54 protein-coding genes, 1 tRNA gene and 3 pseudogenes (1 of these 58 cut by a window edge) are annotated in these 55,477 nt (G+C 61.4%); 29 read left to right on the forward strand and 29 right to left on the reverse strand.

Annotation, left to right across the window (positions count from 1 at the left end; genetic code table 11):
• The 3 genes and pseudogenes from AC1DS5_RS02835 to AC1DS5_RS02845 all read left to right on the forward strand — a co-directional run.
• Positions 1–246, forward strand: a 246-nt coding sequence (locus AC1DS5_RS02835) for a transposase (RefSeq protein WP_477716748.1), incomplete at its 5' end; no start/stop codon positions are given.
• Positions 246–401, forward strand: a pseudogene (locus AC1DS5_RS02840) (DUF2237 family protein); the annotation flags it as partial. The gene AC1DS5_RS02835 and the pseudogene AC1DS5_RS02840, both read left to right, overlap by 1 nt.
• A gap of 336 nt (positions 402–737) precedes the next feature.
• A tRNA-Ser gene (locus tag AC1DS5_RS02845) sits at positions 738–827 on the forward strand.
• A gap of 113 nt (positions 828–940) precedes the next feature.
• Here AC1DS5_RS02845 and AC1DS5_RS02850 read toward each other — a convergent pair.
• From AC1DS5_RS02850 to AC1DS5_RS02870, 5 genes are all read right to left on the reverse strand, one after another.
• Positions 941–1,453, reverse strand: a complete 513-nt coding sequence (locus AC1DS5_RS02850) for a hypothetical protein (protein ID WP_477716749.1) — start codon at positions 1,451–1,453, stop codon at positions 941–943.
• A gap of 624 nt (positions 1,454–2,077) precedes the next feature.
• Positions 2,078–3,208 (reverse strand): branched-chain amino acid ABC transporter substrate-binding protein, encoded by a 1,131-nt coding sequence (locus tag AC1DS5_RS02855; RefSeq protein WP_477716750.1) that lies wholly within the window; start codon positions 3,206–3,208, stop codon positions 2,078–2,080.
• Between the two features lie 245 nt (positions 3,209–3,453).
• Complete coding sequence (locus AC1DS5_RS02860) at positions 3,454–3,771, reverse strand: hypothetical protein (RefSeq protein WP_477716751.1); 318 nt, start codon at positions 3,769–3,771, stop codon at positions 3,454–3,456.
• Positions 3,768–4,205, reverse strand: a complete 438-nt coding sequence (locus AC1DS5_RS02865; protein ID WP_477716752.1) for a DNA polymerase III subunit chi — start codon at positions 4,203–4,205, stop codon at positions 3,768–3,770. Before AC1DS5_RS02865 ends, AC1DS5_RS02860 begins: the two co-directional genes overlap by 4 nt.
• Positions 4,202–5,722, reverse strand: coding sequence for a leucyl aminopeptidase (locus tag AC1DS5_RS02870; protein WP_477716753.1), 1,521 nt, complete (start codon positions 5,720–5,722; stop codon positions 4,202–4,204). The genes AC1DS5_RS02865 and AC1DS5_RS02870 overlap by 4 nt, the downstream gene beginning before the upstream one ends.
• 57 nt (positions 5,723–5,779) lie before the next feature.
• On the opposite strand from AC1DS5_RS02870, the gene lptF reads away from it, so the two are divergent.
• The 5 genes from lptF (at position 5,780) to AC1DS5_RS02895 (ending at position 10,716) form a co-directional block, all read left to right on the forward strand.
• Positions 5,780–6,910 (forward strand): LPS export ABC transporter permease LptF, encoded by a 1,131-nt coding sequence (lptF, locus tag AC1DS5_RS02875; RefSeq protein WP_477716754.1) that lies wholly within the window; start codon positions 5,780–5,782, stop codon positions 6,908–6,910.
• Complete coding sequence (gene lptG / locus AC1DS5_RS02880; RefSeq protein WP_477716755.1) at positions 6,907–8,052, forward strand: LPS export ABC transporter permease LptG; 1,146 nt, start codon at positions 6,907–6,909, stop codon at positions 8,050–8,052. The genes lptF and lptG overlap by 4 nt, the downstream gene beginning before the upstream one ends.
• Positions 8,053–8,083: 31 nt before the next feature.
• On the forward strand, positions 8,084–8,467 hold the full coding sequence (locus AC1DS5_RS02885) for a sirohydrochlorin chelatase (RefSeq protein ID WP_477716756.1): 384 nt from the start codon (positions 8,084–8,086) through the stop codon (positions 8,465–8,467).
• Positions 8,468–8,557: 90 nt separating this feature from the next.
• The gene (locus tag AC1DS5_RS02890) at positions 8,558–9,502 is read left to right on the forward strand and encodes a CysB family HTH-type transcriptional regulator (RefSeq protein ID WP_477716757.1); all 945 of its coding nucleotides are present in this window, start codon (positions 8,558–8,560) and stop codon (positions 9,500–9,502) included.
• Positions 9,503–9,510: 8 nt separating this feature from the next.
• Positions 9,511–10,716 (forward strand): pyridoxal phosphate-dependent aminotransferase, encoded by a 1,206-nt coding sequence (locus AC1DS5_RS02895; RefSeq protein WP_477716758.1) that lies wholly within the window; start codon positions 9,511–9,513, stop codon positions 10,714–10,716.
• A 33-nt stretch (positions 10,717–10,749) separates the two neighbouring features.
• Here AC1DS5_RS02895 and AC1DS5_RS02900 read toward each other — a convergent pair whose 3' ends face one another.
• A complete protein-coding gene (locus tag AC1DS5_RS02900) occupies positions 10,750–11,004 on the reverse strand; it encodes a hypothetical protein (RefSeq protein ID WP_477716759.1) in 255 nt (84 codons plus the stop codon).
• Between the two features lie 119 nt (positions 11,005–11,123).
• Here AC1DS5_RS02900 and AC1DS5_RS02905 point away from each other — a divergent pair, with 119 nt between their 5' ends.
• The 3 genes and pseudogenes from AC1DS5_RS02905 (at position 11,124) to AC1DS5_RS02915 (ending at position 12,645) form a co-directional block, all read left to right on the forward strand.
• Positions 11,124–12,161 carry an NrtA/SsuA/CpmA family ABC transporter substrate-binding protein gene (locus AC1DS5_RS02905; protein ID WP_477716760.1) on the forward strand — a complete coding sequence of 346 codons (1,038 nt, stop codon included), beginning with the start codon at positions 11,124–11,126 and terminating at the stop codon, positions 12,159–12,161.
• 116 nt (positions 12,162–12,277) lie between these two features.
• Positions 12,278–12,397 (forward strand): annotated as a pseudogene (locus tag AC1DS5_RS02910) (methionine aminotransferase); the annotation flags it as partial.
• Positions 12,398–12,486: 89 nt separating this feature from the next.
• Complete coding sequence (locus AC1DS5_RS02915; RefSeq protein ID WP_477716761.1) at positions 12,487–12,645, forward strand: DUF3309 family protein; 159 nt, start codon at positions 12,487–12,489, stop codon at positions 12,643–12,645.
• 264 nt (positions 12,646–12,909) lie between these two features.
• Here the strand turns inward: AC1DS5_RS02915 and hrpA are convergent, their stop codons facing one another.
• A complete protein-coding gene (hrpA, locus tag AC1DS5_RS02920) occupies positions 12,910–16,929 on the reverse strand; it encodes an ATP-dependent RNA helicase HrpA (RefSeq protein WP_477716762.1) in 4,020 nt (1,339 codons plus the stop codon).
• A gap of 141 nt (positions 16,930–17,070) precedes the next feature.
• The gene (locus AC1DS5_RS02925; RefSeq protein ID WP_477716763.1) at positions 17,071–18,291 is read right to left on the reverse strand and encodes a 7TM diverse intracellular signaling domain-containing protein; all 1,221 of its coding nucleotides are present in this window, start codon (positions 18,289–18,291) and stop codon (positions 17,071–17,073) included.
• 217 nt (positions 18,292–18,508) lie between these two features.
• Here AC1DS5_RS02925 and argA point away from each other — a divergent pair, with 217 nt between their 5' ends.
• The 7 genes and pseudogenes from argA (at position 18,509) to AC1DS5_RS02960 (ending at position 25,756) form a co-directional block, all read left to right on the forward strand.
• Positions 18,509–19,858, forward strand: a complete 1,350-nt coding sequence (gene argA, locus AC1DS5_RS02930; protein ID WP_477716764.1) for an amino-acid N-acetyltransferase — start codon at positions 18,509–18,511, stop codon at positions 19,856–19,858.
• A 99-nt stretch (positions 19,859–19,957) separates the two neighbouring features.
• A complete protein-coding gene (locus AC1DS5_RS02935) occupies positions 19,958–20,206 on the forward strand; it encodes a DUF1272 domain-containing protein (protein ID WP_477716765.1) in 249 nt (82 codons plus the stop codon).
• A gap of 211 nt (positions 20,207–20,417) precedes the next feature.
• Positions 20,418–21,086: pseudogene (locus AC1DS5_RS02940) on the forward strand (dienelactone hydrolase family protein); the annotation flags it as partial.
• Positions 21,087–21,203: 117 nt separating this feature from the next.
• Positions 21,204–21,797, forward strand: coding sequence for a phosphoribosyltransferase (locus AC1DS5_RS02945; protein ID WP_477717217.1), 594 nt, complete (start codon positions 21,204–21,206; stop codon positions 21,795–21,797).
• 32 nt (positions 21,798–21,829) lie between these two features.
• Positions 21,830–23,188 (forward strand): erythromycin esterase family protein, encoded by a 1,359-nt coding sequence (locus AC1DS5_RS02950; protein WP_477716766.1) that lies wholly within the window; start codon positions 21,830–21,832, stop codon positions 23,186–23,188.
• Between the two features lie 385 nt (positions 23,189–23,573).
• Complete coding sequence (locus tag AC1DS5_RS02955; RefSeq protein ID WP_477716767.1) at positions 23,574–25,280, forward strand: hybrid sensor histidine kinase/response regulator; 1,707 nt, start codon at positions 23,574–23,576, stop codon at positions 25,278–25,280.
• On the forward strand, positions 25,277–25,756 hold the full coding sequence (locus AC1DS5_RS02960; protein ID WP_477716768.1) for a response regulator: 480 nt from the start codon (positions 25,277–25,279) through the stop codon (positions 25,754–25,756). The genes AC1DS5_RS02955 and AC1DS5_RS02960 overlap by 4 nt, the downstream gene beginning before the upstream one ends.
• 38 nt (positions 25,757–25,794) lie before the next feature.
• On the opposite strand, the gene AC1DS5_RS02965 is transcribed toward AC1DS5_RS02960, so the two are convergent.
• From AC1DS5_RS02965 to AC1DS5_RS02980, 4 genes are all read right to left on the reverse strand, one after another.
• Positions 25,795–28,992: an error-prone DNA polymerase gene (locus AC1DS5_RS02965; protein ID WP_477716769.1), complete on the reverse strand. Its 3,198-nt coding sequence runs from the start codon at positions 28,990–28,992 to the stop codon at positions 25,795–25,797.
• A gap of 9 nt (positions 28,993–29,001) precedes the next feature.
• Complete coding sequence (locus AC1DS5_RS02970; RefSeq protein ID WP_477716770.1) at positions 29,002–30,486, reverse strand: Y-family DNA polymerase; 1,485 nt, start codon at positions 30,484–30,486, stop codon at positions 29,002–29,004.
• On the reverse strand, positions 30,446–31,267 hold the full coding sequence (gene imuA / locus AC1DS5_RS02975) for a translesion DNA synthesis-associated protein ImuA (RefSeq protein WP_477716771.1): 822 nt from the start codon (positions 31,265–31,267) through the stop codon (positions 30,446–30,448). Before imuA ends, AC1DS5_RS02970 begins: the two co-directional genes overlap by 41 nt.
• Before the next feature lie 231 nt (positions 31,268–31,498).
• Positions 31,499–32,005 (reverse strand): disulfide bond formation protein B, encoded by a 507-nt coding sequence (locus AC1DS5_RS02980; protein ID WP_477716772.1) that lies wholly within the window; start codon positions 32,003–32,005, stop codon positions 31,499–31,501.
• Positions 32,006–32,300: 295 nt separating this feature from the next.
• Between AC1DS5_RS02980 and AC1DS5_RS02985 the strand changes: the two genes are divergently transcribed.
• From AC1DS5_RS02985 to AC1DS5_RS02995, 3 genes are all read left to right on the forward strand, one after another.
• The gene (locus AC1DS5_RS02985; RefSeq protein ID WP_477716773.1) at positions 32,301–32,807 is read left to right on the forward strand and encodes a nuclear transport factor 2 family protein; all 507 of its coding nucleotides are present in this window, start codon (positions 32,301–32,303) and stop codon (positions 32,805–32,807) included.
• A 193-nt stretch (positions 32,808–33,000) separates the two neighbouring features.
• The gene (locus tag AC1DS5_RS02990; RefSeq protein WP_477716774.1) at positions 33,001–33,579 is read left to right on the forward strand and encodes a GNAT family N-acetyltransferase; all 579 of its coding nucleotides are present in this window, start codon (positions 33,001–33,003) and stop codon (positions 33,577–33,579) included.
• Between the two features lie 167 nt (positions 33,580–33,746).
• A complete protein-coding gene (locus AC1DS5_RS02995) occupies positions 33,747–34,259 on the forward strand; it encodes a carboxymuconolactone decarboxylase family protein (protein ID WP_477716775.1) in 513 nt (170 codons plus the stop codon).
• Positions 34,260–34,318: 59 nt separating this feature from the next.
• On the opposite strand, the gene AC1DS5_RS03000 is transcribed toward AC1DS5_RS02995, so the two are convergent.
• The 7 genes from AC1DS5_RS03000 to AC1DS5_RS03030 form a co-directional block, all read right to left on the reverse strand.
• Complete coding sequence (locus AC1DS5_RS03000; protein WP_477716776.1) at positions 34,319–35,407, reverse strand: sulfate/molybdate ABC transporter ATP-binding protein; 1,089 nt, start codon at positions 35,405–35,407, stop codon at positions 34,319–34,321.
• Positions 35,408–35,489: 82 nt separating this feature from the next.
• On the reverse strand, positions 35,490–36,515 hold the full coding sequence (gene cysW / locus AC1DS5_RS03005) for a sulfate ABC transporter permease subunit CysW (RefSeq protein WP_477716777.1): 1,026 nt from the start codon (positions 36,513–36,515) through the stop codon (positions 35,490–35,492).
• Positions 36,512–37,405 (reverse strand): sulfate ABC transporter permease subunit CysT, encoded by an 894-nt coding sequence (gene cysT / locus AC1DS5_RS03010; RefSeq protein ID WP_477716778.1) that lies wholly within the window; start codon positions 37,403–37,405, stop codon positions 36,512–36,514. Before cysT ends, cysW begins: the two co-directional genes overlap by 4 nt.
• A gap of 9 nt (positions 37,406–37,414) precedes the next feature.
• On the reverse strand, positions 37,415–38,407 hold the full coding sequence (locus tag AC1DS5_RS03015) for a sulfate ABC transporter substrate-binding protein (RefSeq protein WP_477716779.1): 993 nt from the start codon (positions 38,405–38,407) through the stop codon (positions 37,415–37,417).
• On the reverse strand, positions 38,404–39,024 hold the full coding sequence (locus AC1DS5_RS03020; protein ID WP_477716780.1) for an RBBP9/YdeN family alpha/beta hydrolase: 621 nt from the start codon (positions 39,022–39,024) through the stop codon (positions 38,404–38,406). Before AC1DS5_RS03020 ends, AC1DS5_RS03015 begins: the two co-directional genes overlap by 4 nt.
• 170 nt (positions 39,025–39,194) lie before the next feature.
• Positions 39,195–39,845, reverse strand: coding sequence for a peroxiredoxin (locus tag AC1DS5_RS03025; protein WP_477716781.1), 651 nt, complete (start codon positions 39,843–39,845; stop codon positions 39,195–39,197).
• Between the two features lie 251 nt (positions 39,846–40,096).
• Positions 40,097–41,002, reverse strand: a complete 906-nt coding sequence (locus tag AC1DS5_RS03030) for a LysR family transcriptional regulator (RefSeq protein WP_477716782.1) — start codon at positions 41,000–41,002, stop codon at positions 40,097–40,099.
• A gap of 185 nt (positions 41,003–41,187) precedes the next feature.
• Here AC1DS5_RS03030 and AC1DS5_RS03035 point away from each other — a divergent pair, with 185 nt between their 5' ends.
• Complete coding sequence (locus AC1DS5_RS03035) at positions 41,188–41,838, forward strand: FMN-dependent NADH-azoreductase (protein WP_477716783.1); 651 nt, start codon at positions 41,188–41,190, stop codon at positions 41,836–41,838.
• 93 nt (positions 41,839–41,931) lie between these two features.
• Here AC1DS5_RS03035 and AC1DS5_RS03040 read toward each other — a convergent pair whose 3' ends face one another.
• Positions 41,932–42,483 (reverse strand): NADPH-dependent FMN reductase, encoded by a 552-nt coding sequence (locus tag AC1DS5_RS03040; protein WP_477716784.1) that lies wholly within the window; start codon positions 42,481–42,483, stop codon positions 41,932–41,934.
• Between the two features lie 254 nt (positions 42,484–42,737).
• Between AC1DS5_RS03040 and AC1DS5_RS03045 the strand changes: the two genes are divergently transcribed.
• The gene (locus AC1DS5_RS03045; protein WP_477716785.1) at positions 42,738–44,267 is read left to right on the forward strand and encodes a DHA2 family efflux MFS transporter permease subunit; all 1,530 of its coding nucleotides are present in this window, start codon (positions 42,738–42,740) and stop codon (positions 44,265–44,267) included.
• A gap of 177 nt (positions 44,268–44,444) precedes the next feature.
• Here AC1DS5_RS03045 and AC1DS5_RS03050 read toward each other — a convergent pair whose 3' ends face one another.
• The 3 genes from AC1DS5_RS03050 to AC1DS5_RS03060 all read right to left on the reverse strand — a co-directional run bounded on the left by AC1DS5_RS03050 (position 44,445) and on the right by AC1DS5_RS03060 (position 47,288).
• Positions 44,445–45,242: a MetQ/NlpA family ABC transporter substrate-binding protein gene (locus AC1DS5_RS03050; RefSeq protein ID WP_477716786.1), complete on the reverse strand. Its 798-nt coding sequence runs from the start codon at positions 45,240–45,242 to the stop codon at positions 44,445–44,447.
• Positions 45,243–45,553: 311 nt separating this feature from the next.
• The gene (locus tag AC1DS5_RS03055; protein WP_477716787.1) at positions 45,554–46,219 is read right to left on the reverse strand and encodes a methionine ABC transporter permease; all 666 of its coding nucleotides are present in this window, start codon (positions 46,217–46,219) and stop codon (positions 45,554–45,556) included.
• Complete coding sequence (locus AC1DS5_RS03060; protein WP_477716788.1) at positions 46,209–47,288, reverse strand: methionine ABC transporter ATP-binding protein; 1,080 nt, start codon at positions 47,286–47,288, stop codon at positions 46,209–46,211. Before AC1DS5_RS03060 ends, AC1DS5_RS03055 begins: the two co-directional genes overlap by 11 nt.
• 322 nt (positions 47,289–47,610) lie before the next feature.
• On the opposite strand from AC1DS5_RS03060, the gene AC1DS5_RS03065 reads away from it, so the two are divergent.
• From AC1DS5_RS03065 to AC1DS5_RS03080, 4 genes are read left to right on the forward strand one after another with little or no spacing between them, the layout of a single operon-like run.
• Complete coding sequence (locus AC1DS5_RS03065; protein ID WP_477716789.1) at positions 47,611–48,699, forward strand: acyltransferase family protein; 1,089 nt, start codon at positions 47,611–47,613, stop codon at positions 48,697–48,699.
• Positions 48,696–49,151, forward strand: coding sequence for a putative immunity protein (locus tag AC1DS5_RS03070; RefSeq protein WP_477716790.1), 456 nt, complete (start codon positions 48,696–48,698; stop codon positions 49,149–49,151). The genes AC1DS5_RS03065 and AC1DS5_RS03070 overlap by 4 nt, the downstream gene beginning before the upstream one ends.
• A 32-nt stretch (positions 49,152–49,183) precedes the next feature.
• Entirely contained in the window at positions 49,184–49,852 is a 669-nt protein-coding gene (locus AC1DS5_RS03075; protein ID WP_477716791.1) for a LysE family transporter, read from the forward strand.
• 31 nt (positions 49,853–49,883) lie between these two features.
• Positions 49,884–50,522, forward strand: coding sequence for a glutathione S-transferase (locus AC1DS5_RS03080; protein ID WP_477716792.1), 639 nt, complete (start codon positions 49,884–49,886; stop codon positions 50,520–50,522).
• A gap of 92 nt (positions 50,523–50,614) precedes the next feature.
• Here AC1DS5_RS03080 and AC1DS5_RS03085 read toward each other — a convergent pair whose 3' ends face one another.
• Positions 50,615–50,983, reverse strand: a complete 369-nt coding sequence (locus tag AC1DS5_RS03085) for a hypothetical protein (protein WP_477716793.1) — start codon at positions 50,981–50,983, stop codon at positions 50,615–50,617.
• 284 nt (positions 50,984–51,267) lie between these two features.
• On the opposite strand from AC1DS5_RS03085, the gene AC1DS5_RS03090 reads away from it, so the two are divergent.
• Positions 51,268–52,536, forward strand: coding sequence for a DEAD/DEAH box helicase (locus tag AC1DS5_RS03090; RefSeq protein WP_477716794.1), 1,269 nt, complete (start codon positions 51,268–51,270; stop codon positions 52,534–52,536).
• Positions 52,537–52,568: 32 nt separating this feature from the next.
• On the opposite strand, the gene AC1DS5_RS03095 is transcribed toward AC1DS5_RS03090, so the two are convergent.
• Positions 52,569–52,886 (reverse strand): DUF6172 family protein, encoded by a 318-nt coding sequence (locus tag AC1DS5_RS03095; protein ID WP_477716795.1) that lies wholly within the window; start codon positions 52,884–52,886, stop codon positions 52,569–52,571.
• A 177-nt stretch (positions 52,887–53,063) separates the two neighbouring features.
• On the opposite strand from AC1DS5_RS03095, the gene AC1DS5_RS03100 reads away from it, so the two are divergent.
• Positions 53,064–53,318: a hypothetical protein gene (locus AC1DS5_RS03100; protein WP_477716796.1), complete on the forward strand. Its 255-nt coding sequence runs from the start codon at positions 53,064–53,066 to the stop codon at positions 53,316–53,318.
• Between the two features lie 13 nt (positions 53,319–53,331).
• Here AC1DS5_RS03100 and AC1DS5_RS03105 read toward each other — a convergent pair whose 3' ends face one another.
• The 4 genes from AC1DS5_RS03105 to AC1DS5_RS03120 all read right to left on the reverse strand — a co-directional run.
• The gene (locus AC1DS5_RS03105; protein ID WP_477716797.1) at positions 53,332–53,871 is read right to left on the reverse strand and encodes a DsbA family protein; all 540 of its coding nucleotides are present in this window, start codon (positions 53,869–53,871) and stop codon (positions 53,332–53,334) included.
• Positions 53,872–53,962: 91 nt separating this feature from the next.
• Positions 53,963–54,205 (reverse strand): hypothetical protein, encoded by a 243-nt coding sequence (locus AC1DS5_RS03110; RefSeq protein ID WP_011483276.1) that lies wholly within the window; start codon positions 54,203–54,205, stop codon positions 53,963–53,965.
• The gene (locus tag AC1DS5_RS03115; protein WP_477716798.1) at positions 54,192–54,557 is read right to left on the reverse strand and encodes a hypothetical protein; all 366 of its coding nucleotides are present in this window, start codon (positions 54,555–54,557) and stop codon (positions 54,192–54,194) included. Before AC1DS5_RS03115 ends, AC1DS5_RS03110 begins: the two co-directional genes overlap by 14 nt.
• A gap of 309 nt (positions 54,558–54,866) precedes the next feature.
• Positions 54,867–55,477, reverse strand: partial view of a LysR family transcriptional regulator gene (locus AC1DS5_RS03120; RefSeq protein WP_477716799.1) — the 3' portion only. It continues 301 nt past the right edge of the window; 611 of the gene's 912 nt are visible here — the last part of the coding sequence; its start codon lies off the right edge, out of view; the stop codon is at positions 54,867–54,869.

Here is a 55,477-nt window from a genome sequence, read left to right on the forward strand (position 1 = left end):
ACTCACAGCAACGTTCATATGCATTTCACCCCGACGTACTCGTCCTGGCTCAACCAAGTGGAGTTGTGGTTTGCCAAGATCGAGCGCGATGTCATCGCCCGTGGCGTGTTTACGTCCTTGCCTGATCTCAAGAGAAAGCTCATGCGCTACATCCGTCAGTACAACGAGCAACCCAAACCCGTAAAGTGGAAATACTGCGATCTGTCACGGCGCATTACTCCCGATTCAATCGTTACAGTCCACTAGGCGACCGCTGGTGCCTGTGCGCCCAGCGCTGGCGGGAGGCCCTGGAGGCAGGCACTGCCCCGCCGGTGATTCTGGAGGCCACCCATATCAACGCGCTGGAATTTGTTACGCTGGCGCAACTGGAAAAGCACCGGTTTCAGGGCGCTGTTCATTGAGCGCGGTTTTAAGAACCTGTTTACGATCTAAACGGGGCCGCGCAAGCACCTTCTCGGGATGGGATGCAAGGCGCGGTGCGCCGCCCATAGCTTGGGCTATGGGCAAGCGCCGCAACGCCGCAGACCGCCCGAGAAGGCGCTTGCCCTTCGGGTTGGGGTGAAATCGGGCGATTGAGCCACCCGGGCCCTTGCATGGGCATTAGCCCATGCGGCGGACCCGGGCGCCCCACTCATCCCGATTGCACCCCAACGCGGCCTCGTTTAGATCGTAAACAGGTTCTAAGAGCCGGCACATTCTGACAAGTGTTCTGGCACTGCTACAATCAAAGGCTTCGCGGAAAGGTGGATGAGCGGTTTAAGTCACACGCCTGGAAAGCGTGCGTGGGGTTATACCCACCGCGGGTTCGAATCCCGCCCTTTCCGCCAGAGATAAAGTAAATACGGGGCCTCGCGCCCCGTTTTTGCTTTCTGTTCCCACAAAATGCCTACTATCTGGGCAATGTCACTCGATCAACCGTCTGTTTGGGGTTACCCGCTAGCTATTGTGTGGTCGACAGCGTTTTCTTGACGAGTGCAAAGTAAGCTGTTTGAGCCCTGTCCACGAGAGCGACAAGAAAGGACTTATCGTTGATGTTCGCCAAGCTGGAAGAACTGTCTACCATAGCCCGCACATTCCCCAAGTCATCGACGTACCATAGTGCTAGCCGCTGTTTGTCAGTGTGTGTTGTCGCCGGAAGAGACACTTCCAGGATACTCGTAGGATGCGCCAGGACTACGAATCGAAAGCTAAGTTCGTACTTTGTGCCCAGCGCTACCAGTACGCCTTCGCCAGGCTCTCTGCGCGTAACCCGAATTGAAGGAAAAGATTCCTCGTTGAAGGGATGCTCTGCCATCTTGAAGAACTTGTCGACTTGATCTTGATGGATCTTGAACAGAGCTTCGTAAGTAGTCAATTTCTCAGTAAGTCCGACCATAGCAAGCCTCTTTTCAATTGCAATGTGAACAGTATTGCACGGCCTGCCCCAGGCCTCCGTTACAAAACCCTCGCCCATGTCTCCGGTCCATACATCAGACAAAGGAAAACCCGCATGCGGCGGGTTAGCTGACCTGAGAAAACACTTACAAAACCCTTCGTCACGTCGACGGCAGGCCCACAATCACGGATTGTCCTTGGCAAACTCGTCCTTCGCGACCTCAACGGCATCCCGTGCACCGTGCGTCGGCCAAAGTTCGTGGCCCCTGTCAATCAGGCTATGGAGGTCACCCTCGCCCTTTGAGAGTGAAAGGTACATGCTTCCGAAAATCTCGGCCCAGATGATTTCCGGCGTCTGGCCATGATGAGTGTCGGTGCTCGATTGCATAGCTAAAGTATGACTAAAACAAGGCCTTTTTGACCGCGCTAGAGTCGCGACGGCACATGCCTGAATCTAACACCGAAAACGCTGTACAACATTAACAAATCAGCAATGCTTTAACCGCCCTGCAGGGCGGGCAAAACCCCAAAAAGCCCCTAGCCATGCCGGTCTCGGTGCCTAAATGGTTTTAGACTCAAACGGGGAAAGCAATCTGCGCGTGTGGAATCTATCGGTTTCCAGAAACGCCATCCTCCAAAGATAGCTGACGGCAGAGCATAAAAAAAGCCACCTTGCGGTGGCTTTTTGATGCGCGTGAACCTATCAGTTCAGGGCAGATTTCTTGCCGTCCTTATAGACGTACAAGGTGATGGCGGGGTTTTTCAATTCGCCATTGGGCTCGAAAGCGATCGTGGTGGTTACGCCCTTGAAGTTGGTTTTAATCAACTCGGGGGTGTAGACCTTTGGATCGGTCGAACCAGCACGCTTCATGGCGTCAACCAAAATGAAGGTCGCGTCATAGGTATAAGGGCTGTAAACCTGGAACTGGTTGGGGTACTTGGCGTCGTAACGCTTTTTCCAGGCTTCGCCGCCAGGCATCTTGGCGAGCGATGCACCGCCTTCAGCGCAGACCACATTGTTGAGGGTCTTGGCGCCAGCGGCAAGTTTGGCCAGTTCAGCCGTGCAGATGCCATCACCACCAAAGTACTTCACGTTGCCCATGCCGAGTTGCTCCATCTGGCGCAGCATCGGGCCGCCTTGCGGGTCCATGCCGCCAAAGAAAATTGCATCGGGGTTTTTCGATTTGACAGCCGTGAGGATGGCCATGAAGTCGGTGGCTTTGTCGGTGGTGAACTGCTCGTCAACCACGGTCATGCCTTTTGCCATAGCCGTCTTTTTGAAGACTCCGGCAACGCCCTGGCCGTAAGCTGAACGGTCATCAATGATGGCGACTTTTTTCAGCTTGAGTGCGTCTGCCGCGTAGAAAGCCAGGCCGGCGCCGAGCGCGTTGTCGTTGGCGAGGATACGGTAGGTGGTTTTGTAGCCAGGCTTGGTCAGGTCCGGGTTAGTCGCGGCACCCGTAATGTGAGGAATACCGCAATCGTTGTAAACCTTGGAAGCGGGAATCGTGGTGCCCGAATTGAGGTGGCCCACCACACCGGCTACTTTGGAGTCGCACAGTTTCTGTGCAGCAGCGGTGCCCTGTTTTGGATCGGCGGCGTCGTCTTCCGCAACGATTTCAAACTTGACCTTCTTGCCGCCGATGACAACGTTCTGCGCGTTCAGGTCCTCAATGGCCATACGCACGCCGTTTTCATTGTCTTTGCCGTAGTGGGCCTGTGAGCCCGACAGCGGCGCGACGTGACCGATTTTGACCACTACATCTTGTGCAGAAGCAAAACCCGCCACAACAGCGAGAGCAGCCACTACTGTGAGTTTTAATTTCATTTGCATAAAAACACTCCGATTAGGAAATTACCGTTAAAGGTTGAGAACAATTTTTATAACTCAACGGGGCCGAACATAACGCAATTTTCGGGCCCGCACCATAGCAACGGCCCTAGGTTCATTTGGATGAGGGGGTTTACCCGAGGAGTAGATCGTCTTATGTGAGTGTGGGGTTTCACCACCCGTCCCGCGCTGCGACACGGGCGCGAAAACAGGGTGCGTCAACCGGCATCCGGACCAGGGCCGAGCCGTTATTTGGGGGCTTCCTGTTCAAAGGCCTGGTTCACCGATTCGCGTACGACCATTTCGATTTCTTCGCGAAGGCGGGGGGCGAGTGTCTGGGTATGCTCCAGGATCAGTTGCCCGACCACTTCACGCAAACGCCGTTCCAGAATCAGGTCGACCCGTTGCATGACGCGTTGCACCATCTGGTCTTCGAGCCCGGAAGCATCGGTCGAAGGCGCTGCCTTTGCTGCTGGCTTGCCCGGGGCAACTGCTGGCGGCGCCGTAGGCCGGACCACCTCGGTCAGCGTCGGCACAAAACGGGGTGGAACGGACGAACTCTTCATGCACCCTCTCCGGCCGTTGCAAGGTCGTGCCGCTTCATGGCGTACCCCCTGTCGGTGTAATGTTTCCAGCGGCCGCGCGCCGCCAGGCGGTCGTCGTCATCCCGTGCAACCACCTCGATAAAGCGCTCAAAGCGCTCAAATTCAACGGGGATACCCCGCCCCAGGTTGACCAGCACGCCATGATGAGCACAGTCCTGCAGCGACTCGGCAAGCAGCACAGGCGTGACCGCCACGCTGTCTTCTCCGGCATCGGCCCGGCAATGCGGCACAAACTCCGTGGGGGAAAAATTCCACAACCATTGATCAAGCTGCGCCAGGACCTCTGGTTCGGCCGTTACCACCACGCGGGCGCCGCTGAGATAGGCCTTGCGCAGCAGGCGGCAGCTGTAGGCCAGCTTGTCGGGTACGTTGAAATGAAAGGCGATCTCGGTCATGCCCGGGTTCTGGATGCAGGTTTGCTTCGTTTTGCCGCCCTGGCTTTGGGTTCGGCCTTTCGCGGGACGGCCTCGGTGACATGGTCCAGCAAATAGTCCAGCAGCAAGGGCACGGGCCGGCCGGTCGCGCCTTTGGCCGCTCCGCCTTTCCAGGCCGTTCCGGCGATGTCCAGGTGCGCCCACGGGAAACTGGCGGCAAAACGCTGCAGGAACTTCGCCGCCGTCACGGCGCCACCCGCCCGTCCAGCGACATTTGCCACGTCGGCAAAATTCGTTTTCAGCCCTTCCGCGTAATCATCGTCCAGCGGCATCCTCCAGCACAGGTCGAGAGACGACTCGCCCGCCGCAGCCAGCGACCCGGCCAGCTCTTCGTTGCTTGAAAAAAGCCCGCTGCGAACACCGCCCAAGGCCACCACGCAGGCGCCGGTCAGCGTGGCGATGTCGATCACCGCCCTCGGCTTGAAGCGTTCCGCGTAGGTCAAGGCGTCGCACAGCACCAGGCGTCCTTCCGCATCGGTGTTCAGAATTTCAATCGTTTGCCCGCTCATGCTGGTGACCACATCGCCCGGCTTGAGGGCTCGCCCGCCGGGCATGTTCTCGGAGGCCGGAATCAACCCCACGACATTCAGCGAGGGCTGCAATTCGGCGAGTGCCCGGAACGTGCCCAGCACGCTGGCTGCGCCGCACATGTCGAACTTCATCTCGTCCATCTCGGCGGCCGGCTTGATCGAAATGCCGCCCGTATCGAAAGTAATACCCTTGCCGATCAGCACCACGGGCGCCACCGATTTGGCCGCGCCTTCATACCGCAGCACGATGAAGCGCAGGGGCTCTGATGTACCCTGGGCCACCGCCATGAACGAGCCCATGCCCAGCTTGGCGACTTCCTTGGGGCCCAGAACCTCCACCTTGATGTTGCGCAATCGGGCCAACTCCCGTGCCGCGCCAGCCAACAAGGTGGGCGTAGCATGGTTGGCGGGCCGATTGGCCCACTCCTTTGCAAAGTCAATGCCTTTGGTCAACGCCACACCCTTGTCGAACCCCGGCCTGGCAGCCGAAAGATCGTTCACACCGACCACTATGCGTTGCAGCTTTACCGGGTTTGGCTTGGATTTGGTGGTGCTGTACACGTAAGCAGCGTCGCTGCAGGCCACTACTGCGGCCCGCACGGCATCCGGCTGCGGGTCGTTCAGGGCACCGAGACTGAGCACGACCCGTTGCGTATTGCCGTTTTTGAGGGTTCCCAACGCGGCATTCACGGCAGTACGGATATTTCGGGGGCTTGCGTCACCGGCCCCCACCAGCAATACCCGCGTTGCCGCTATGCCCGGCGTACGGTAGGCGCTCAGCAGCTTGCCCGGCTTGGCTTCCAGGTCCCCCGCCTTGATGGCAAGGGCTGCGAGTGTCGACAGGGGATCATCGCCAGCGCTCAGGTCCTGGGGTATGAGCACCACCAGCGCATCGCATTTTTCGCTGCAAAGACGGGCACGGGGAAGCAGTTTGAGTTCAAAGTCCATAATTCAGGGTTGAGCAAATAAAACAACAATAAAGCAGAGCAACGGCAATAGTCAGTCATGTTATTCCAATCTTCGATACGCAAAGAGCTGGCGCGCAGTTTCGGCGCAACACTGGTGGTGCTGGTCACCATCGTGATGACCATTGTGCTGATCCGCACCTTGGGCCAAGCCTCGCGCGGCTCCATCAGTCCCCAGGACGTGATGCTCTTCATGGCTTACTCGGCCCTGGGGCGCCTGCCGACTATCCTGACGCTGTCGCTCTTCATTGCCATGGTCAGTACCTTGTCACGCATGTACCGCGACAGTGAAATGGTGGTCTGGTTCACCAGCGGACAGGGACTGGGGGGCTTCCTGAAGCCGCTCTTTCGCTTCGCCTGGCCAGTTCTGCTGGTCATTGCGCTGATGGCGCTTTTTGTCTGGCCATGGGCCAACCAGCAGACCAAGGACATGCAAAACCGCTACGCGCAGCGCGGCGACCTGAGCCGGGTCGCCCCGGGCCAGTTCCAGGAATCGTCCAGCGGCAACCGGGTATTTTTCATTGATCGGGATTTGGCAAGCGAGCAAAGCAGCAGCAACGTTTTTATTGCTGCGACCGAAAAAGGAAAAAGCTCCGTCACCACGGCACGTTCCGGCCGTATCGAGACCCGGGGCGACGCCCAGTTCCTGATGCTCGAAAAAGGCCAGCGGCTTGAAAACGTGGTGGGGCAGTCGGCCCTGAAGATCAGCGATTTTGAAGAGTACGGCACCCGGACGGGCGACTCCGCCTACCTTGGCGAACGCACACCCGAAGCCAAGCTCCTGTCCACACGCTCGCTGATCAAGGAGCCTACGCGCAGCAACCTGGGTGAGCTGGCATGGCGATTGGGTCTGGCCATGGCCGCAGTCAATTTCGTCATTCTGGCGGTCGCACTGGCAAGCGTGAACCCGCGCGGCGGGCGCAGCGGCAACATGATTTTTGTGCTGCTGACGTTTGTCGTCTACAACAACCTGGTGAATCTGGGGCAAAGCTGGATTTTTGTGGGCCTGATCAGTTTCACCAACTTCCTGGTGGTGCTGCATGGCGGTGTGTTGTTGCTGGGGCTGCTGTGGCTGGCCAAACGGCATTTCAACTGGGTGCTTCGGCCCGCCCGGCGCGTTGTGCATGCCCCCCTGGGCGTGCGCGACACCGACTTTGGAAGCAGCGCATGAAGACCATACGCCGGCTGATTTACGGGGAAGTACTAACCGCCATTGCGTTGGTGGCGCTGGGTTTTCTGGCCCTGTTCTTCTTTTTTGACCTTGTCGACGAGCTGCAATACCTCGGCAAAAACAATGGCCTGAGCGCAGCAACCGACATTTACCAAATTCGCCATGCGCTGCTGTATGTGGCTCTGCTGATTCCCAATCACCTCTACGAACTCCTGCCGATTTCCGTATTGATCGGCACCATTTTTGTCATGGCGCGGCTAGCCCAGAGCTCCGAGTACACGATTTTGCGCACCAGCGGGCTGGGGCCGTGGCGGGCACTGCGGCTGCTTCTGGTCCTGGGTGCCGTTTTTGTGACGCTCAGCTTTGCCGTGGGCGACTACGTGGCCCCCGCCAGCGAGCGGGCGGCGCAATTGCTCAAAGCCCGCTATCAAAGCAAAATTACCGTCGGCCAGACCGGCGCCTGGCTCAAGGAGAAACAGCCCTACAACAACTATGTCGTCAACGTCAAAGAGCTGACGCCCAACAACGAAATGAAGGGCGTGCAGATTTTCGAATTCGACAACAAGGGCCTGATTGTCTCCACTACCCAGGCCCCCGTGGCCGTGTTCACCGGAGGCGACGCCTGGATGCTCAAGCAGGCTAGCCGCGCAGAATTTGACGTTCCCGCCAGCCCTGCCGAGATCAGCAAACCGCAGAACGGCGCGAGGGTCAGCCGGACGACCCTTCAGACCTTTCGCTGGCCCACCGAGATCAGCGCGGAGATGGTGTCGGTGGCGCTGCTCAAGCCCGAGCGTATGAGCACCCTGGACCTCTTCAACTACGTCCGCCACCTCAACGCCAACGGCCAGACGGCCCAGCGCTATGAAATTGAATTCTGGAAAAAAGTGTTTTATCCACTCAGCTGCCTGGTGATGGTGATGCTGGCACTGCCTTTTGCCTACCTGCATTTCCGTTCCGGCGGTATCGCCAGCTATGTTTTTGCGGGCGTTATGATTGGCATCAGCTTCTTTCTGCTCAACAACGTGTTCGGCTACATCGGCAACCTGCGCAACTGGCAGCCCTGGCTGGCCGCAGCAACACCCGGGCTGATGTACATGGCCGTTTCACTGGGGGCGTTTGGCTGGCTGGTCCTGCGGCGCTGACGGGCCGGCGCACACTCACCGCAAGACAAACATGACTCCTTCCAACCCCACGCCGGCAGGCACAGGCATTGTCCTGTTTGCGCATGGCTCGCGTGACCCCCACTGGCGGGCCCCCATTGAGGCCGTCGCCACGGAGATCCGCTCGCGCCAGCCCGGCACACCCGTACGCTGTGCCTACCTCGAGCTGAGTGCACCGTCACTGCCCGAAGCCGCTACTGATTTGATAGCTGAAGGCGTTGAAAGAATAAGGGTATTTCCGCTTTTTCTTGGCGTTGGCAAACATGCACGCGAGGATTTTCCCTTGCTTGTCGAGCAAATAAGGGCCGCGCATCCCGGCGTGACGGTTGAACTTCTGCCGACTGCCGGCGAATACCAGCAGCTCACCACCCTGATGGCCGACATCGCCCTGTCCTGACCTTCTTCAGGCGACGAAAAATCAGCGTGCAACCATCAATTCATTAGCACAAACAGGCATAATAAAGTCAATAATTAGCCTGAATTTGATATGAACCTCCACCAATTCCGTTTCGTTCAAGAGGCCATACGGCGCAACCTGAACCTCACCGAAACCGCTCGCGCCCTGCACACGTCGCAGCCCGGGGTGTCCAAGGCCATCATCGAGCTCGAAGAAGAACTCGGGGTGGAGATTTTTGCGCGCCATGGCAAGCGGCTAAAACGCGTGACCGAACCCGGCGAGCATGTGCTCAAAAGCATAGAACTCATCATGCGCGAGGTCGGTAACTTGCGGCGTATCGGTGAGCAGTTTTCGGCGCAGGACAGTGGAACGCTGTCGATCGCCACCACGCACACCCAGGCCCGCTATGTGCTGCCGCAACCGGTGGCCAGGCTGCGCGAAGCCTTCCCCAAGGTCAACGTCAGCCTGCATCAGGGCTCACCCGATCAGGTGGCCCGCATGGTCATCGACGAAGTCGCTGAAATCGGCATCGCCACGGAATCACTGACCCACTACGAAGAACTGGTGACCCTGCCCTGCTACGAATGGCAGCATATGCTCGTGATGCCCGTCGACCATCCCCTGGCCAAAAAGGACGACATCACGCTGGAGGATCTGGCCCAGGAACCGCTGATCACCTACCACCCCTCCTTCACCGGGCGCACCAAGGTCGACCAGGCTTTTGCGGCCAGGCGCCTGCAGCCCCGCATTGCCCTTGAAGCCATCGACTCCGATGTGATCAAGACCTATGTGCGCCTCGGGCTGGGTGTCGGGATTGTGGCCGAGATGGCGCTCAAGGACGACGGCACCAACGCAGACCTGGTGGCCAAACCGGCTGGGCCGCTGTTTGGCGTGAACGTGGCCCGCGTGGCTTTCAAGCGCAGCGCCTACCTGCGCAATTTCGTCTATAAATTTGCCGAGCTGCTCAGCGACAAGCTGGACCGCGCCCTTATCACCAAGGCCATGGCTGGCCGCATCAACGACTACGAAGCATGAACACGCAGATGACTGCCCCTCTTTCAGTCCCGCTCTCCACCCCCACCAGCGCAGTCCGCACGCCCCCGCTCACCAGCAAGCTGCCGGCCGTTGGCACCACCATCTTCACCGTGATGTCCGCGCTGGCCGCCGAAAAGCAGGCGGTCAATCTGGGCCAGGGATTTCCGGACTTTGAATGCGATCCCCGGCTGGTCAATGCGGTGACCGATGCCATGCTCAAGGGGCTGAACCAGTACCCCCCCATGACAGGCGTTCCGGTGCTGCGCGAAGCCATTGCCGCAAAGCTGGCCCGACTGCACGACCGAAGCTACAACCCCCACACCGAGATCACCGTCACTGCGGGCGCCACCCAAGCCATCCTCACGGCCATCCTGGCCGTGGTGCACCCCGGCGACGAAGTGATCGTGCTGGAGCCCTGCTACGACAGCTACGTGCCCAATATCGAACTCGCCGGCGGCACGGTAGTACGCGTCCCCTTGACGCCCGGCACGTTCCGTCCCGACTTCGACAAGATTTCGGGCGCCATCACGTCAAAAACCCGCGCCATCGTGGTCAACTCGCCGCACAACCCGAGTGCCACGGTCTGGACCGAAGCCGACATGCTCAAGCTGCAGGAGATCCTTGCACCCACCGATGTGCTGCTGATCAGCGACGAGGTATATGAGCACATGGTGTTTGACGTGGCCAAGGGGCAGGTGCACCAGAGTGCCGCCCGCTTCCCCGGCCTGGCGGCCCGTGCCTTCATCGTCAGCAGCTTCGGCAAGACCTACCATGTGACCGGCTGGAAGGTGGGGTATGTCGCAGCGCCGGCAGCGCTGACCACCGAATTCCGCAAAGTGCACCAGTTCAATGTGTTCACCGTCAACACGCCGGTGCAGTACGGCTTGGCCGCCTACATGGCCGACCCCAAGCCCTACCTGGACCTGCCCGCGTTCTATGAGCGCAAACGCGACCTCTTTCGCGCCGGGCTGGCCAAAACCCGCTTCAAGCTGCTGCCCAGCGAGGGCACTTACTTCCAGTGCGTGGACATTTCAGAGGTCAGCGACCTGAATGAAGCTGACTTTTGCCAATGGCTCACCACCGAGATTGGCGTGGCAGCGATTCCGCTGTCGGCGTTTTATGGCGACGACTTTGACCAGCGCGTGGTGCGCTTTTGCTTTGCCAAGAAAGATGAAACGCTGCACTCGGCGCTGGAGCGGCTGGCGAAGCTGTAAACAAAGGGCCGGCCTGAACGGAGATGCCCGCCCTCAAATACCATGCGGAAGAGGGACCGGCATATTCGAAAATTTCTTCACCGTCCAGAGCTCTTCTGGAACAAACATTGCCGCTGTTTCGGCTTTGACGCGGCGTGGCGTGGCGTGAGGAAATAAATCACAACAAAACTGCAATTGCTTGTCCAGGCTTATTGAAAGAGTTAGAGTCGGGCGCAAGCCTTTCTTGACCTGGAAACTTGCTCGCACGTATTGAGGCTTCAGTTTGCCTTTATTTTCCGTTCTATTCAAAACCCTGCTGCATCGACAGCCAGTTCCTTGAGTTTCGGCAACTTTGTCTTCCTGTAGCGCTTGCCGCGGTACCTCTGTTCACGACAGCGAGCACTCTGACGACTTGAAGGAGATTCACGATGACAAGAAAACCGGAAAGGCGATTCAGCGGAAAAACTACCGCGATCGCGGGCTTGCTCATTGCGGTAGCGTTACTGGGCGGAGGCTATGGATGGCTTACCCGCACGTCACCAGCATCTCAGGCAGAACCGCCGGAACAAGTAACCATCGCGACAAATACCGCCTATGTCGGAAGCTGTCCGGTCATCGTGGCTCGAGAAAAAGGTTATTTCGCGAGCGAGGGAATACTTGCCGTTGTTCAACCTCACTCCAGCGGCAAGGCTGCCATGGAAGCGGTTTTGCAAGGACAGGCCAATTTGGCGACCGTTGCCGACATTCCCATCATGTTCGCCGGCATGAGCGATCAACCTGTATCTGTCATCGCCACAATATTCAAGGCGGAGAAAGACCATGGGATTGTCGGGCGAAGGGACAGGGATGTCGTGACGCCCGGGAACCTCAAGGGAAAACGCATAGGCGTTACGCTGAGCACTTCAGGCCACTTCACTCTCCATGCTTTCCTCAGCCGGCACAGGTTGTCGTCAGATGGAGTGACGGTGCGCAACTATAAACCGGAGGATCTTCCCACAGCGCTCGCGCAAGGCGATGTTGACGCCATTGCAACGTGGGAACCATTTCTGGACACATCGTTGACAGCGCTCGGTGGCAACGGCGTGATTCACTACGCTCAGGGCATCTACGAAAGCCTATACAACGTTGCCGGAATGCGGGCCTATGTCGTCAGCCACCCGGAAACCATCAAAAAAGTCCTGCGCGCGTTGGCCAAGGGTGCGCGATTTTGCAGCGACGCGCCCGATGCGGCACGCGAACTGATTGCTGCGGGTATGTTGGATGCGACGAAGTTGAAAGCGTCGTGGCCGTCGTACCGGTTCAACATGTCCCTGGACCAGGGCTTGATACTGGCCCTGGAGGACGAGGCACGGTGGGCAATCAGGAACAAGCTGACAAGCAAGGCTGAAATGCCAAATTATCTCAATTACATTTACCTTGATGGCTTGAAGGCAGTGATGCCGTCAGCAGTGACGATTATTCATTGAAACGGCACGCTTGCGCGTCTGGGTTGAATTTCGGGTCAAGCACTTTTTGAGTCGTGACTTCAATCCATGTTGCCCTGACCACCCCTGACCACGCGAGCCTGGAGATCACTGCCACGGCAGCGATTCCCTTGTCGGCGTTCTACGGCAACGGCTTTGACCTGCGCGTGGTGCGCTTCTGCCTTGTGAAAAATGACGAGACGTTGCACGCTGCGCGGGACCGCCTGGCCAAACTGTAGGCGCCTCCTGACGGTCGAACAGGCCTCCTTCCTGCTTGATTTTGCTCTGCCCCGGGCAAGAATCAAGGCATACAACAAGGAGCCCTTCCATGTCCATCTCCCTCATACTGCTCATCATCCTGATCCTGATCCTGATCGGCGCCCTCCCAACCTGGGGTCACAGTAGAAGCTGGGGTTACGGCCCCAGCGGTGGCTTGGGCCTCGTGGTGCTCATCCTGGTCATACTGCTGCTGATGGGGCGCATCTAGCATCCAGATTGTGCTTCTCGCGCAACAAAAGGGCCTTGCACTGCAAGGTCTTTTTTTTGAGCAGTCAGCAGTCGAATCGACGTATGGTCTACGCCAATCCGTTGAGCAACAGCATGACAAGCACGTGGCAAACACCTGGTGAACGCCAGGTTCAATGTTGATTCGCGCTGCGAAGCCCTGGCTTTAACTGTTGATCTGCGTCCAGGCTTTGTAGTTACGGCATCACAAGCCTTCGGCACTTGTTAGCCATCCTAAAAGCTGACATCAACTATTCAGTTGCTGCCAGGCTTTTTCCAGCCGTTTCACGCTCACCGGCTGTGGCGTGCGCAGCTCCTGTGCGAAGAAGCTCACGCGCAACTCCTCCAGCAGCCAGCGAAACTCCTGCATGCGTGCATCGGTCGCGCCTTTGCGTTCGGCCACCAGGCGCCAGTAGCGCTGCTCCTGCGGACGCAGCTCGGCCAGCCGCACCGCGTCACGGGCCGGGTCGGCTCGCCATTTCTCCAGGCGTAGCGTGATCGCTTTGAGGTAGCGGGAAAAGTGCTGTAGCTGCGGGTAGGGCGTGATGGTCAAAAAGCGTTTGGGCACCAGGCGCTGCAGCTGCTGGCTGGCGTCTGCCACAGCTTCCGCCGCATTTTTGGTGTCCTTGATCTTGCGCTGGGCCACCGCGTATTCGGCCAGAATGCCGGCAGCCAGCCGTGCCACTTCGCTGGCGATCAAGGTCAGGCGCCCTCGCCCGTCGTCCACCCGTCGCTTGAAATCAGCCTCGCCCGTCGGCAAGGGATCGAGCAGAAACGCCCGGTCCAGCGCCACCTCGATGATTTGCGCACGCAGCTCCTCCAGCGTCCCGCCGCCGGAATTGTCGGCGGCACGCCCGACCAGCATGTAGGCCGTGGCCATTTTCTGCAAATCAGGCAGATTTTTTTCGAGGTACTTGAGCGCGTCCTTGATCTGCAGCGAGAACAGGCGCCGCAAGCCGGCACGGTGTTTGACCGTGGCCGCGTCGGGCTCGTCAAACACCTCGATGGTCACGGCATCCCCAAGGTCGATGAGGGCCGGAAAACCGATCAATGTCTGGCTTCCCTTGCGGATTTCCATGAGTTCCGGCAGCTCGCCAAAACTCCAGCTGGTGTAGCGATCAGGCGCTTTAGGTGCTGTCTCTTCAAGAACTGCTTGCGCCTGTCCTGCTTTGGTTTGAGGCCTGTTTGATACTGAATTCGGGGTGAAACCGGTATTTCCAGCTGGGTTCGGCTCAACCAGCACCGTCAGGTTTTTCAGCCCTGCCAGCGCCTGAAACGCACCACGCGCCTGGGAGCCCAGCTCGCCTTTGAGCGCACCCAGGTTGCGCCCCGTGCCCAGCTGCCGGCCATGTTCGTCAACCACACGGAAATTCATGAACAGGTGGGCAGGCAGCATGTCCAGCTTCATGTCTGCGCGTTTGACATCGAGCGAGGTCGCATCGCGCACCAGCTTGAGCACCGCGTCCGTGAGCGAGCCACCGCCAAACACCTGGGGCTGCAGCAGCTGCTCGGCCATGCGCGCAGCAGTTTCGGGCAGCGGCACCAAACGTGAGCGCGGGCGCTGGTGCAGGGTCTTGATGAGCGCCTGCACCTTGTCCTTGAGCATGCCGGGCACCAGCCACTCGCAGCGCTCTTCATTGACCTGGTTGAGCGCAAACAACGGCACATCCACCGTCACGCCGTCTTTGGCGTCGCCCGGCTCGTGCAGATAGGTCGCCATGCAGTCCACGCCGCCCAGGCGCAAGGTCTTGGGGAAGGCCTGGGTGGTGATGCCCGCCGCCTCGTGGCGCATCAACTCCTCCCGCGTGAGCAGCAACAGTTTCGGCTGCTTTTTGACCTCGTCCCGGTACCAGCTCTCACAACTGGCCCCGCTGCACACGTCGGCAGGCAGCTGCTGGTCGTAAAAGGCGTAAATCAGCTCTTCGTCCACCAGCACGTCCTGCCGGCGCGCCTTGTGCTCGAGGTCCTGCACTTGCTGGATCAGCTTGAGGTTGGCCGCCAGGAACGGCAATTTCGTGTCCCAGTTGCCGGCTACCAGCGCTTCGCGAATGAAAATCTCACGCGCCGACACCGGGTCAACCCGACCAAAGTTGACGCGCCTGCCGTTGTAAACCACCAGCCCGTAAAGCGTGGCACGCTCCAGCGCCGTGACCTGCGCGGCCTTCTTCTCCCAGTGCGGGTCCAGCAACTGCTTCTTCAGGAGATGGCCGGCCACCTGCTCTATCCACTGCGGCTCGATGTTGGCGATGCCGCGGCCAAACAGCCGGGTCGTTTCCACCAATTCGGCAGCCACAATCCAGCGCCCCGGTTTTTTACTGAGTTTGGCGCCCGGGTGCCGGTAAAACCGGATGCCGCGTGCGCCCAAGTACCAGTCGTCCTCGTCGCTCTTGCAACCAATGTTGCCCAGCAGGCCGCAGAGCATGGACAAATGCAGCTGCTCGTAGCTGGCGGGCCGGTCGTTCAGGTGCCAGCCCTGCTCGCCCACCACGCTGTGCAGTTGCGAATGAATGTCGCGCCACTCGCGCACGCGGCGGATGTTGATGAAGTTCTCGCGCAGCAGGCTTTCGTACTGGCGGTTGGAAATTTTGTGGGCCGGGGAGCCCTCACCCCTGCCCTCTCCCAAGGGAAGAGGGAATAAAGATGGTGAATGGCTCCCTCCCCCCCTGAGGGAGGGTTGAGTTAGGGGTAGGGGCTTCCCGCCACGTGAGTCAGCCAGCCATTTCCACAGCTTCAAATAACCGCTGAATTCGCTTTTCTCGTCGTCAAACTTGGCATGCGCCTGGTCCGCCTGCGCCTGCCTGTCCATGGGCCGGTCGCGCACATCCTGCACGCTCAGGGCGCTGGCGATCACCAGCACCTCGTCCAGCGCCTGCCGGTCCTTCGCCTCGAGGATCATTCGGCCCACGCGCGGGTCCAGCGGCAGCTTGGCCAGCGTGCGGCCCACCGGGGTCAGTTCGTTGTCATCGTCCACGGCGCCCAGCTCGGCGAGCAGCTGGTAGCCGTCGGCTATCGCGCGGCGCTGCGGCGGCTCGATGAAGGCAAAGTCCTCCACCGCGCCCAGGTGCAGGGCCTTCATGCGCAGAATCACCGCCGCCAGTGAGCTGCGCAGGATTTCAGGGTCGGTAAAGCGGGACCGCCCCAGGAAGTCCTGCTCGTCATAGAGGCGTATGCAAATGCCGTCGGCCACGCGTCCGCAGCGCCCGGCACGCTGGTTGGCCGCCGCCTGCGACACCGGCTCCACCATGAGCTGCTCCACCTTGCTCCTGAAACTGTAGCGCTTGACGCGTGCGGTACCGGCGTCGATGACATAGCGGATGCCTGGCACCGTGAGCGAGGTTTCGGCCACGTTGGTGGCCAGCACAATGCGCCGGCCGGTGTGCCCGTCAAAAATTCGGTCCTGCTCGGCCTGGCTCAGGCGCGCAAACAACGGCAGCACTTCGGCGTTGCGGGTCAGCGGCTGGTGGGCCAGGTGCTTGCGCAAATGGTCGGCGGCTTCGCGGATCTCACGCTCACCGGGCAGAAACACCAGGATGTCGCCCGCACTGTGCGGGTTTTGCCAGAGTTCATCAACGCCGTCGGCGATCGCGTCGTTGAGGTCGTAGTCGCGGGCTTCCTCAAAGGGCCGGTAGCGCTGCTCGACGGGAAACATCCGCCCGGACACCATGATCACCGGCGCTGGCCCTTTGGCCGACGCAAAATAATCCGCAAAGCGCTGCGCATCAATGGTGGCCGAGGTGATGACCACTTTCAGGTCGGGCCGGCGCGGCAGCAATTGGCGCAAATAGCCCAGCAAAAAATCAATGTTCAGGCTGCGTTCGTGCGCCTCGTCGATGATGAGGGTGTCGTAAGCCCGAAGCAGCGGGTCGGTCTGCGTCTCGGCCAGCAAGATGCCGTCGGTCATGAGCTTGACGGACGCATCACGGCTCAGCCGATCCTGAAAGCGCACCTTGTAGCCCACCACCTCGCCCAGCGGCGTTTTCAGCTCTTCGGCAATCCGCTTGGCCACGCTGGAGGCCGCAATGCGGCGCGGCTGGGTGTGGCCGATCAGCTTGCCCTGGCCCGCCGGGTAGTTGAGCTTGCCACGTCCCATGGCCAGCGCAATCTTGGGCAACTGGGTGGTTTTGCCCGAGCCGGTTTCACCACACACAATGATGACCTGGTGCGCGTTGAGCGCAGCGGTGATGTCGTCGCGCTTGCCGGAGACCGGCAGCGACTCAGGAAAGGTGATGGCCAGGGGCGGCAGGGAAGAAGGCAAGGAAAGCGACAAGAAAGAACCAGCAATCAAAGCTGCCAATTATCGGTGTTCTTCAAATCGGTGTTCTTGCCAGCGCTGGCGTGCAAGCGCTTTTCGGTGCGTCAGGCGCTGTGGGGCGGCGGGCGGTGGGTAGCAGGCCGGCGATGCGCGCTGTCAGGCCGCGAGAACGGGCATGTCGACAATTTCTCCGCTTTTCTCGTCATACCAGGCGATCCGGCTCGGGTAGCTCCAGGCCGTGCGCGACATGCCCCGGCCCATGGCCACCGCGGTAGCTGCACGCGCATCGGTCTTGGACACCCGCTGCACCCCCAACCCGATCTCCGCCGCCCACACCGTTTGCTGCTGGCCCGGCAGCCCGGCGTCCGGACTGGTGTTGAGCACCACGGACCGGGACAAACGCGCCTGAACCGTGTGCGCCAGGTGAATCAGCCGGCCGCTGTCCGTGCAATTGCGCACCAGGAGCAGGAAACCGTCCCTGCCCAGCCTGCCCATCTCTACATGGGCCGGCACGGTGCGCCGCAGGCGGCCGGCGCACACAAACAGCGCGTGGTTCATCGCCGCCAGTCCGTAGAGCTTTTCCAGCACATACAGGTTGGCGATGGACACCACAATCACGCCCAGCGGCACGGGCTCGTCGCGGTAGAGCTTGAAGGCCGCGCCCACCATGTTTCCCGTCTCGCTGTGCGAGCGCATGCGGGTGACCGGGTCATAGCTGGGCCCATGCGCCATCACCTGGTTGAGTTCGATGAGGTAGGAATAACGCATCCACAGCACCGACGCCATGGTGGCCAGGTAAGCCGTTCCGGCGAGAGCGCTCACGGCATGGACCTGCCAGGGTGCATGGGCGCGATACAGCGCAATCCAGCCCAGCCCGACAATGGCCACCAGCATAAAGGAGACTCCCGATACCGCCACCCATGCGAGCCGGTCGCCGCGCAGCGCGCTGCGGATGCTGAGGACCAACGCGGTCACCCCGAGCAGGTAAGCCATGGCGAGGCTCAAGGCCAGCGCCTGTTGGGGCGGCAGCAGCCAGCCGATCACGATGACCGCGACCGCCAGTAAAAGCAAAGCCTTGATGGTGTACCACCGAGCCTCGGGCTGCCGCAGGATACCCAGGAAGGAAAACAGCAGATAGGCCAGCAGCGCAGACACCACGCTGGCAACATGCGCAAGAAGCCGGGCCAGGGAGTCGGCGCTCTCCATCGGAAGCCCGCCCAGAAAGGCCACCACAAACAGGGCCGACGCGATGGCCGCGAGCGCGGCATTGAACGAGATTCGTCGCAGGGAACGGATGAAGGCAAAGACCGAGCCGGCCAGCATCAAACCTGTCGCCCCGAAATAGCAGCCCCAAAACCCGATGGCGAATTGTTCCATGAACGTGAACGATACCTGAAAGAAAACTTGCAGGTAGACGGGATTATCCCGACCCGCCTTGGCTCCCCGGCTACCTCCCTTACACTCATTGCACTTTTTCGTTTTGCGGGCAAACAGCGCCAGGGAGCGCCAGGGGGTGACGAGTCACGCTTCCTGCCCGCCTGCATTTTGCCCGATTTGCTTTTGCCCCATTTTCTCCTGACCCCGAAAGCGCGCCATGTCCACCGTTTTCAATTTCACCTTTGTCCCCTGGTTCCGCTCGGTGGCGCCCTACATCCACACACACCGCGGCAAGACCTTTGTCGTGGGCATTGCGGGCGAGGCGATTGCCGCCGGCAAGCTGCCGCACATCGCGCAGGACCTGGCCCTGATCCAGAGCATGGGCGTCAAGATCGTGCTGGTGCACGGCTTTCGCCCCCAGGTTAACGAGCAGCTCAGGGCCAAAGGGCACGCAGCCAGGTATTCCCACGGCATGCGCATTACCGACGAAGTGGCGCTGGACTGCGCCCAGGAAGCCGCCGGCCAGTTGCGCTATGAAATCGAGGCCGCCTTCAGCCAGGGCTTGCCCAATACACCCATGGCGGGCTCCACCGTGCGCGTGATTTCGGGCAACTTCCTCACCGCGCGACCGGTGGGCATCCTGGACGGGGTGGATTTCAAACATTCCGGCATGGTGCGCAAGGTGGATGTGGCGGGCATCTCCCGCACGCTCGATTTCGGGGCCATGGTACTGCTGTCGCCGTTCGGCTTCTCCCCGACGGGGGAAGCCTTCAACCTGACCATGGAAGAAGTCGCCACCTCGGTAGCCGCTGCCATGCAGGCCGACAAACTGATTTTCCTGACCGAAATCCCGGGCATCCGTATCCACCACGACCAGCCTGAAAGTGAGGACAACCCGATAGACACCGAGTTGCCCCTGGCTGCAGCCGAAAAGCTGCTGGCCACCCTGCCCAACGGCGAACGCCCGACCGACACGGCGTTTTACCTGCAGCATTGCGTCAAGGCCTGCAAGGCGGGCGTGGAGCGCAGCCACATCCTGCCCTTTGCCGTGGACGGCTCCTTGCTGCTCGAAATTTATGTGCACGACGGCATAGGCACCATGGTGGTCGATGAAAAGCTGGAGTCCCTGCGCGAAGCCACCGCCGACGATGTGGGCGGCATCCTGCAGCTGATCGAGCCGTTTGAAAAGGACGGTACCCTGGTCAAGCGCGGCCGAACGGAAATCGAGCGTGATGCCGACCTGTACACCATCATCGAACACGACGGCGTGATCTTTGCCTGCGCCGCGCTCTACCCCTACCCCGAAGCCAAAACCGCCGAGATGGCCGCCCTGACGGTGTCACCGCAAAGCCAGGGCCAGGGTGACGGCGAAAAAATCCTCAAACGCATCGAGCAGCGCGCCCGCGCCGCCGGCCTGCAAAGCATTTTTGTGCTGACCACCCGCACCATGCACTGGTTCATCAAACGCGGCTTTGTGCAGGTCGACCCGGACTGGCTACCCGAAGCGCGCAAGCGCAAGTACAACTGGGACCGGAAAAGCCAGGTGCTGGTGAAAAAGCTGGCCTGAGTGCGGTCATGACTTTGCGGCGGGGATGACGCAAGGAGCCGATGCGGCGATGCGGGCCGGCGATAGCCAGATACCTAACCATCAAACCGGGGAAACACCATGCTTCAACTTCGCCCCAACTGCGAATGCTGCAACAAGGATCTGCCTGCCGACTCCACCGACGCACGCATCTGCACGTTTGAATGCACGTTTTGCGCCGATTGCGTCAGCACCCGGCTCAAGGGGGTTTGCCCGAACTGCGGCGGCGAGTTTGCCGTGCGGCCGCGGCGTCCGGCGGACATGCTGGCCAAATATCCCGCCTCGAAGGAACGTATCTTCAAGCCATCAGGCTGCGGCATGGCCTCCTGATTTCGACGGTGGTGCCCGGGTTGCCGGGCTTTTTTTGGAATTTTTCACGCCACCGTTGATCCAACACAAATACCGCCACACAGTGCGCGCCGTTTCGCGCCCGCAAGTACCGCAGCTTGTCCTACATTAAAAACAGCATTCCTTGTCGCGACTAACGGTCGCAATCGAAAAAGAATTTGAGGTTGGAACTGATTTTCACGAGGTAAACAAAATGCCTGACCGTGACAGCCGCGTTGTCGTTCGGGAAGTCCGCATTCCCGTAGGGGAGAACACTTGGCTCTACGGTGATCTGGCACTGCCGTCCGGCTTCGAAGGCCTCGTGCTGTTCGCCCACGGCAGCGGCAGCGGACGCCACAGCGCACGCAACCGGCAGGTGGCCCGGCACCTGCAGGACGCGGGCATTGCCACCCTGCTGTTTGACCTGCTGACGGCGCAGGAGGAGCAGGAAGAGGTGCAGACGCGCCATCACCGCTTCAACATTCCCTTGCTGACCCGGCGGATGCAGGACGCGACCCTTTGGGCCACCACCCAGCCCGAGCTGCAACATGCCGCCATTGGCTACTTTGGCGCCAGTACGGGCAGCGCGGCCGCACTCATTGCGGCTGCCCGGCTGGGAGACCGTGTTGCGGCCGTCGTTTCCCGCGGCGGACGCCCCGATCTGGCCGGGCCGGCGGCATTGGCGGCCGTCAGGGCGCCTACGCTGATGATCGTCGGCGGGGCCGACCCCCAGGTGATTGAGCTCAACCAGGCTGCCTACCCCTACCTGCAAGGCGAGAAAAACCTCGTCATCGTGCCCGACGCCACCCATCTGTTTGAAGAAGCCGGAGCCTTGGAGGAAGTCGCAGAACTGGCTACCTCCTGGTTCAGCCTTCACCTGGGCCGGGCCCTGGCGCATGGCACGGCGGACGTACACCTGCCTTATCGTGACCGGCGGCATGCGGGCCGGGTGCTGGCCGGCAAACTGGCGCATTACCGTGGGCGCGACGGCCTCGTCGTCGTGGCCCTGCCGCGTGGCGGCGTTGCCGTAGGCTACGAGGTGGCCCACAAACTGCACGCGCCGCTGGACATCCTTGTCGTGCGCAAGCTTGGCTATCCCGGCCAGGAGGAATACGCTATGGGCGCCATTGCCAGCGGTGGCGTACAGGTGCTGAGCTCCCTGTCCGGCATGCAGATCAGGCCGGAGGAGATTACCGAGACCCTCGAACGTGAACAGGACGAACTGGTGCGGCGCGAACAGCTCTACCGCCAGCAACAGCCAGCCCTGCCGCTTGAGGGCCGCACGGTTATCGTGGTGGATGACGGCCTGGCCACGGGCATGAGCATGCAGGCAGCGGTGCAGGCCATTCGGCAACGGCATCCCCTGCGGGTGGTGGTGGCCGTGCCCGTGGGCGCGCGCGACACCTGCGCCATGCTGCGCAGACACGCCGACGAGGTGATCTGCCCGGCCCAACCCGAGCCGTTTCGTGCAGTCGGGCTGCACTACGAGGCATTCCCCCAGGCCACTGACGAACAAGTCAGTCTGCTGCTGAAAGTGGCCCGACGGGAACAACGTACGGGCAACCCGATCGTCAGCTCGTATTCCAGCCATTGATGCCCGCAGCACCAGAAGCCAGGGGATCTGCCATGAACCAGCACCAGACCCGGCACGGCCTCAGCGACACTGCGGTGCTCGAAGGGCTGCGCGGGCACCTTCTGCCGCTGGCAGACCATGACCGCGCCCATGACCCCTTGATGCAGCTGATCGGGCAGGCCCGCTTCGCGCTCCTCGGCGAGGCCTCTCACGGCACGCAGGAGTTTTACCGCGAACGGGCCGAAATCACCAAACGCTTGATCACCGAAAAAGGATTTAACGCCGTGGTCATCGAAGGCGACTGGCCCGACGCCTTGCGTGTTAACCGCTATGTGCGCGGCGTGTCGGACGATACGGACGCGGTTGCCGCGCTGTCGGGCTTCCAGCGGTTTCCAGCCTGGATGTGGCGCAACACGGTGGTGGTCGATTTCGTCGAATGGCTGCGCGATCACAACAGCGGACGAGACCCCAGACAGCAGGCCGGCTTTTACGGGCTGGACCTCTACAGCCTGTTCAGCTCCATCCAGGCAGTGCTCGCCTATCTTGACAGAACCGATCCGCAAGCCGCGCGCCGCGCCCGCTACCGCTATGCCTGCTTCGACCACGCGGCGGAAGACAGCCAGGCCTACGGCTACGCCGCCGCCTTTGGCCTGGGAGCGAGCTGCGAGGACGAGGCGGTGCAGCAGCTGCGCGACATGAACCGCCGCGCCAGTGAGTTTTCGCCGGTTAACGGCCTGGAGTGGGACGAGGCTTTCCATGCCCAGCAGAACGCACGCCTGGTGCACAACGCCGAAGAGTATTACCGTACCATGTTTCACGGGCGTGTCTCCTCGTGGAATCTGCGCGACAGCCACATGGTGGAGACCCTCCAGGCGCTGGACCGCCACCTGAGCGCCAATGGCCCGCCGCCGCGTATCGCGGTGTGGGCGCACAACTCTCACCTGGGTGATGCCTCGGCCACCCAGAAGGGCGAGCGGGGCGAATGGAATGTGGGCCAACTCATGCGCGACCGCTACGCGGGCGACGCCGTACTGGTGGGCTTCAGCACCCATCATGGCTGGGTCACGGCCGCATCGGATTGGGGTGAAGCCGCACACCGCAAGCGGGTGCGTCCGGGTCTGCCCGGCAGCTGGGAGGACATGTTTCACCAGACGGGCTCGGCCCGCTTCATGCTGGCGCTGCGTGACAACGCGGCTCTGCGCCCCCTGCTGGCGCCGCTGCGGCTGCAGCGGGCCATCGGCGTGATCTACCGGCCGGAAACGGAACGCCACAGCCACTACTTTCACACCCACCTGGCCAGCCAGTTTGATGCGGTGATCCACCTGGACGAGACCGGTGCGCTGGAGCCCCTGGACAAAGGCCCGGTCTGGAACACCGGTGAGGCGCCAGAAACCTTCCCCTCCGGTATCTAATGCCGGCGTTCAATCCCGGCGTTCGCCAGGGATCAACCAGGTATCAGTTCCTTCATCTGCCCCGGATTGTCGAGAATCGGGGTGTGGCCATCAACCGCATCTCAATAGCCGCCTGTCAGGCTTTTTAGGTCTTCCAGCCGGCGCGCCACCAGGTTGCGCGCCGGCCCATAAAAACCGCACCGCTCCTTACGGGGGCCTCATTTCGTTCGCCCGTGGTATCTTCGGGGCTTGGTATGTGCGCTGGCGCACGGACTTTTCACAGCGCATCTGTAAAACTTCCGGAGTCTTTAAAAGACTTCTCACCCTCCCCGGCCAGGATCCTGGACGCGCCGCCCCACAGTCGGCACTTCGCAGGATCGTCGTTACTTTTACAGAAACATGGCCCATGTCACCCATTTCAAGTCTGAGCGTTCTTGACGCCATTGCCAAAGCCGACGGCATTGAAGTCAAGCGCCAGGAAGCCCTGCTGAAAACCGGCGCACTGCAGACCGCCATTCTGACCAGCGAAAATTTCTCCATCATCGCGACCGACGAGAAAGGCATCATCCAGCTTTTCAACGTCGGCGCCGAGCGCATGCTGGGCTATATGGCGGCCGAAGTCGTCAACAAGATCAACCCCAGCGACATCCACGACCCGCAGGAAGTGATGGCGCGGGCCCAGGCGCTGAGCGTGGAGCTCGCCACCACCATCACGCCGGGCTTCGAGGCGCTGGCCTTCAAGGCCTCACGCGGCATTGAGGACATTTACGAGCTGACCTACATCTGCAAGGACGGCAGCCGCTTTCCGGCCATTGTGTCGATCACAGCCCTGCGTGACGATTTCGGCACCATCATCGGCTACCTGCTGATCGGCACCGACAACTCAGTGCGCAAGCAGGTCGAAGTGGCCTTGAAAGAAGCGATGGCGGTGGCCGAGAAGGCCAACCTCGCCAAATCGGATTTTCTGTCCAGCATGAGCCATGAGCTGCGCACGCCGCTCAGCGCCATCCTCGGCTTTGCGCAGCTGATCGAGTCCGGCATGCCGCAGCCCACGCCGTCGCAAAAGCGCAGCGTGGACCAGATCCTCCAGGCCGGCTGGTACCTGCTGGAGCTGATCAACGAAATCCTGGACCTGGCGCTGATCGAGTCCGGCAGGCTGTCGCTGTCGCTGGAGCCGGTGTCGCTGGCGGAAGTCATGCTCGAATGTGAAACCATGGTCGAATCGCAGGCCGCCAAGCGCGGCATCCGCGTGACTTTTCCGCAATTTTCCCTGCCCTGCTTCGTCAGCGCCGACCGTACACGGCTCAAGCAGGTGCTGATCAATTTACTGTCCAACGCGATCAAGTACAACACCAGCGGCGGAACGGTGGCGCTCAAATGCGTGAACGTTTCGCCCCAGCGCATACGCATCTGCGTGGAAGACACCGGCGAAGGCCTGAACCCGGCCAAAATTGCCCAGCTCTTCCAGCCCTTCAACCGCCTGGGCCAGGAAGCCAATACCGAACAAGGCACCGGCATCGGCCTCGTGATGACCAAGCGGCTGATCGAGCTGATGGGCGGCGTCATCGGCGTGGAAAGCATTGTCGGAAAAGGCAGCGTGTTCTGGATCGAAATGGACCTCACCGAGGAACGTGAGCTTCACCCGGAGCTGGCCAGCCTGGCGCCGGCCCTGCAAAGCCAGGTGCCGACGGATCCCCGCGCCCACACCCTGCTGTATGTGGAAGACAACCCGGCTAACCTGATGCTGGTGGAAGACCTCATCGCGCGCCGCTCCGACATACGCCTGCTGTCCGCCCGGGACGGCATCAGCGGCATCGCGATGGCCAAGGCCTCGCAGCCCGACATCATCCTGATGGACATCAACCTGCCGGGCATCAGCGGCATCAAGGCGGTGCAGGTTCTGTGCGCGGACCCCTTGACGGCGCATATTCCGGTGGTGGCGCTCAGCGCCAATGCCATGCCCCGCGACATTGCAAAGGGCATGGAGGCCGGCTTCTTCCGCTACCTCACCAAGCCCATCAAGATCAATGAATTCATGGACACCCTGGACCTGGCGCTGAAGTTTTCAAAAACAAAGTCCCCACGCCCTCCCGTGCCGGAGAAAACCTCATGAACACCGAATTCGACATCCTGAACGCCAGCATCCTGGTGGTAGACGACCAGGCCGCCAATGTGCAGCTGCTGGAGCAGTTTCTGAGCAACACCGGCTACACCCGCGTCCGCTCCACCATGGACCCGCTGGAGGTGGCCGGTCTGCACGCGGAGCACCGCTATGACCTGATCCTGCTGGACCTGAAGATGCCCGGCATGGACGGCTTCCAGGTGATGCAGGAGCTCAAGAAAAACACCAGCGACGACTACCTGCCCGTCATCGTCCTGACCGCGGAGCCGGGCCACAAGCTGCGCGCCCTGGAAGCCGGTGCCAAGGACTTCATCAGCAAGCCCTTTGACCTGGTTGAAGTCAAGACGCGCATCCACAACATGCTGGAAGTCCGTCTGCTGTATAAAAAACTGGACAACTACAGCAAGCTGCTGGAGCACGCCGTGCACCAGGGCACGGTCGAGATCGACGAAGCGCGAAGGAAGTAAACGCCTGGTTCTTGGCGGGGGGCCGGACGCCGGACGGCTCAATGAAAGTCGCGGCTGGAGGTGCCCAGCCGCCCCAGCAGCGGCGTGAGGTCTTCCAGCCGGTGCGCCACCAGGTTGCGCACCGCGCCATAGCCTTTGGCGGTGCCGCTTTCTTCACTGCGCTGCCACACCCCATACACCGCCAGCAGGCGGGCATGCAGCACCTCGGCGCGTTGCGCCTCCCGCAATGATTTCCACACGATCACGTTGACCGGGCCGGTCTCGTCTTCCAGCGTGACGAAGATGGTGCCATTGGCCGTTTGCGGCTGCTGGCGCACGGTGACGATGCCGCAGCCGGCCACCTCTTCGCCGTCGGGCAAGGCATTGAGCTCGCTGGCGCTCAGCAGGCCCCGGCGCGCCAGCCGTTCCCGCAGCAGCGCGACCGGGTGGCGCCGCAGCGTGAGGCCCGTGGCTTTGTAGTCGAACAGGATGTTTTCGCCCTCGGGCGTGTCGGGCAGCGCCAGCGGTGTTTCATGCGTGGGCACGGACTTGAGCAGCCGCGGCGCCGGTTTGATGGCCGAGGCGTCCCACACCTGCTGGCGCCGGTGGCCGGACAAGGGCAGCAAGGCATCGGCAGCGGCCAGCGCGTTGATTTCCAGCGTATTGAGCCGGGCGCGCGACACCAGGTCTTCGGTTGAGCTGAAAGCCGCCTGCGCCCGCGCCTCCACCAGACGAATGGCAGCGTCTTCGCGCAGGCCGGACACCAGGCGCAGGCCCAGGCGCACCGCCGGCTGCCCTGCATGGATGCCGGGATGGCGGGGCATGACATGCGCTGCCGCCGGCTCCAGCGTGCAGTCCCAGTGGCTGTGCATCACATCCACGGCGCGCACTTCCACGCCGTGCCGGATGGCGTCCTGCACCAGTTGTGAGGGCGAATAAAAGCCCATGGGCTGTGAATTGACCATGGCCGCCAGGAAGCAGGCCGGCTCGTGGCACTTGAGCCAGCAGCTCACGTAGACCAGCTTGGCAAAGCTGGCGGCGTGGCTCTCGGGAAAGCCGTAGTCGCCGAAGCCCAGGATCTGGCTGAAGATGCGCTCTGAAAATTCGGCGCTGTAGCCATTGTTGACCATGGCATTGACCAGGCGGCCATGAAAGCGATCCACCCCGCCCTTGCGCTTCCAGGCCGCCATGGAGCGGCGCAGGTCGTCGGCCTCACCGGGCGTGAAGTCGGCAGCGATCATGGCGATCTGCATCACCTGCTCCTGGAAGATCGGGATGCCCAGCGTGCGTTCCAGGGCCGGGTTGAGCGCCGGGTATTCAGGCTTGATATCGCCGCCCTTGCGGAGGATTTCGCGGTTTTTCAGGTAAGGGTGCACCATGCCGCCCTGGATGGGCCCCGGCCGGACGATGGCGACCTCCACCACCAGGTCGTAGTAATTGCGCGGCTGCAGGCGCGGCAGCATGGACATCTGCGCGCGGCTTTCGATCTGGAACACGCCCACCGTGTCGGCTTCGCAGATCATGTCGTAGGTTTGCGGGTCTTCCAGCGGGAGGGTGTGCATCTGATCATCGCGTTGCCGGGTTTCATTGACCAGGCTCAGGCAGCGTCTGATGGCCGACAGCATGCCCAGCGCCAGCACATCGACCTTGAGCAAACCCATCGCCTCCAGGTCGTCTTTGTCCCACTGGATGATGCGGCGGTCTTCCATCGAGGCGGGCTGCACCGGCACCAACCGCGTGAGCTTGCCCTGCGTGAGGACAAATCCGCCCACGTGCTGGCTGAGGTGGCGCGGAAAGCCGATCAGCTGGGCCGACAAATCCAGCCACTGCAGCACCGGCCCCGCCTGGCCCGCCAGGCCGGCTTGCCTGATTTTTTCTTCCAGCACCTCGCTGCCGTCAAACCAGAAATGCTCTTTGGCGAACTGGTCTATCAACCCGGGCGCCATCGCCAGCGCCTTTCCCACATCGCGAATCGCGCTGCGCGGCCGATAGCGGATGACGGTGGCGGCAATGGCGGCGCGGTCATGCCCGTACTTTTTGTAGATGTACTGGATGACCTCTTCGCGCCGCTCGTGCTCAAAGTCCACATCGATGTCAGGCGGTTCGCTGCGTTCGCGGCTGATGAAGCGCTCAAACAGCAGATTGCTTTCAACCGGGTTGACGGCCGTGACGCCCAGGCAGTAGCAGACCGCCGAATTGGCCGCCGAGCCGCGCCCCTGGCACAGGATTTTCTGCTCATTCGCAAAGCGCACGATGTCATGCACGGTGATGAAGAACATCTCGTATTCAAGCTCTTCGATCAGCGCCAGTTCAAACGCAAGCTGCGCCCCGATTTTCCGGGGAATACCGCGCGGATAGCGTGTGTGGGCCCCCTGCCAGGTCAGCCGCCTGAGCCAGCGTGCGGGCGTTTCGGCAGGCGGCACCATGTCTTCCCGGGGGTAGCGGTACAGGTTGCGGATCTCGTCGAGATTGAAGCTGCAGCGCGCCGCCACCTCCAGCGTGGCACGCAGCAGCGCGGCCGGGTAAATGCCGGCCAGCCGCATGCGCGGGCGCAGGTGCGCCTCGGCATTGGCCTGCAGCGCAAAGCCACATTCATGCACCGGCCTGCCCAGCTTGATGGCCGTCATCACGTCGTGCAGCGGCTTGCGCGAGCGCTTGTGCATCAGCACGTTGCCGGCCGCCACCAGGCGTATGCCGGTGTGCTCCGCAACCTCCTGCAGTTGCTGCAGGCGCAGCGCGTCGTCCAGGCCTTGCAGCAGTTCGACGGCCAGCCAGGCATTCGGGCCGAACAGTCCTTTGGCCCAGGCAGCGTGCGCGCCCAGCGCTTGCACATCGATGGCGTCGGGCAAAGGCGACAGCAGGATTTCGCAATCGGTCAGCCGTGAAAAATCCGTCTCACCCATCGCAACGCGGTAGCTGCCCTTCTTCACCTCGTCACCGGCACGGCGCGCTTCGGTGATGAATTCACACAGGTTGCCCCAGCCTGCCGCGTTGTGGGGCAGCACCACCAGCCTGAACGCATGGCCGGTCTGCACCAGAAACTCGGCCCCCGGCAGCAACTGCAGACCGAGCTCCCGGGTCACTTCATGCGCCCTCACGACACCGGCCACCGAGCATTCGTCAGTGATGGCCAGCGCCTTGTAGCCCAGCTTGAAAGCCCGCTCGGCCAGCTCCTGAGCATGCGAGGCGCCGCGCTGGAAGCTGAAATTGCTCAGCGCATGCAGTTCGGCGTAATCGGGCAGCACGTAGGCGGACATGCGTTCCTCTCAGGCAAAAAAACCGTGCAGGTACCAGGCGCGCTGTCGCGCGGCCTCGGGTGTGGCGCCCAGCCTCTCGCTGTAAATCCAGAGCAGGCCACCCTGCTGGCTGCGGTAAATGAAGTAGTCGCGAAGCGCCCACGGCTTTTCACTGAGGCCGGCGCCGCGGGCGGCGTCGCTGTCGGCCAACAGCCATTCGGCGGCCTCCAGCCGCTGCGGCCCCGTCAGGCGATGCAGCTTGCCCTGATAGACCGGGCTGTTGCCAACGGTGGCCAGTTTGAGCGGCTCGGGCAGCAACCAGGTCGGATACAAAGCTTCGGTCTTGATCTCCGGACCAGGGGTTTTTGAAGCATCTCTTGAACGTTTCAACCCTCCAGCCCGGACAGGATTTTTATGCGCAGCGATCGATTGAATCACCCCCCTGGCATGAACCCAGCGTTGCATCAGCTCCGGCCGATGGTCCGCGCAAGGCTGCCAGGCCTGCACCTGCGCATCGCCCAGGCGGGCGCTCAGCCGCTCGACCAGTTCCACCACGCTGTCACCCTGTTCGCGCGCCTCCATTAGCAGGCTGCCGGTGGCGGCGACCGAGTCGGCCAGCAACTCGGTGGCCAGTGACTGCAAGGTCAGGCTGTGCACCGGCGCCGGCAGCTTTTGCTGGGCCAGGTGCTCCGCCACCAGCCGCGCCACATGGCGAAGGTCTTGCGCGGGCTGGGCCGTGCGGATCTCCAGTTCGCCGGTCGGCGCCACGTCGCGGCGCTTGTCCAGGTGCCAGATGATTTTCAGGGCGCACAGCCCGCTCTGGCGCCCGAGCAGCCAGGCGTGCAGGTGAACCAGCAGCCGCTCCACACCCGCCATCAAAGCGGGGGCGTGAGTGACCAGTGCGTTGAGTTCCAGCTTTTCCTCAAAGTGCTCGGGCAGCACCTGCCACTCGTAGTTGTCGGGCGTGCTGCCGCGGGCGCGGTCCAGCGCCTCCAGCAACTCCGCGCCAAAGCGCCGGGCCACGCCGTCACGCGGCAGGCGCAGCAGGTCGTCCCAGTTGCGGCAGCCAATGCGCTCCAGCACGCCCAGATGCGGGCGGGCAGCCGTCAGGGTGTGCATGGGCAGGTCGGCCACGCGCTTTTTCACGGTATCAGTCTGAGTCTGGCCGTCTTGCAGCCGCAAACGGCCAAGCGCTATCAAGGACGTCGCGCCTTGCGCCCGTTTTACCTGGGCCTGCAACCCGTTTTCTTCAAAAAAAGCAGCCAAACGCTGCTCCAGCAGCTGCATCAGCCGCGCCAAGCCGCCAAAGAGGCGCAGGCTGCCCGTCACGTCCATCAGCACGGCCTCGTCCACCAGCGCCACACGCGGCGTAAAGCCCAGCGCCATGCTGGCCACCGCCCGTTGCACGGCAGCGGCGTCCAGTACCAACCGCTGCGCCGCAGCGGCGTCCAGCACCGGGGTGGCTGGGCCCGGCTCAATGGTGGTCGAGATGTGCAATGCGATCCAGCAGCGCATGGATGGGGCCCTGAGGTGAAGTGACAAGAGGCGACACCAGCGAAGGCAGCAGCATGAGCGCCGGAACGCCGGCTTCTTCCCGCTGGCGCCGCGCTCTTTCGCGGCTGGCGGCCAGCAGCGCCGCCAGCCGGGCCGGCCGGGTATCGAGCAGCACCGGCGCGGCCAACGGCGGGCCGCGGCGTTTGAGCACGCTGACCAGCAACTGGCCCGCCTCGTTCACCGCGCCTTCAACCAACAACCGCAGCGGCGCGGGCGACGACTCATGCTGCGCCCGCAGCGGCCTGAAAACAAACAGCAGCTTGTTGTGCGCATGGGCTGCAATCTGCAGGCGGCGCACATGCGCGCTGCGCGCATCGGGCAGCCAGGCCAGCACGCTGTGCACGTCGGCGCACTGCAAGGCTTCGCGTGTGGCCCACAGCAGCGACGGCGCGTCACCGGGCTTGCCGTGAATGCTGAGCAGGCGCTGCATATTCAATTGGCGCGCGCCCAGCGCCGGGCCAAAGGGCAGCCAGGGCGCGCCCGCCAGCACCGTCAACAAATCAGGCGCCGCCGCCTGCATGCAAGCCAAAGCCGGCGCGACCAAACCCCATTCGTGTTGCCCAGCCTGCGGCTGCAGCACCTCCACCAGCGCACCCTGCGGCCAGCCGCCGCCGGGCAACACATGGTTGAGCGCCGCATAGCCCGTGTCCACGGTCTGCAGGCTCGCGCTGCCCAGCTCGCCCGCGCGCCACACGTGGGCGAGGTCCGGCTCGGCGCGGGCCACAGGAATCGGTGAAAGCATGGGGTGGGCTCAATCAGGGGTGAAAATTCAATCAAATACTGTATTTATGTACAGTATATTGCCTGACTCATGCCCTGTGCAATTACCCCTTCGCCCGGCTCGGGCGTGTAACGCCCTGCCCGTTTAACAGACTGATCCCATTAACGAAAAACATGAAAACGAAAAGGGCCGGGGTAGTCGACCCGGCGCCCAAGGAGAAAGAGAAAGCGGGAAAGCGAAAAAGCGCCGCCCTCAGCGCTGGCGAGCCAGGCGGGTGATCAGGACCAGTCCCACCAAGGCAATCGCCACAAAGCACAGAAACGACCAGTTGGCAATCGACAGGCCCAGAAAGGTCCAGTCAATTTTGGTGCAGTCGCCACTGCCCTTGAAGATCATCGGAATCGCGCGCTTGAGCGGAAAGGTTTCGATCATTCCGTAAAAGTCACGGCCGCAGGAGGCAATCTCAGGCGGGTACCACTGCAGAAAACTCTGGCGGGCCGCCACAAAGGCGCCAAAGCCGGACAGCAGCACCAGCAAGCCCGAGCCCGTGATCAGCAGCCCCCTGCTTTTGGCTACCGCGGTGATACCTGCAACCACAGCCACCAGCACCAGCGCGTAGCGCTGCACGATGCACATGGGGCAAGGCTCCAGGCCAACGACATGCTGCAAGTACAAGCCAAAAGCCAGCAGGGCCACACAGGCCACGGACACCAGGGCCAGCACACGGCGTGGCATGGCGTCGAAATACGTCAAAAACATCGGGAACCCTCTTTTTGGATTGATTGTGAATTGTCCGATGGTTCGTGGGTTTGGGAGAGGATAAGTTCCCGGGCGAGGTGGCGTGCAACTTGTTCAGCCAAGGAAATCATGAAAAAATTCGGGACCACTTGGCCAGATTCATCGACCTCCCCACCTATACGGATCAACGAGCTCACCCAATAGCAGCAAACGACTTTCCTGAATTCTGCGCGACATGTTCTCCCGCCATGCGCCAGTTTTTCCGCAGTCTTGCGGGACAAATCAACGTCAGAGGACGTAACTCGGAGGTCACATCATGAACAAACGTCACCTGCTTCTTCTTGGCGTCTCTGTCTTGGCGCTTACCTTGCCGATCGCGGTGCATCCACAGCCTGGGCCCGCCACCGAGGAGCAGAAACTGCGCGAGGTATTGCGTAACTATGAACGAGCCTGGAATCTCCATGATGCCAATGCGTGGTCGTCATTCCTGACTGACGATATTTGGTTCACGCAGGCGAGGGACAGCTACGGCCGTCAAAAAGGTCGAGACAACGCAGTGGATTTGTTCAAGTCCAATTTTCTGGATTCAGAACTGGCCCAACAGGTTGTTCGGATACGGATGATGCCGGATGGTACGGCCACTGTCGCCATGAGTGAGGTGCTCTCGTACCTGCCCAAGACCGATGGCAAATACAAGACCGTATTTGAGAGTGACCCGGTAATCAGCCGATGGAGAAAGGAAGGGGGCACGTGGAAGATGTTTTTCTTCACATCACACAAAGGTTGGGCCCTCGACCAGTTGAAAAAGGACGGAGTTGAGTAGTCGGCAGCTTGCCAAGTCTGGTTTGGGGGGTTGGCAAAACCAATATACCGTCACATTTCATGCAGACCAGTGGACCAAGCTCATGACAGCAAACCATTTTTTCGAATTTTGCGCGCAATGCTATTCCGCAACGCCCTATGTTATTTCGCAGTTTTGCGGGATGTCTCAAAGTTAGGCGCCTCAGGAGACACCCATGAAACTCACAGTCGCGCCTCTCACACCCGAGCGCTGGCCTGACCTTGAAGCAATATTTGGTGCCAAAGGCTGTTCAATCGCTCGCGGTTGCTGGTGCATGGCTTACCGCCTCAGCGGGGCACGCGAACCGCCGCCTTCGGGAGTGACTCATGCACAAGCGAATCGTGCTGCGCTGAAAGCACTTGTCGATGCCGGCCATCCGCCAGGCCTCATCGGCTATCGAGGCAAGGTTCCAGTCGGCTGGGTGTCCATAGGCCCACGCGAGGAGTTTGCCAGGCTCAAGCGCTCGTCCGTGATGAAGCCTGTTGACGAACAACCCGTGTGGTCCATCGTCTGCTTTGTTGTACCCGCCGAGCACCGCGGCCAGGGCGTTGCGCAGGCGCTTCTCAAGGGAGCTGTTGCCTACGCCAAGGAGAACGGCGCCTCGCTGGTCGAGGCCTATCCTGTGGACAAACCTGCTCGTTCCAACGACGACTTTATGTGGTTTGGGGCAAAGTCCATGTACGACAAGGCCGGTTTCCAGGAAGTCGCGCGTCGCAAGCCACAGCGGCCCGTCGTCAGGCTCAGCACCGTCTGACTCACCGATGTCGAAGGCGTCTACCCCTTCTACTGGGACTTCCCCTCAACGGCCTGAATTCCCTGCCCACCATCAAGCAAGGTCATAACATGCTTATCTCTCCGCCCCCCGAATCCGAAGCGACTTCTCGCGTCTACCAGTCGAGCCTTGACAGTCAGGGATTCGTGATGAACCTGACAAGAGGCTGGGCATGGAGGCCGGATGTCTTTGACGCATTCGCAGCACTACGCTCCCAACTTACCGACAACTCGTCCCTTGGCAAGCGGGAACTGGCGGTGCTCGTATGCGCTACCGCCGCTGCGCTTGGTGACTCGTACTGCGCGCTTGCGTGGGGCAAGAAGCTTGCCGAGGCCTCGGACCCAGTGTCCGCAGCAGCCGTTCTGCAAGGCAGGGCCACAACCGAATTGACTTTGCGAGACCAGGCGCTGTCGGTATGGGCGCGAAAGGTCGTGACCCAGCCGAATGGAACGACCACTGAGGATGTAGCCAGACTTCGTGCTGCCGGTTTCACGGACCGGGAGATCGCCGAGGCCACCTTTTTCATAGCGTTCAGGCTTGCCTTTTCCGTCGTCAACGATGCGCTCGGAGCAGAACCGGATTGGCAGCTGGCGGCCGCAGCACCAACCGAGGTAACCGCCGCGGTCACATTCGGGCGCCCAACCGCTCCAAAAGGTACATGACCAACCAGGGCAGAAAACGTCTGACGGCGACCAGCCATCGGTGCCGCTTTACAGCCGCATTAACCTTCTACAAACACCCTCGCCTTGCGCGGCGTCACGACCAGCATGTCGCCTTCCCGCAAGCCCATGTCCTTGAACTGCTGCGACGGCATCTGGGCCTCAATGAGGGAGTCGCCTGACGCGTTCCCCTTCTGCTCGTAGCCTTCGACCGGCATCAGCTCCAGCCGCGCAATCGGGCCGATCACGATGGCGCGCTCCAGATGCGCGACGATGCCTTCGGCGCCGGGTGAATAACGCTGCACTTCCAGGTCGTGCGGGCGCACATAGGCAAAGGCTTTGGCGTCCTGTGCGTCGGCATGCTCGGGGGAATCGATGCGCAGGCCTTCGAGATGCACTTCGCCTTCATGGGCGCGGCCGTGGAAAAGATTCACGTCACCCAGAAAGCCGTAGACGAACGGGCTGGCCGGGTGGTCCCAGACCTCTTGCGGGGACCCAATCTGCTCGACCTTGCCGGCATTCATCAGCACCACGCGGTCGGCCACTTCCAGGGCTTCTTCCTGGTCGTGCGTCACAAAGATGCTGGTCACATGCAGGTCGTCATGCAGGCGGCGCAACCAGCGGCGCAATTCCTTGCGCACCTTGGCATCAAGGGCGCCAAAGGGCTCGTCGAGCAGCAGCACCTTGGGCTCCACGGCCAGGGCGCGGGCCAGCGCAATACGCTGGCGCTGCCCGCCCGAAAGCTGCGACGGAAAGCGGTCGGCCAGCCAGTCGAGCTGCACCAGGTTGAGCAGCGAATGCACTTTCTCCTTGATCTGCGCTTCGCTGGGCCGCTGGCCGCGCGGCTTGACGCGCAGGCCGAAAGCGACGTTTTCAAACACCGTCATGTGACGGAACAGCGCGTAGTGCTGGAAGACGAAGCCCACCTGCCGTTCGCGCACATGCACGTCGGTGGTGTCTTCGCCGCTGAACAGAATGCTGCCGCGGTCGGCCGTTTCCAGACCGGCAATGATGCGCAGCAGCGTGGTCTTGCCACAGCCCGAGGGGCCGAGCAAGGCGACGAGTTCGCCCGACTCAATGTCCAGGCTCACGTCGCCCAGCGCCTGGAAGTCGCCAAAGTGTTTGCTGACGTTGCGGATTTCGATGCTCATAATTTTCTCTTTCTCTTGCTCCCTCTCCCACTGGGAGAGGGTTGGGGTGAGGGCCGGCGTTGGCTACGGGGTGGGGCCACCCTCACCCTAGGCCCTCTCCCAGGGGGAGAGGGGATAACACGGGACGTTCAGGCGGCAAATCAGCCGCGGCCTTCATGTCTGCTTCGTGGCGCCATTCCGCCACCGACTTGATGGCCAGCGTGACCAGCGCCAGAATGGCCAGCAGCGAAGCCACGGCAAAGGCGGCCACCGACTGGTATTCGTTGTACAAAATTTCCACATGCAGCGGCAAGGTGTTGGTCTGCCCGCGGATGTGGCCCGACACCACGGAGACCGCGCCAAACTCGCCCATGGCCCGCGCATTGCACAGGATCACGCCATAGATCAAACCCCACTTGATGTTGGGCAGCGTGACATGCCAGAAGGTTTGCCAGCCGGTGGCGCCCAGCACAATGGCGGCCTGCTCTTCGTCATTGCCCTGCGCCTGCATGAGCGGAATCAGCTCGCGCGCGATGAAGGGAAAGGTCACAAACACGGTCGCCAGCACAATACCGGGCACGGCAAAAATGATCTTGATGTCATGCGCCTGCAGCCAGGGGCCAAACCAGCCCTGGGCGCCAAACAGCAGCACATAGATCAGGCCGGCCACCACGGGCGAGACGGAAAATGGCAGGTCCACCAGCGTCGTCAAAAACGACTTGCCGCGAAATTCGTACTTGGCAATGGCCCAGGCTGCGGCCACGCCAAACACCAGATTCAGCGGTACTGCAACGGCGGCGGCAATCAAGGTGAGCTTGATCGCCGACCAGGCGTCAGGCTCCTGCAGCGCGGCAATGTAGGCACCCAAGCCCTTGCGCAAGGCTTCGGTGAACACGGCGGCCAGCGGCAGCACGAGAAACAGGAACACGAATAAAAGAGCACCCATGATCAGCGTGTAGCGCACCCAAGGCGACTCAGTCGTTCCGGCCGTGACACGGCGAACCGGTTGTGAAGGAGTGCGCCGCGAAGGACCGCCCCGAGCAAGCACAGCCCCTTTTCCGTCGGCGAGGGGCAGCGCAACGCCGGAGGCACGCGAAGCGACAAGTGTGGGGGCCTGTTTATCGCTCATGCCGGCGCTCCTGCGTTGCGGCGCTGCCAGGCCTGTAATGCGTTGATGACCAGCAGCAGGATGAATGACAGCACCAGCATCACCACGGCCACCGCGGTAGCACCGGCATAGTCGTACTGCTCGAGCTTGCCGATGATGATGAGCGGCGTGATCTCCGAAATCATGGGCATGTTGCCGGCAATAAAGATAACCGATCCGTACTCGCCAATCGCCCGCGCAAAGGCCATGGCAAAGCCCGTCAGCAGCGCCGGCATGATGTGCGGCAGGATGACCCTGGTGAAAATCTGCAGGCGTGTGGCACCCAATGACGTTGCGGCTTCTTCGAGTTCTTTCTCCGCATCTTCCAGCACCGGCTGCACGGTGCGCACCACAAACGGAAGACCCACAAAAATCAGCGCAATCACCACGCCGGCCGGCGTAAAGGCCAGCTTGATGCCCATGGGCTCCAGGTACTGGCCGAGCCAGCCGTTGCCAGCCAGCAGCGCCGTGAGCGAAATGCCGGCCACTGCCGTGGGCAGCGCAAAGGGCAAATCCACCAGCGCATCAACCAGCTTTTTACCGGGAAACGTGTAGCGCACCAGCACCCAGGCCACCAGCAGGCCGAACACCAGGTTGACGAGCGCCGCGATCAACGACGCGCCAAACGTGAGGCGGTAGGAGGCCAGCACGCGCGGCGAGGTCACGGCCACCCAGAACTGATCCAGGGTGAGCGTGAACGTTTTGAAGAACAGCGCCGAGATCGGGATCAGCACGATCAGGCTGAGGTACAGCACGGTGTAGCCCAGCGTGAGGTGAAAGCCGGGCAATACCCGCCGGGTGGCCCGTTTGCCGCCCGCAGGCGAGCCCGGCAGCACCGCGGCGGGCGGTGCAACAGAAGACAGGGAAGTCATGGTTTGGGATTACTTGACGGTGTAGAGCTTGTCGAACTGTCCGCCATCATTGAAGTGGACTTTTTGCGCTTCGCTCAGGGAGCCAAACAACTCCTGTACGGTGAACAGCTGCACGGGCTTGAAGGTGTTGGCGTACTTTTTGAGCACGGCCTGCGAGCGTGGGCGCAGCGCGTGGCGGGCGGCAATTTCCTGGCCTTCGTCCGAGTAGAGGTAGTTGAGATACGCCTTGGCAAGGTCCGCCGTGCCCTTCTTGGCCACAGTGCGTTCGACCACCGCCACCGGGTTTTCAGCCAGGATGCTGATAGACGGGTAAATCGCGTCCACCTTGCCTTCGCCAAACTCCTTGTTCACTGACAGCACTTCCGATTCGAAGGTGATCAGCACGTCGCCGATATTGCGCTGCAGGAACACCGTGGTGGCATCGCGACCGCCCTTGCCCAGCACGGGTACGTTTTTGTAGAGCTTGCCGACAAACTCGGCGGCCTGCGCATCGCTGGCGCCCTTCTTCTTCGCATAGCCCCAGGCCGCCAGGTAGGCGTAGCGGCCATTGCCGCCGGTTTTGGGGTTGACCACGATCACCTGGATGCCGGGCTTGACAAGGTCATCCCAGTCCTTGATGCCCTTGGGGTTGCCGTTGCGCACCAGGAACAGCATGGTGGAGGTGGTGGGCGAGGCATTGTCCGGAAAGCGCTTGGCCCAGTCTTTGGCCACGACACCGGCATTGGCCAGAAACTCCACGTCGGTGCTGGTGTTCATGGTCACCACGTCAGCATCCAGGCCATCGGCCACGGAGCGCGCAATGGCGCTGGAGCCGCCGTGCGACTGGTCGACCTTCACATCCTTGCCGGTGGTTTTCTTGTAGTGGGCGATGAAGGCTGCGTTGTAGTCCTTGTAAAACTCGCGCGCCACGTCGTACGAACCGTTGAGCAAGGTTTGCGCCGAGGAGATACCGCTCGTGACCAGCGCCAGGATTGCAAGAGCGATTTTGAATTTTGAAGTCATGCCGTTTCCAGGGATCCAAGAGAAGAGGAAGAAGGTGAAGAAGGTGAAGGAGGTGTTGAAGATGGGGATGAAAAACCAGGGTGGGCCGCCGTCGGGGGCGCATCGCCTGCCAGCGACTGCAGCAGGGCCATGCCCAGCGGCCATTCGCCATGGCCCGACTCGATGTTGATGTGGCCCGCATCCTGCATCCGCACCAGCTCGCTGCCCCAGGCGCGGGCATAGGCCCCGGCCAGGCGCACCGGGCAGTACGGATCATTGCTGCTGGCCACCAGCACATTGCGGTAAGGCAGCTTTTGGTAAGGCACCGGAGCGAAGTCGCTGAACACGGCACGCCGCTCGGGGTCGGCCGGCGCCACCAGCAAGGCCCCCTTGATGCGCTCTACCGCCTCAGGCGGCAAATGCGCGGTGGCAATGCAGCCCAGGCTGTGCGCCACGATCACCACCGGTTCGCCCAACTGCACGATGGTGCGTGCAAGCGTGGCCACCCAGGCCTTGCGGGACGGCGTGATCCAGTCGTCCTGCTGCACACGCACCGCGCCATGCAGGCGCTCGGCCCACAGGCTTTGCCAGTGACCAGGGCCGGAGTCGCGCCAGCCGGGAACAATGATGAAGCGCAAAATGGTGATCCTCAGCGGGTTTCAAGCAAGTGAGCCACGCCAGGCGCCACTGCGGGCAACGGCACTGCCGTTTGCAAGCCGGGGCCGCGGAACCGGCTTTGCCGGGCCGCAGGCGCAGCGGCCCCCTCGGGGGGCAACGCATTACGCGAAGCGAAAAGCGTGGGGGCCATTTACTTGTTGGGCTGCGGTGTGATGCGCAGGTAAGGCTTGACGGCCTTGAATCCCTTGGGAAAACGCTGGGCCAGCTCGGCCGGGTCCTGCAGGCTGGGCACGATGATCACATCGTCGCCGTCTTTCCAGTTCACTGGCGTGGCCACCTTATAGCCGTCCGTGAGCTGCAGTGAGTCAATGACGCGCAGGATCTCGTCGAAATTGCGGCCGGTGCTGGCGGGGTACGTGAAGGTGGTTCGAATCACCTTTTTCGGGTCGATGATGAACACGCTGCGCACCGTGGCCGTGGGGCCGGTGCTCAAGGCGTTCGGGTGAATCATGTCGTACAGGTTGGCCACCTTGCGGTCTGCATCGGCCAGGATGGGGAAGTTCACCGTGGTGCTTTGCGTCTCGTTGATGTCATTCACCCACTTGCCATGCGACTCCAGCGGATCCACGCTGATCGCGATGGGTTTGACGTTGCGTTTGGAAAATTCGCTGCCCAGGGCTGCGGTTTTGCCCAGTTCTGTGGTGCATACCGGCGTGAAGTCAGCGGGGTGGGAAAACAGCACAACCCAGGAATCGCCTGCCCACTCGTGAAAGGAAATCTTCCCTTCTGTGGAGTCTTGTGTGAAGTCAGGGGCGATGTCACCGAGTCTGAGAGTTGCCATGGTTTGTTCCTTGTGATTGCTGAACTAAAAAAGGCATTGTGGGGAGCAAGCGTTAAAACTCAAAAGAATATATAGCTCTTAATTTATCTCTACTTTTGCATAACGATGTTTTGGGTTGATGGTTTTAAGTTTGGCCATCAGGCTTGGTTTTTGTGCTTTCGGGTGGGGGAGGTCTCCTCTGAGGGGTGTTGGCCGGGACTCGCCCCGCCGGGGCGAGTCCCGGCCAGCCAGCCTCATAAGAGCCCTGGACCTTAAACCAGACTATCACCCCTCATACGCTCCCCCAGGTAATCCAGAAAACTTCTCACCGCAGGCACCTGACCGCGCCGCGACGGAAACACGGCATGGGCCACGCCGGGCTTGGGCGCCCAGCCGGGCAGCACGGGCACCAGCAACTGGGCCTGCTGCTCTGCGGCGCTAAGCGAATTGGGTAAAAAGCTTATGCCCGTACCCGCCAGCACGGCCAGCTTGAGCGTCTGTAAATCGTCAGCCACATAGCGCGGCTGGTGCTGCAACACGAACTCTTGCCCCTCGGGCCCCAGCAGGGTCCAGGACGAACGGCCATCCACCCATGACATGGCCACGGTGTCCAGCTTCATCAGGTCTTCGGGCTTTTCGGGTCTTCCCTGGCGGGCCAACAGCGTTGGGCTGGCCAACAATTCGCCGCCGCTCGACCCCAGGTTTTTAACCACCAGGCTGCCGCTGTCTTCCAGCGTGGGCCTTATCCGCAGCGCAATGTCTATGCCCTCCTCCACGAGATCCACCACCCGGTTGGTCACGCGCATGTCGATCTTGACCTGGGGATGCAGCGCCATGAAGCGCGGCACCAGGTAGCCCAGCGTGCTTTGCGCCAGCGTGACCGGGCAGGTAATGCGCACGGTGCCACGGGGCTCTACCTGGATCTGGGCCACCGCTTCGGCGGCCGCCAGGGCTTCATCGCGCATGGCACTGCAGTGGCGCAGGTAGGTCTCGCCTATTTCTGTCAGCGAGAGCTTGCGGGTGGTGCGCTGCAACAGTCGCACGCCGAGTCGCTGCTCCAGCTCGGCCACCCGGCGCGACAGGCGCGATTTGGGCAAGCCCAGCGAGCGCCCGGCGGCGGCAAAACCGCCCCGCTCCGCCACCTCGGCAAAGTACAGCATGTCATTCAGGTCCTGCATGAAATTCCTCCGTTCTGATCTTGTAGCGGCATTCAAGGCGCAGATTCACTACACAAGCAGGACAATCTATCGCAATTTTGCCTACTTATCAAACAATCGACCCACCAGCACAATCTATCCATGGCTGCGATTCATGGTGAATACGGCCAACAACCTGATTCAACTTCAACCCAAGGAAATTCATCATGAGCAAACTGCTTCACATCGACTCCAGCATTCTTGGCGGCAACTCGGTTTCCCGCCAACTCACGGCGCAAATCGTCGCCTCGTGGCGCGCCAGCAACCCCGGCACCGAAGTCAGCTACCTGGACCTGGCGGTTGAAACCCCCAGCCACCTGTCGGCCGAATCCCTCGGCTTTCGGGCCCCTGCCGGTGCTGAGCTGAACGACGTGCAAAAGCGTGAAAACGCCATCTCCGAAGCACTGGTGTCGCAATTCCTGGCCGCCGATGTGATCGTGGTCGGTGCTCCGCTGTACAACTTCGCGATTCCGACCCAGCTCAAGGCCTGGATTGACCGCGTGGCACAAGTCGGCCGGACCTTCAAATACACCGAAAAAGGCCCTGTTGGCCTGGCCGGCGGCAAAACCGTGATCGTCGCCTCTACCCGTGGCGGCGTGTATTCCACCAGCGACGCTGCCATCGCCATGGAACACCAGGAAAGCTACCTGAAGGTGGTGTTTGGTTTCTTCGGCATCACCGACGTACGCTTTGTGCGTGCCGAAGGTCTGGCCATGGGTGAAGGGGCCAAGGCCGCAGCGCTGGCAGCGGCTGAAGTTGAAATCAAGGCACAAACCACGGTGGCTGCCAACCAGCCCCTGGCCGCATTGGCCGCCTGACGTCTTCAGGCACCCACAAAAAAGCCCGCGGTTGCGGGCTTTTTTTTGCATGTCCGAGCGAGCCTGCCACCGGGATCAAATTAACCCATGCGCTTAACCCACGTGCGTTTTCACCCAGGCTACATACTGATCCACCCAGCCCTGCAAAAACTTCTTGATGCCATCCCCAACGCTGCCGTCCGCATTGAAAACCCCCTCTTTGGCCTGAACGAACGCCTCGGGCTGGCCCAGTACCGGCACATCGAGGTAAGCCAGGATGTTGCGCAAGTGCTGCTGGGCCAGCGCCGTGCCAAGGGCGCCGACGGAGATTCCGATCACACCCGCGGGCTTGCGCGCCCATGCGTTCTGGCCGTAAGGGCGCGAAGCGTGGTCAATGGCATTTTTCAGCACACCGGGCAGTGAGCGGTTGTACTCGGGCGTGACAAACAACAAACCCTGCGCCGCAGCGATCTCGCCCTTGATGCGCTTGACCTGCTCGGACGGGTTGCCGTCGTCGTCCTGGTTGTACAGCGGCAAATCGTCAATGCGCAGATGGGTAAAGCTGAACTCGGCCGGAAACAGCTTTTCCAGTGCCTTGGCGAGCTTCTTGTTGAAGGAATCCTTGCGAAGACTGCCGACGACGACGGCAATGGTGTATTGGGCCATGAGATTCTCCAGGAAATCGATCAGACGTTGATTGAAGGGAAATGGCAGCCCCATATGTAAAGCACTTTGAGCAAGTGCTTTGTAGGACTGAAGCTAACAATACGCCTCATCACGCTGATTAGACAGCGCCGCCATGACACCGACATAATCCCAAAAAAACCTGCCGACAGCGCTCGGGCGTTCTGCGCATTCAGAGCCTCCCGCCTGCTGTCGGTTCGATGCCCGACTTAACTCCCCAACCAACGGAAAAGTCCATGCTGGGTAACGCGCAATCTCCTTGTGACAAAGGAGTCATTCAGGCACAACGCTGCTTGCCCAGCACTTCCTCGGCCTCTTCCCGACTGACTTCGCAGCCCTCTTCTGCCGGTGCAGACGCCGCCGCCCGAAAAGGCTATGCCCTGGCCGCCACCGTCCTCGGTTCGTCCATGGCCTTCATCGACGGCTCGGTCGTCAACATTGCCCTGCCCGCCATCCAGCGCGACTTTGCCAGTAGCGCCGGCGCCAGCCTGGCGGCCATGCAGTGGGTCATCAACGCCTATCTGCTGGCGCTGGGTTCGCTAGTGCTGGTGGGCGGTTCGCTGGGGGACAGGTTCGGGCGGCGCAGCATTTTCATCACCGGCATTGCGCTTTTTACCGCCGCGTCGGCGGCCTGCGGACTGGCCTCCGGCACGCTGGCCCTGATTGCCGCGCGGGCGCTGCAGGGCGTGGGCGCGGCGCTGCTGGTGCCAGCCAGCCTGGCCATTATTGGCAACGTGTTTGAAGGCGACGCACGCGGCAAGGCGATTGGCACTTGGGCGGCGTGGGCGTCCATCACGGGTGCGGCGGGTCCGGTGCTGGGCGGCTGGCTGGTCGATGCGGTGTCGTGGCGCGCCATCTTTTTCCTGAACGTACCGCTGGCCGTGGCCACCATCTGGCTGGCCGTCTATGCCGTGCCCGACAGCCGCGACCCCGATGCGCCGCGGCATTTCGACTGGCTCGGTGTGTTGCTGGTGGCCAGCGGGCTGGGTGCCCTCACCTACGGGCTGACGCTGGCGCCCGAGCGCGGATGGGGCCACGCGAGCGTGCTGTGGCCCCTGGTGTTTGGCGTAGTCGGGCTGGCTGCTTTTGCCGTGGCGCAGGCGCGGGTGCGTGCGCCCATGATGCCGCCGGCACTTTTCAGGTCGCGCGACTTTGTCGGTGCCAATCTGTTGACACTGCTGCTGTACTTTGCGCTGGTCGGCGTGCTGTTTTTTCTGCCCTTTGTACTGATTGGCGCCTTCCACTATTCGGCCACCGCAGCGGGTGCCACGCTGCTGCCCTTCTCCATCATTTTGGGCTTGCTGTCCTCTGCGGCCGGCAAGGCCATGGATCGTTTTGGCGCCAGGCTCATGCTTATCTGCGGTCCGGTGATCGCCGCTGCCGGTCTGGCGTTGATGGCGCTGCCGGGTGTGGGCTGGCCTTACTGGGCGGGCTTTTTTCCGGCCATGGTGGTGCTGGGCCTGGGCATGACGATTGCCATTGCACCGCTCACCACCACCGTGATGAACGCGGTGTCGTCGGCCCACGCCGGGGTGGCCTCGGGCGTGAACAACGCGGTGGCGCGGGTGGCGGGCTTGCTCGCGGTGGCCGTGCTGGGCGTGGTGTTTGCCGCTGCCTTGGGTGGGCCCCTGGATGGCGCACCCGCGACTACGCTGATCCACGCGTTTCGCTGGGTGGTGCTGGCAGCCGTGCTGTGCGCGCTGGCCTCGGCAGCCTGTGCGGCCATGTTTTTAACGCCTGCACCCGCGCCAGTTACAAAACGCTAGTACTGCAACCCGGAAGTAGCGAAACATCATGAAAGCGATGGATTCGTGCCCAGGGCAAGGCGCAAGCTGCAGCGAAAGCTTTACGCCTTCGCAAAGATTGCAACGCCGCCATGGGTGCGAAGACGCGCTTTCATGTTTCGATATTTTCGGGTTGTAGTACTAGGGCCTGTCAGAACTTCAGAACCCGGCCAGCACCGACCCCTTGAATTCGGTCTGGATGAACTTGCGGATTTCTTCAGAGTGGTAGGCCTTGACCAGCTTGGCCACCCAAGGCTTGTCCTTGTCTTGTTCGCGCACAGCCAGCAGGTTGACGTAAGGCGATTTGGCCGCTTCCTGCGCAATCGCGTCCTTGGCGGGGTTCAACCCCGCTGACAGCGCGTAGTTGGTGTTGACGGCCGAGGCGTCCAGGTCGTCCAGTGAGCGCGGTAGTTGTGCCGCGTCCAGTTCCACAAACCTGAGTTTTTTCGGGTTGTCGATCACGTCCAGCGGCGTGGCCTTGAGGCCGGCTTCAGGCCTGAGCTTGATCAGGCCCTTGTCCTGCAGCACCAGCAGCACGCGGCCGCCGTTGGTCGGGTCGTTCGGGATGCCGAAGCGCGCACCTTCCTTCAACTCAGCCAGGCTCTTGACCTTTTTGGAATACAGGCCAATCGGGAAGTTGACGGTGTAGCCGACGTTGACGATCTTGTAACCGCGGTCCTTGACTTGCTGGTCGAGGAAAGGCTTGTGCTGGTAGCTGTTGCCGTCCAGGTCGCCGGCGGCCAGCGCGGCGTTGGGCTGGATGTAGTCGCTGAACTCGACGATCTGGATTTTCAGGCCATCTTTTTCAGCGATCTTTTTGACCTGCTCAAAAATCTGCGCGTGCGGACCGGCGGTGACGCCGATTTTGAGCGGCTTGTCCTGCGCGAGCACGGCGCCGGTGAAGGAGCTTGCAAGTGCCAGCGCGATGGCTGACTGGATGAGGGTGCGTTTTTTCATGGTGTTTCCTTTGGTTGGCATAAAAAATCTGTCTGTTCCCTCTCCCTTTGGGAGAGGGTTAGGGTGAGGGCCAGCGGCCTTCGCAAGCCAAGCAGCCGTTCGACTGCCGCCGGCCCCCACCCCTGCCCTCCCCCAGCGGGGGGAGGGAGAAATCAGGGAATCAGGCGCTCAACATCGCTGTTGTCTTGCTCCCTCTCCCGCTGGGAGAGGGTTGGGGTGAGGGCCAGCGGCCTTGGCATCCGTAGCGGCGCATCGACCGCCGCCAGCCCTCTCCCAAGGGGAGGGGGAGAGGGAGAGGAGCGGGATCGCCCTCATTTGTGGCTCAACCTGCGCACGGCCCAGTCACCCAGGCTTTGCACCGCCTGCACAAACAGGATCAGCACCAGCACCACCGCCAGCATCACTTCCGGCAAGAAGCGCTGGTAGCCATAGCGAATACCCAGGTCGCCCAGCCCGCCGCCGCCAATGGCGCCGGCCATGGCCGAGTAGCCGGTCAGGCTCACAAAAGTGATCGTCAGGCCCGCCACAATGCCGGGCAGCGCTTCGGGCAGCAGTACCTTGAGCACGATCTGCCGCGTGGTCGCGCCCATGGCCAGCGCCGCTTCAATCAGGCCGTGATCGACCTCGCGCAAAGAGGTTTCCACCAGCCGTGCAATAAACGGCGCCGCCGCAATCGTGAGCGGCACCACGGCTGCCGCCGTACCGATGGACGAACCCGTGAGAAAGCGCGTCAGCGGAATGATGGCCACCAGCAAGATGATGAAAGGCGTGGAGCGCACAGCGTTCACGATGCCGCCGACCACGCGGTTCACGCCCGCGTTCTGCAGCACACCGCCCTCGTCCGTCAGCCGCAGGAACACGCCCAGCGGAACGCCGATCAACGCACCCACCAGGCCTGAAATGCCGACCATGACGATGGTTTCCCAGAGCGAGCTGACAAACAGCTCGAGCAGGGCTTGCGAAAAATTACTGAACATGGCTGAAACCTCCCGCCAACTCGCCTGGCAACGCTCCATTGACCTGATCCACATGCACGCCGGCGCCGCGCAAATGCGCCACAGCCGCATTGAGCTGCTCGCGCGCACCGCGCGCAAACACCGCCAGCGTGCCAAACGGCTTGCCCTGAATCTCATCGATCTGGCCATGCACGATAGACAGGTCAATGCCAAAGCGGCGAATCACGTCCGACAGCAAGGGCCTGTCAGACTCGTCGCCGGCAAACGCCAGGCGCAACAGCTGCCCTTCTTCGGGGTGCTCGGCACTCATCAGCGTGCGTATGCGCGCCAGCACGCTCTCGGGCAAGTCCTGCGGCACGATCTCGGCAATCAGGCTGCGCGTGGTCTCGTGCTGAGGGCGGGTGAAAACGTCAATCACCGGGCCACTTTCGACAATGCGCCCGGCATCAATCACCGCCACCCGGTCGGCCACCTGCTTGATCACCTGCATCTGGTGCGTGATCAGCACAATCGTCAACCCGAATTCCTTGTTGATCTGCTGGAGCAGGCCCAGGATGGAGCGTGTGGTTTCAGGGTCCAGGGCAGACGTTGCCTCGTCGGACAGCAGCACCTTGGGCCGGTTGGCCAACGCACGCGCAATGCCCACCCGCTGCTTTTGCCCGCCGCTGATCTGCGCCGGGTAACGGTCTGCCAGCGCCGACAGACCCACCAGGTCGAGCAGCGGTTCGACGCGGGCCTTGATGTCCGCAGCGGACAGGCCCGCAATTTCCAGTGGCAAGGCCACGTTGCCATACACCGTGCGCGACGAGAGCAGGTTGAAGTGCTGAAAGATGATGCCGATGTCGCGCCGCGCCACACGCAATGCATCGCCGTTCAGCGAGGTCAGTTCCCGGCCATCCACCAGCACCTGGCCGGCGGTGGGCCGGTTCAGCAGGTTGATCACCCGCACCAGCGAACTTTTGCCCGCACCGCTGCGGCCAATGATGCCGTATACCTCGCCGGGATTGATGTGAAGGTCGACGCCCCTCAACGCCTCGACCGGGCCCGTGGACCCCTTGTACGTTTGAAAAATACCCTTGAGCTCGATCATGAAAACCCGTTATGCCCCTCACCTTTTACGCAAGCGTGGTGGGCTCTTTTTTTGGAACAGATAGGGAATTTAGAGGTATTTCATCAAAACTCAAAAGAATATTAAATAGATTAAATAGATGATTAAGTAGTTTGCATCAAAAATGCAATTCCTGCAAAGCAAGACAGCGCCTGTGCCCTTTCCGCAGTATTTAAATACGGTGAATCGGCCGCCCATCCCGTGAAAAACCCAACTGGGGAAAAATGGTGTGTCCAAGTTCTACCACCACCGCCTCCATGAGTCTGGCGCGCATGAAATGATGACACTTGACTGACCGCTTGCCATGACCAGCCGTAACGCCACCGTAGACATAACCAAGGGCATCGCAATCATCCTGGTTGTGCTTGGTCATAACTGGGCGGTTTTGCAGGAAAAGGGCGAGCTCTTCCGGGTTATTTACTCGTTTCACCTGCCCCTGTTCTTTTTTCTCTCGGGCTTGTTTCTCAAGGACTCCGACCGCCTGGGGAAGTTTGCGCTGTCCCGGGCAGACGCCCTTTTGAAGCCGTATTTCGTTGTGTTGATATTTCTGGGCATTGCAGAGGCATTCGATCCGGCAGCCGTCCCAACAGCCGATGCATCCCCGCTTGCTTATTTTTCCGGTGTCATTTATGCCACCGCCCCCACCATCGCGTGGGCGCCGCTATGGTTTTTGCCGCATCTCTTCGTGGCGTCGCTCGTGTCCATGGCAATCCTGCGCGCCACCACGGCCGCCAGGAACCGCCCGGCCTGGATCTTCCTGATTGCCTCGGCCCTTCTGGTAACCGGGATCCGGCTCATAGACTGGTTCTGGCAAATCGATACCTCGCAGTTGCCCTTCATGGGCCTGAACCGATTGCCCGGGCTTCCGTGGAGCCTTGACCTGACATTCATCAGCTCGGCCTGTATCCTGTTCGGATTCCTGCTCAGGAAACGGGTGATATCGATGCATTTCAGCGCCATCGGGTTTCTTGTTTCGACCATCGCATTCGCCTTGCTGCATTACTACTTTGACGAAACCATGGATTTGAATCTGAGGTTCTACGGCAACCCGCTCATTTCTTCCTTACAGGCTGCCCTGGGCATTTACATCGTTCTCTGCACCTCTTCGCTGTTGCAGAAATATGCGGTATTGCGGCGTCCGCTGACCTACATAGGATCTGGCAGCCTGCTCATCCTGGTGTTTCATTACCTCGCCCAGGGACGGACCTTCCTGATACTTTCCCGCATCAGCCACAACGGCCACTTCAACAGTGCGGCAAGCCTTGCCGCAGGCGTGCTGCTCCCATTGTTCATCCTGGAAATTACCAGGCGCCAGCGGCATTTGGCGGCACTAGTCCTGCCCCGAAAATCCAGCCCATCATTTCGGCAAAATGCTCCGGGGAAATTGCCATGAACCACGAACTATCGCGCCTGGCGGCCGCCATCCACATCAATGAACCACGCCACGAAGCGCTCCGTCTGGCCTTTGGCCTTGCCTGTGCTTCCCGTGTGCAGCACCTGCTGGAAGACCCCCAGGCCATCGACTGCCTCGCAATGCTTCAGGCCTTCGTTGACGGCAAACTGGATAGGCCCGCCTTGGCACAGGCCGCGCAGGAAATTGCCGCGCTTGCCAACAGCCACCGGGGCTCCAACTCCATTGACGGCTCGGCGCATGCGGCCGTTTCTGCCACCTACGCCGTAGCAAACGCGCTGGCTGGCCGCGCCCTTGAAGCGGCCAGCTACGCGGCTTACGCTGCCGTCTATGGCTATGGCGGCTATGCGGTCACCGATCCGACGGCTTTTGAGGGCGAGTTCGCGTGGCAGGTTGAGAAATTCAAGGAGCTGGCCGCGGCCTGCGCGGTATAAACGTCGGGTCTTCTTTTTTTTGCACCGACTTCGTGGCCGCTCTCTTCATCTCCGCTTTCCTGCTCGGGCTTCTGTTCAACGCCGCGCCCGGCGCTGTGTTTGCCGAAACCGTGCGCCAGGGCGTACGCGGCGGGTTTCGGCCTGCCCTTGCCGTGCAAATCGGATCGCTGGCTGGAGATGCGCTCTGGGCCCTGCTGGGGCTGGCAGGCATAGGACTGCTTCTTCAATTGGAATGGATTCGCTGGCCCGTCGGCATCGCCGGGGCCGTGTACCTTTTCTGGCTTGCCCGCGACTCCTGGGTTTCCGCCAGCCAGGAGTTCTCTTTAACCGGCTCGGCGACGGTCGAGCCCAAACGGGCCATGCGTGCCGGCGTCCTCCTGTCCGTGACCAACCCGCAAAACATTGCCTATTGGGCCGCTCTGGGAAGCGCCCTTGGGGCCATCGGCATCCATGAGCCAAAGGCCTCCGACTACACCATCTTCTTTTTGGGGTTCATGGTGTCGTCGGTGGTGTGGGCGTTCTTCTGCGCGGCAGTTGTTGACAGAATCTTTCGCCGCGCAGGTACGCAGTGGGCCAAGGTCACCTACAAACTCTGCGCCGCCGTGTTCCTGGCACTGGCCCTCGGTTCGATGCGCGATCTCATTGTTCAGTCGTCGCCACTTCCGCAAAAAGACAAGTCCGCCATTGCCGGCAAGCCCTGAATCCTTGTAACCGGTTCCAACAGGAGAAACCATGCAGCTCATCGGAATGCTTGACTCACCTTACGTTCGCCGCGTGGCTATTTCCCTGCAGCTTCTCGGTCTGCGTTTCGAGCATCGCTCGGTCTCCGTGTTCAGCACCTTCGCCCAGTTTCAGCAGATCAATCCGGTGGTCAAAGCACCCTCGCTGGTCTGTGATGACGGCCAGGTCCTCATGGATTCCACGCTCATCATCGACTACGCCGAAGCGATCGCCGCCCCGCGCAAGAGCCTCATGCCCGCCGCAATTCCAGAACGCCAGCAGGCCCTGCGCGTGATCGGCCTGGCCCTCGCTGCCTGTGAAAAAAGCGTCCAGATCGTCTATGAGCGGAACCTCCGGCCTGCCGAAAAATTGCATCAACCCTGGGTGACTCGTGTCACCGGCCAGCTTCTCGCCGCCCTCGATGGGCTGGAATCAGAACTTCAGCGCAAACCGCTGGCGACCACCAGCGACACCATGGGTCAGGACGGCGTGAGCACGGCGATTGCCTGGCACTTCACGCAAGCGATGCTTCCGGAAGTGGTACCCATGACCCGCTACCCCGCGTTGCGTGAATTCTCGTTGCAGGCGGAGCAACTGCCGGAGTTCATGGCAGCGCCCCACAGCGACCTCACTTACCACGACAAGCGCTAGCTGGCCGGCATCGAAGTGAGACGGTCAAGCCTGTGCAAGGCAGCTTGCCCCCGAGCTGACCCGCTGCCGCAGCGCGGCGGCGGCGTGGCAATTCATGCAAATGATGCGGCAGCCGGCGCCCTTGAAGCCAAGCCCGCAGGCCGACTTTCTGCAAACTCCGGCAGGTACCCGGCCAGTTGGTCGAAATTAACCACTATCCAGGGGCACACCCAGTGGCGCACCCAGCGGGCCATGGCAACCCTCGGGTCACCCATGCGAAGGCTGTTGGCAAACCGCGGGCTGTTGAAAAAATGCGCGACATACCGATCCACCAGCGGTGTCGCTTCGTCGGCTACCCAATCCAGAAACGCTGGTGACATGTTGAGGCAACTCGCCTTGACCAGATCATTCACGAGGTCGTCCAGGGCGGCGACGGCGATGATGGAAGCTTCTTTGACGGAAATGGAGCGTGTACGAATCATGAGACGGGAAACAACGGTGGAAATTGCGGGAAGCATGTAAAGAAACAAAAAGGACGAGGCTCAATCTTGCACGGGGAAAATGACACCTCGATGTCGCCCATGGCGCCCATGTCCCCATTTATGCCGACGCTGTTTGGGCACTGCGGGCACCGGACTTAAACTCACAGCTTCGGGCGGCAATGTATCGCCCCTGCACTGGGGCCTCAAACCGCGCCAGCCGACGACCACACTCGCCCGCCGCAAGTCGGCCCGCACCCGTCTTTCACCTTCCTGAGCCTTTGTCTATGCCATTTTCTTCACTGGGCTTCTCGCCGGCGCTGTTGCCGGCTTTTCTGCGCGCCATTGGCGACAAAGGCTACCGAGCACCCACCGCCATTCAGTCCCAAGCCATTCCGGCGATCCTGCTGGGACGCGACGTGGTGGGTTCCGCCCAAACGGGTTCGGGCAAAACAGCCGCGTTTGCATTGCCCATGCTGCAGCAACTGGCAAACGCGCCCACTGGAACACCACGGCCTACCCGGGGCCTGATCCTGGTGCCCACGCGCGAGCTGGCGGCGCAGGTGGGTGAAGCCATCGCCGGCTTTGCCAAATACCTGCCGCAGCGCGTCAAGGTGGCCGTGGTGTTTGGCGGCGTGTCCATCAATCCGCAGATGATGAACCTGCGCGGTGGCGCGGACATCGTGGTGGCCACGCCGGGGCGCCTGATCGACCTGCTTGAACACAACGCACTGAAAATTTCTGAAGTGAGCACGTTGGTGCTGGACGAGGCAGACCGCCTGCTGGATCTGGGCTTTGGCGAAGAACTGGGCCGTATCCTTGAACAGCTTCCACCCCGGCGCCAAAACCTGTTTTTCTCGGCCACGTTCCCGCCAGCCATTGAGGCGCTGGCTGAAAGCATGCTGCACAACCCGCTGCGCATTGAAGTGCAGGCGACGCCCGAGGCCAAACCCGACATCGCGCAGCGCGCCATTGAGGTCGATGCCAGCCGCCGGACGCAACTGCTGCGCCACCTGGTGCAAACCGAGAAGTGGGAGCGTGTGCTGGTGTTCGTGGCGACCAAACACGCCGCAGAAATCGTGGCAGACAAACTGCGTAAAGTGCACATCGAGGCCGAGCCCTTTCATGGCGAGCTGAGCCAGGGCAAACGCACCCAGGTTTTGCGGGACTTCAAGATCAAGGCCGTGCAGGTGGTGGTGGCTACCGACGTGGCCGCGCGTGGCATTGACATTGCGCAGATGCCGGTGGTGGTGAACTACGACCTGCCCCGCTCAGCGGTGGACTACACGCACCGCATCGGCCGCACCGGCCGCGCCGGGGAAAACGGCCTGGCTGTCAGCTTTGTCAGCGCAGCCACCGAGGCACACCTTCGCCTGATTGAAAAGCGCCAGGGCATCAAGGTTGCGCGTGAGCAGGTTGAAGGTTTTGAGCCACTTGAAACGCAGGCGCCCAACGCTGCCGACCCTGCTTCTACCGGTGGCATCAAGGGCAAGCGCCCAAGCAAGAAAGACAAGCTGCGCGCAGCGGCCGCACGCGCGCAGACGCACGATAAATAACAACAAAGGGGCAACGAAACCGCGCTTACTGCTTACTGCGCATCGGCTTCGCTCCCGGCAGCGGTGGGCCGGGCCGCGCGGTGGCCGTGCTTTCTCACCACCTCCACATAAAACTGGTCGCCGCCCTCTTTCACCAGGGCATCCACGGAACTGATCAGGTCAGCAAACGGCACCCCGGAAGCCGTGGCTTCGCTGGCGCCTGACTTGCAGTCAAAGTCCCAGAAATCAACGCCCGCCGGCAAGGCTTTGGCACGTTCGCGTTTGATGTATTTGCGGATGTCGTGCTTGGCTGCGTCGAACAGGCGGTCGCGGTTCTTGCCTTCGATGTTGAGTTGGTAGGTTTTTCTCACGGGTATCCCTGGTGTGTCATTGGTGTGTCAGGTGTGTGGCGAATGCCGCCGGCAGGCGCATCAAAATTGCGCAGCCTGATGCAGAAGAACCCGATTATCGGTCCCTGACACGGGTCCAGGCCAAACGGCCAACAAAGGCCACAATCTGCTCGGCACAGGGTTTGCTTGCGATTTCGCGTGCTCCGTGCACCTCGCGATGGCATTGGTGCTGGCGGCCGTGGCGGGCCGCTGGAAACTGTTGGGCCGCTGGGCGCACCTTTGCTGGCCCACGCGGAAGCGCCGGAACTGAAGGTGGTGACCGGGGTGCCATTAGTGCTGTTGGTGCTGTTGGTGCTGTTGGTGCTGCTTTTCATTGGTGCGACACTGCAGGTGCGACGTTTGCAGAGCAGGAATGCCGCGCTGGCCGGCGCACTGGTGGCGCCTGCTCTCTGAGCTGCGAAGGACGTCAGGTGGCCAGCAACACCTTGTCAATTGCCTCGTGCAGGTGCTGCACGCCAAATGAAACATCGGTGATCACGCCGTTGACATAAAACGCGGGGGTCGAGCGTATGTCCAGATGCCTTGCGCCCAGTATGTGCTCCTGCACGCGCTGCAGGTAGACGTGGTCTCTCATTTCGTTCCGGTACCGTGGCATGTCCAGGCCCACTTGTTCCGCGTAGTCGAGCAGGTGCTTTTCCGTGAGGTGTTGCTGGTGCGTGAAAAGCAGCTCGTACATGGGCCAGAACTTGCCCTGGGCACCGGCCGCTTCCGCCGCTTCAGCGGCCAGTTCGGCGTGCGGATGCATTTCCCGCAGCGGGAAGTGGCGAAATACAAAGCGCAACTGCTGACCGAAATGCGGGAGCATCACCTTCAGCCCCGCGTAGGCCTGCAGGCACAGCGCGCATTCAAAATCGCCGTACTCAATCACCGTGACAGCGGCGAATGACTGGCCACGGATGTGATCGGTTGCCCCATCAGGGGCTAGCAGCGAGTCCCGGGTTTTCATGGCAGTCACCTTTTACGTGCGCCTTTATCTGTGCATTTTTCAGGCAGTATGCGCCAAGGGCAGGCCCATGATCAATGCATCAATGCGGGGCTCAGCCGGCCGCGTTCTCCAGCGCTTCATCCAGCGCCTTGCACGAGGGGGAGCACACCGCCTGGGATTTGCCGAGCACCTTTCGGGTGCCCATCAGGGAGCGGGCGCGATGCTTGCCGCACATGAAACACGACATGGTGGCAGCACCAAAAGACGTGGTGGCGGCAAACGGCGATCCCGACACCTTGGACTTGTAGCGCAGGCCGTCAGCGAGGACAGCGGTTTTGGCGTCAGCTCTTGCCATGGTTTGGATCTTCCTTGGGTTGGGTTGTTGAACGGTTCATGGCCTGATGAATGGCCGCTTTAGCCTCGCGCTCTGCAGCCAGCGAGGCATCCAGTGCGGAGCGGCAGAGGCCCGCATACTGGTAGTTGACGTTTTCATAGAGTTCAGCGGCCGCCGGATGGGTATCCAGCAAGGCGCCCAGCGCCACGCCGGGCTCGACTTCGCTGAGCTCATTGACGAGATGCTGCACCACGGACAGGTACTGCTCGGCCCCCACCGGTTCGGCACTGTGCTCCAGCCGCTCAAGCAGTTCGGCCAGCACGTGCGTTACCGTGAGGTTGGTTTTGGGAGGCTGTGATTTGGTGGCGTTCATGAAAAGAAACTGGGGGTTCCTTCCCCAAATACAAGCACGTGCAGCACCGGCGCATGTTTACTTGTGCCGGTCGCCAGAGCCATTTCGGCATAGTCTGGGTGTGCCCTGAATGCTATATTTTTTATAGCCTCCGGTGCTTGTCTGCCATGGGTTGGAGACCAATTTTACCGCTAAAAGCAATTCGGCCGCTTTCCCCGGCTTTGAGCAGGTCTTTTCAGCCGTATCGGCGACCCCGGCCACCGGAGGTGCAGGAGCATGGTGCATCGTGGGCCACCCACCGCTTTTTGACCGGTTTTCCCCATAAAACCGCTACTCCGCCCCCTCGTTCTCCTTTGCGGCCAAATGGCTCACCAGCAGTTGCGCCGCCGCTGACAGGCTGGATGCATCTCTAAAGCAGATGGCAAAGCGGCGACTGGCCCAGGCATCAAGCAGGGGCACCACGCGCAACCCGTAGGTGCGGGCATACGGCTCGGCCACTTCGCGCGGCACCACGCTGATGGCCAGGTTGGCGCGCACCACGCGTAGCGCGGCCTCGAAGTTGGACACGATCACCCGATGCACGACGGCCTTGCCCTGGAGCGCGGCGGCGCGCTGCAACAGCACCTGCACCGCGCTGTGCGCCGGCAGGCTGACATGCTCGTAATCCAGCGTCTGCTCAAAGCGCACCGTCTCGTTCCGGGCCAGCGGGTGCGACGGGTGGACCACGATGGCGAGGTGGTCGCTGCGGTAGCTGCGCGACTGCAGGCCCGTCAGGTCGGCGGCATCCCAGCAGATGCCGACCGATGCGACGCCCTCCTTGATGCCGCGAATCACGTCGGGACTGACGCGCTCTTCCATGGTGACGCGGATGTCGTGGTGCGCCTGAACCTGCAAAAAGGCCGCCACATCGTCGGCCAGCGATTCGGCCATGACAGACGCCG

The sequence above is a fragment of the Polaromonas sp. P4_H1 genome, from assembly GCF_056400945.1.

Coding starts and splice junctions, on each gene's coding strand:
- AC1DS5_RS03080 (WP_477716792.1), top strand. CDS start 49,884: ATGCAGCTCATCGGAATGCTTGACTCACCTTACGTTCGCCGCGTGGCT.
- AC1DS5_RS02850 (WP_477716749.1), bottom strand. CDS start 1,453: ATGGGCGAGGGTTTTGTAACGGAGGCCTGGGGCAGGCCGTGCAATACT.
- AC1DS5_RS03050 (WP_477716786.1), bottom strand. CDS start 45,242: ATGAAAAAACGCACCCTCATCCAGTCAGCCATCGCGCTGGCACTTGCA.
- AC1DS5_RS02925 (WP_477716763.1), bottom strand. CDS start 18,291: ATGGAACAATTCGCCATCGGGTTTTGGGGCTGCTATTTCGGGGCGACA.
- AC1DS5_RS02855 (WP_477716750.1), bottom strand. CDS start 3,208: ATGCAAATGAAATTAAAACTCACAGTAGTGGCTGCTCTCGCTGTTGTG.
- lptG (WP_477716755.1), top strand. CDS start 6,907: ATGAAGACCATACGCCGGCTGATTTACGGGGAAGTACTAACCGCCATT.
- cysT (WP_477716778.1), bottom strand. CDS start 37,405: ATGACTTCCCTGTCTTCTGTTGCACCGCCCGCCGCGGTGCTGCCGGGC.
- cysW (WP_477716777.1), bottom strand. CDS start 36,515: ATGAGCGATAAACAGGCCCCCACACTTGTCGCTTCGCGTGCCTCCGGC.
- AC1DS5_RS03065 (WP_477716789.1), top strand. CDS start 47,611: ATGACCAGCCGTAACGCCACCGTAGACATAACCAAGGGCATCGCAATC.
- AC1DS5_RS02865 (WP_477716752.1), bottom strand. CDS start 4,205: ATGACCGAGATCGCCTTTCATTTCAACGTACCCGACAAGCTGGCCTAC.
- AC1DS5_RS03070 (WP_477716790.1), top strand. CDS start 48,696: ATGAACCACGAACTATCGCGCCTGGCGGCCGCCATCCACATCAATGAA.
- AC1DS5_RS02980 (WP_477716772.1), bottom strand. CDS start 32,005: ATGTTTTTGACGTATTTCGACGCCATGCCACGCCGTGTGCTGGCCCTG.
- AC1DS5_RS02985 (WP_477716773.1), top strand. CDS start 32,301: ATGAACAAACGTCACCTGCTTCTTCTTGGCGTCTCTGTCTTGGCGCTT.
- AC1DS5_RS03000 (WP_477716776.1), bottom strand. CDS start 35,407: ATGAGCATCGAAATCCGCAACGTCAGCAAACACTTTGGCGACTTCCAG.
- AC1DS5_RS03115 (WP_477716798.1), bottom strand. CDS start 54,557: ATGAACGCCACCAAATCACAGCCTCCCAAAACCAACCTCACGGTAACG.
- AC1DS5_RS02960 (WP_477716768.1), top strand. CDS start 25,277: ATGAACACCGAATTCGACATCCTGAACGCCAGCATCCTGGTGGTAGAC.
- AC1DS5_RS03025 (WP_477716781.1), bottom strand. CDS start 39,845: ATGGCAACTCTCAGACTCGGTGACATCGCCCCTGACTTCACACAAGAC.
- AC1DS5_RS03110 (WP_011483276.1), bottom strand. CDS start 54,205: ATGGCAAGAGCTGACGCCAAAACCGCTGTCCTCGCTGACGGCCTGCGC.
- AC1DS5_RS03040 (WP_477716784.1), bottom strand. CDS start 42,483: ATGGCCCAATACACCATTGCCGTCGTCGTCGGCAGTCTTCGCAAGGAT.
- AC1DS5_RS03045 (WP_477716785.1), top strand. CDS start 42,738: ATGCTGGGTAACGCGCAATCTCCTTGTGACAAAGGAGTCATTCAGGCA.
- imuA (WP_477716771.1), bottom strand. CDS start 31,267: ATGCTTTCACCGATTCCTGTGGCCCGCGCCGAGCCGGACCTCGCCCAC.
- AC1DS5_RS02935 (WP_477716765.1), top strand. CDS start 19,958: ATGCTTCAACTTCGCCCCAACTGCGAATGCTGCAACAAGGATCTGCCT.
- AC1DS5_RS03030 (WP_477716782.1), bottom strand. CDS start 41,002: ATGCAGGACCTGAATGACATGCTGTACTTTGCCGAGGTGGCGGAGCGG.
- AC1DS5_RS02955 (WP_477716767.1), top strand. CDS start 23,574: ATGTCACCCATTTCAAGTCTGAGCGTTCTTGACGCCATTGCCAAAGCC.
- AC1DS5_RS03055 (WP_477716787.1), bottom strand. CDS start 46,219: ATGTTCAGTAATTTTTCGCAAGCCCTGCTCGAGCTGTTTGTCAGCTCG.
- AC1DS5_RS02970 (WP_477716770.1), bottom strand. CDS start 30,486: ATGCGCTGCTGGATCGCATTGCACATCTCGACCACCATTGAGCCGGGC.
- AC1DS5_RS02895 (WP_477716758.1), top strand. CDS start 9,511: ATGACTGCCCCTCTTTCAGTCCCGCTCTCCACCCCCACCAGCGCAGTC.
- AC1DS5_RS02965 (WP_477716769.1), bottom strand. CDS start 28,992: ATGTCCGCCTACGTGCTGCCCGATTACGCCGAACTGCATGCGCTGAGC.
- AC1DS5_RS02860 (WP_477716751.1), bottom strand. CDS start 3,771: ATGAAGAGTTCGTCCGTTCCACCCCGTTTTGTGCCGACGCTGACCGAG.
- lptF (WP_477716754.1), top strand. CDS start 5,780: ATGTTATTCCAATCTTCGATACGCAAAGAGCTGGCGCGCAGTTTCGGC.
- AC1DS5_RS03035 (WP_477716783.1), top strand. CDS start 41,188: ATGAGCAAACTGCTTCACATCGACTCCAGCATTCTTGGCGGCAACTCG.
- AC1DS5_RS03015 (WP_477716779.1), bottom strand. CDS start 38,407: ATGACTTCAAAATTCAAAATCGCTCTTGCAATCCTGGCGCTGGTCACG.
- AC1DS5_RS02885 (WP_477716756.1), top strand. CDS start 8,084: ATGACTCCTTCCAACCCCACGCCGGCAGGCACAGGCATTGTCCTGTTT.
- AC1DS5_RS02890 (WP_477716757.1), top strand. CDS start 8,558: ATGAACCTCCACCAATTCCGTTTCGTTCAAGAGGCCATACGGCGCAAC.
- AC1DS5_RS03105 (WP_477716797.1), bottom strand. CDS start 53,871: ATGAAAACCCGGGACTCGCTGCTAGCCCCTGATGGGGCAACCGATCAC.
- AC1DS5_RS03090 (WP_477716794.1), top strand. CDS start 51,268: ATGCCATTTTCTTCACTGGGCTTCTCGCCGGCGCTGTTGCCGGCTTTT.
- AC1DS5_RS03085 (WP_477716793.1), bottom strand. CDS start 50,983: ATGATTCGTACACGCTCCATTTCCGTCAAAGAAGCTTCCATCATCGCC.
- AC1DS5_RS02905 (WP_477716760.1), top strand. CDS start 11,124: ATGACAAGAAAACCGGAAAGGCGATTCAGCGGAAAAACTACCGCGATC.
- AC1DS5_RS02950 (WP_477716766.1), top strand. CDS start 21,830: ATGAACCAGCACCAGACCCGGCACGGCCTCAGCGACACTGCGGTGCTC.
- AC1DS5_RS02990 (WP_477716774.1), top strand. CDS start 33,001: ATGAAACTCACAGTCGCGCCTCTCACACCCGAGCGCTGGCCTGACCTT.
- AC1DS5_RS03060 (WP_477716788.1), bottom strand. CDS start 47,288: ATGATCGAGCTCAAGGGTATTTTTCAAACGTACAAGGGGTCCACGGGC.
- AC1DS5_RS02870 (WP_477716753.1), bottom strand. CDS start 5,722: ATGGACTTTGAACTCAAACTGCTTCCCCGTGCCCGTCTTTGCAGCGAA.
- AC1DS5_RS02995 (WP_477716775.1), top strand. CDS start 33,747: ATGAACCTGACAAGAGGCTGGGCATGGAGGCCGGATGTCTTTGACGCA.
- AC1DS5_RS02915 (WP_477716761.1), top strand. CDS start 12,487: ATGTCCATCTCCCTCATACTGCTCATCATCCTGATCCTGATCCTGATC.
- argA (WP_477716764.1), top strand. CDS start 18,509: ATGTCCACCGTTTTCAATTTCACCTTTGTCCCCTGGTTCCGCTCGGTG.